Here is a 57671-nt window from a genome sequence, read left to right as displayed (position 1 = left end):
GTCGCGGTCCTGCCCACCGGGCGCATCGCTGCCAGGCGACGGCCGTCGGCGCTCTCCTGTTCGCCGCCAGGAGGGGTCTCCGGCTGTTTGTGCGGCGTGAACCAGCCGCTCCCGCCGCCGGAAGTGCCGTTGTCGGCCGACGTGGTGGTCGGAGCGTCCATGGTGTGCCTCGCCTCGAACATCTCTCGGTCGGTCTGCGCACTTCCCTGGTCGGAAGATGCCTGCTTTCCCCCGCAGACGGCTTGCTCTCTTGTCCGGCGCCGCGGCCGATGCGGCCAATTCAACCCGTGTTCCGGCAACGTACGGACAAGTAGGGCGAGAGTGTGACATTGGCCGCAGTACTTCATCGCAGCGTCTCACCCGGTGTGGATGTCCAGGCCGTGTACCCGTAATTGCAGTTTTTTGATCTCTCCGTCCCGTTAGGCTGGATTGCCCTGCTCTCGGCCCACTCGGGCCCGCAGGAGGGGCTCCTCACCCGGACAGGAACCGGAGTCGACCATACCGGCCGCCGCTCCCCACACAAGTCCCCCCTCCTCCTCGACGATTGCGACGGCCTCGAACCATCAATTCCCGCAATTACCGGGCGTGCCGCACCAATTCATAGGCTTCCCACAGGTCCCGGCCCCTGTAGGAGTGAGTCGAGATATCGGCCAGATGACTGTCCGCGTTGACCGCCACAGAGATCGGCACCACACCGAACAGGTCTCTGTCCGACAGCGAGTCGCCATAGGCGACGCAGTCGGCCCTCGCCACGCCGAACTCCTCGCACAGCCGGTCGGCGATGCGGACCTTGGCAGCAGCGCTGAGCACTCCGGCCGGGTCCATGGGCTTGGTGAAGGGCAACGCCGGAAAGAGAGACCCGTGCGCCGCGTGTGCGCCCCAGCCGATGAGCCGCTCCACGAAGAAAGAGGGCGAGAGCGACACGACAGCGCAGTAATCGCCGCCCTCCCTGATTTCCGCCCAGACCTCGCGGATACGCGCCAGCCACGGGGCACCTTCGAAGGCCGCTGCCACATGCGCCTCAGTGAGCTCCGCCCAGAGCGTGTACACCTCCGCCGCGTATTCGGGCGGGCCTATCAGCCCTGCCCCGATCGCCTGGTCGAGCGCCACCGCCTCGGCTTCCAGCCCGAGCTGCCGGGAGATCTCCACGGGGGCGGTACTTCCGTGCAACAACGTGCCGTCGAGGTCGAAGAGATGAAGTCTGGCCATGCCGCCGAGGCTAGCGGGATGCCTGTCCGACTTGCGAAGGGGTCGTCGGACAGCAGTCGTTCGCCGATGTTTCACGTGAAACACCCAGCGGCTGCTCGCAGGCTGTGCAGTTGGCCATGACATGGCCAAAAGCTCGTGCCAGCACCCGGAAACGGGTGGACGTCGAGGGTGCCCGTCCGACAGCCTGACCTGCGTGCCGACTCCTTCCCCCACCGCTCTGCCCATCCGCCGTCTGACGCGTCGCGATCTCACCGCCTGCGCCGACTTGTCCGAGGATCGGGGGTGGCCACGCGAGGAGCACAAGTGGGGCTTCCTCCTCACAGCCGGGAAGGGTTACGGCATCGACGACCCCGACCGCGGACTCGTCAGCGCCTGCGTGGTCACCGAGTACGGACCGCAGGAGCAACCCGATCTCGGAGCCGTCGGCATGGTGCTGGTCGCCGAACGGCATGCCCGCCAGGGCATCGGACGCCGGCTGATGCGCCACGTGGTCGCCGCGATGGGCACCACACCGCTGACTCTGCACGCGACGCCGAACGGTCGCCCGCTCTACGAGGAACTTGGCTTCAAGACCACCGGCCGGGCCGAGATGCTGCGCGGTCACTTCACACCGGACAGCTCACTTCCCGAGGTCGCCACCCGCGCGGCCACCGCCGAGGACCTCACCACCATCCTCCGGCTCGACGAGGAGGTGTTCGGCGCCGATCGCACGCACATCATCACCCGACTGCCTGCCTTCGCCGACCAGTTGCGCGTCGCCGAGGAGGACGGCCGGATCATCGGCTACGCGGCAGCCTGGCCCAACATGGACACACACGTCGTGGGTCCGCTGATCGCCCGCGACACACGGACGGCGAAGGCGCTGATCGCCTCCCTGGCCGCCCACACCGCTCGCCCCCTTCGCACCGACATCGACCTACGGCACGAGGAACTGCTGGCGTGGGCGAAGGATCATGGTCTGACATCCGTCGCCTTCAACGCCGTCATGACGTACGGCATCGCGGAACTGCCCGGGGACTGGAGCCGTCGGTTCGCGCCACTGACGGTGGCGGCGGGCTGAGGCCGGGCGGGCGAGTTCCGACACGGAGACGCCGGCTCCCGGTGGATACGGGAACCGGCGTCTCCGTACAGCTCGTGGTCAGGGGCAGCCCTCCGGCTCAGTGGGTCACGGCAGCCCGCTGTTCCGTCGGCACGCCCTCCGCGACCACCGTGCTGGGCGCCCTGTCCCGACGTTCCAGGGCAGCCGAGAGCAAGGCCAGGAGCAGGGCGGCCGCGGCGAGGGCGGCGCCGACCCAGCTGGGGGCGGTGTGTCCGAGACCGGCCGAGATGGCGAGACCGCCGAGCCAGGCGGAGAGCGCGTTGCCGAGGTTGAAGGCACCGATGTTCACGGCCGACGCGAGTGTCGGGGCTCCACGCGCCTGGTCGAGGACGCGCTTCTGCAGCGGCGGCACGGTGGCGAAGCCCAGAGCACCGATCAGCGCGATCGTGACGGCCGCCAGGGCTTTGTGGTGGGCGGTGAGCGTGAAGAGGGCGAGCACGACGGCAAGGGCGCCCAGAGAGACGTAGAGCATGGGCATCAGGGCGCGGTCAGCGTACTTGCCGCCGACGAGATTGCCGCCGACCATGCCGAGGCCGAAGAGGACCAGGAGCCACGTGACCGAACCGTCGGCGAAACCGGCGACCTTGGTCATCATCGGCGCGATGTAGGTGATGGCCGCGAAGACGCCACCGAAGCCGAGGACGGTCATCGCCATGGCGAGCAGGACCTGCGCGTTCTTGAAGGCGGCCAGTTCGTGTCGCAGGCTCACGCCTTCCGCCCTGGGCATCTCGGGGACGAGCTTGGCGATGCCGAGCAGACCGATCACGCCCAGGGCCGCGACGATCCAGAAGGTGACACGCCAGCCGACGGACTGCCCGACGAGCGTGCCGAGCGGGACGCCGACCACGTTGGCGACCGTCAGTCCGGTGAACATCATCGCGATGGCTCCGGCCTTCTTGTCGGGCGCGACCAGGTCGGCCGCGACGACCGAGCCGATGCCGAAGAAGGCCCCGTGGGCCAGTGAGGCGATCACGCGACCGGTCAGCATGACGGCGAAGGCAGGTGCGACGGCGGACAGCAGGTTGCCGACGATGAACAGCCCCATCAGCAGCATCAGCATCCGCTTGCGGGAAATCCTGGTACCGAGCACGGTCATCAGCGGAGCGCCGAACATGACACCGAGCGCGTAGCCGGTCACCAGGAAACCGGCGGTGGGGATGGAGACCCCGAAGTCGCCCGCGACCTCGGGCAGCAAGCCCATGATCACGAACTCCGTCGTACCGATTCCGAAGGCCCCGATCGCAAGGGCGAGAAGCGCGAGCGGCATGGGATGACACCTTCCCAGATTGTTGCAGGAGCGCGTTACACAGAAACACGTTAATTGCAGACGCTCTATATATGCAAACGCTGGGTATTTTGTTGCCCGCCTGGCCGCTGCATAGGGTTCGGCCATGGGAGATATCGAGATACGGCCCGCCATGGCGAAGGACATTCCCGCGATCGTCGCCATGCTCGCCGACGACCCCCTGGGTGCCCAGCGTGAATCACCGGACGACCTGATCCCCTACCTGACGGCACTGGACCGACTCTCGACCGACCCCCACCAGCATGTGATGGTCGCCGTCCGCGAAGGTCGGGTAGTGGGAACGCTCCAGCTCACGATCATTCCCGGGCTGTCCCGGCGCGGCTCCACTAGGTCGATCGTCGAAGGCGTGCGCGTTCACGCCGACGAGCGTGGCAGCGGCCTGGGGACGCAGCTCATCGAGTGGGCAATCGGGGAATCCCGTCGTCAGGGCTGCCAGTTGGTCCAGCTGACTTCGGACAACACCCGCACGGACGCCCACCGCTTCTACGAGCGGCTCGGCTTCACCGCCTCGCACGTCGGCTTCAAGCTTCAGCTGTGAGGTGAAGCCCGGGCGGCATGACGCTCCGGTCGTGACATGTGAGGCGGCCTGTTTCACGTGAAACAGGCCGCATCGCATGTCGGCGTCAGCCGATGCCGCGCCACCCCTCGGGATCCACTCCACCAGGCAGGGAAGCCCCCTCGCCGTACGGCTGGCGCGTGAAGACGAACGACCCTAGGTCGAGATGGCTCACGGCTCCATCCGGGCGTCGTACGGCCCTCAAGAGCTCCCCGGCGTAATAACCCTCCAGGCCCGTCCAGGTTCCGTCACCGTTCACCCGGAACCGGGAACGACGGCCGTTGCCGGAGAGCGGGCCCAGCGAGACGAGCCCGTCGGCCGTCAGCCGCAGGGCGAAGGCATGTGTTCCCCAGTACCACTGTCCCGCCAACTCGAGCGCGGCCGCGTCGACTTCGCGCAGCGGCTGCCAAGGATCAGGGAAGCGGGGCTCGGACTCGGCGACGATTCGCACGAGGTCTGCCCCCACGGCCGACAACAGCGGGCCGGAGGTGCAGTTGGCCAAAACCACCACCGCGACGTCGTCCGCCACGCTGATGGTGAGGTTCGCGAGGAAGCCCGGCAGCGAACCTGAATGCCCCACGAGCAACCGTCCGTCCCGGTGCTGGATCTGCAGGCCGAGCCCATAGGTGGCACCGTCCACGACATCCGTGGCCTCGGCCGGCGCCGCGGGTGTCCGCATCTCCAGCACGGTCGCCGCGCTCAAGACCCGATCGTCCCCCTTCGCCAGGAAGGCGGCAAACTTCGCCAAGTCGCCGGTGGTGGACCAGAGTTGCCCGGCCGGAGCCATCAGCCCAAGGTCCTCCGTGGGTTCGGGCAGCATCACGTCGGCCCACGGGTGCACCGCCCAGCCACCGGCATGAGGGGCCTGGGGCCGCGCACTCGTACGGTCGAGGCCCAGAGGCTCAAGTACCTCGTTGCGCAGCACCTCCTCCCACGGAGCCCCGCGCAGCTTCTCGACGAGCGCACCCAGCAGGCTGTAGCCGGGGTTCGAGTAATGAAAGCGGCGTCCTGCCGGATGCCGGAAGGGCTGCTCCCCCAGTACGTCGGCGAGTTCGGGACGCAGGGATCCCGGGGTGCGCTCCCACCACGGCGCGGGGGACTCGGCCGCCAGTCCGCTCGTGTGGGCGAGCAGTTCGGCGATCGTGGCCTCTCCCGCACCGGTTGACGACAGATGTTTCTCCAGCGGGTCACCGAGGTCGAGCGCGCCCTCGTCGCGCAACCGCAGCACAAGAACGGCGGTGAAGGTCTTGGTGATCGACCCGATCCGGTACTGCACGTTCTCGTCGGGGCCGTGCCCCTCCACCGAGGTCCGCGAGCCGTGCCACACGGCCCGCCCGTCCCGTACGACCGCCGCGACCAGCGAAGGCACACGCCCTTCCGCCTGCGCCACGGCAATCCGGTGCGACAGCGCCCGGCGCGTGCCGGGAAGCAGATCTTCCTGAGATGTCGTCATGGCCCCAGTCCACCCCGCGGGGCACTCGGTCGTCGAGTCTGCAGGGTGCTGGGCCGATGGGCCTTCATCAGGCCGCCGTGGAGACGGGACCGGCATCGGTGATGTCGTCGGCCACGTGCTCGGCCGATCAGGCCGGCATGCCCCGGGATCAGGTCTGCGCCATGTCCACAAAACGCGAGTAGTGGCCCTGGAAGGCCACCGTGATCGTCGCCGTCGGGCCGTTACGGTGCTTGGCCACGATCAGGTCGGCCTCGCCCGCGCGTGGGGACTCCTTCTCGTAGGCGTCCTCACGGTGCAGCAGGATGACCATGTCGGCGTCCTGCTCGATGGAACCGGACTCACGCAGGTCGGAGACCATGGGCTTCTTGTCCGTGCGCTGCTCGGGACCACGGTTCAGCTGGGAGAGCGCGATGACCGGCACCTCCAGCTCCTTGGCCAGCAGCTTGAGGTTTCGGGACATGTCCGATACCTCCTGCTGACGGTTCTCCGCACGCTTCGAGCCACCGGACTGCATCAGCTGGAGATAGTCGATGACCACCAGCCTGATGTCGTTGCGCTGCTTGAGGCGCCTGCACTTGGCACGGATCTCCATCATCGACAGGTTCGGGGAGTCGTCGATGAACAGCGGGGCGGCCGAGACGTCCGGCATCCGCCGGGCCAGGCGTGTCCAGTCCTCGTCGGTCATCGTGCCGGATCTCATGTGGTGCAGGGCCACGCGCGCCTCGGCGGACAGCAGGCGCATCGCGATCTCGTTGCGGCCCATTTCGAGGGAGAAGATGACGCTCGGCAGGTTGTTCTTGATCGACGCGGCCCGCGCGAAGTCCAGCGCGAGGGTGGACTTGCCCATGGCGGGACGGGCGGCGATGACGATCATCTGGCCCGGGTGCAGGCCGTTGGTCAGCGAGTCGAAGTCCGTGAAACCGGTGGGCACTCCGGTCATCTCACCGCTGCGCGAACCGATCGCCTCGATCTCGTCGAGCGCACCCTCCATGATGTCGCCGAGCGGCAGGTAGTCCTCGCTGGTGCGCTGCTCGGTGACCGCGTAGATCTCCGCCTGGGCCCGGTTGACGATCTCGTCGACGTCGTCGTCGGCCGCGTATCCCATCTGCGTGATGCGGGTACCGGCCTCGACCAGGCGACGAAGCACGGCACGCTCGTGGACGATTTCCGCGTAGTACTCGGCGTTCGCCGCCGTCGGCACGGTCTGGACGAGGGTGTGCAGATACGACGCCCCGCCGACCTTGTTGATCTCGCCGCGCTTGGTGAGCTCGGCGGCGATCGTGATGGGGTCGGCCGGCTCGCCCTTGGCGTAGACGTCGAGGATCGCCTGGTAGATCGTTTCGTGCGCGGGCTTGTAGAAGTCGTGGCCCTTCAGGACCTCGACGACATCAGCGATGGCGTCCTTGGACAGGAGCATGCCGCCCAGCACGGACTGCTCGGCGTCGAGATCCTGCGGCGGAACTCGCTCGAAGGACGAACCGCCGCCGTCCCAAGCCCCGTTCTCCCTGCCTCGGTCGTGCTGCTCGTCGCGGCCGCGAGCTCCGTCGCCGCGACGTCGGGAGGCGGGCAGACGATCACTGGGACCGCTGTCGGCCCAGGGGTCGTCCAAGGGCTCGGAAATACTCACCGAGCCACCTCCTCCCGTCCGCAGAGCGGACCTTCGCCGTGCCCCTCTTTTCTACGGCACGCCACTGACAAATGAGACGCCCAACTCCGGTTCTGGCGCGTCGGCTTTGTGATGGTTTCCAGGCCGACGGACGGAGTGGGCGTCGGTCCACGGTAGGCCCGCGGGCACCGTCAGCCAATCTGGTTATCCACAGGCCATGTGGACGACGGCCCGGATGCTGTGGAGAAGTCGGCTAAACCTGTGCACGACCCGGTGGACAGCCCTGTGAACAAGCTTCGCCACCTCGTGCTACAACCGCCCCGACCTGCCCTTTCCCCGTCCACCGGCTGTGCAGAAGAAAAACTTTCCCAGTCAGAGCAAGATCACATCGGACTGTGCACAGAAGAGCGCATGGCGCGACGATAGGTAAGGGTCACTAAGTCATTGCATCTCTTACCTGTGGACGATTAGATTAGTGCTCATGCCACAGGCTCCCGCGACTCCCAAGGCCACCCGCCGCCGCCACGATCGAGAGATCGTCGCGCTGGCCGTACCGGCCTTCGGCGCGCTTGTCGCCGAGCCCCTTTTCGTCATGGTCGACAGTGCGATCGTGGGCCATCTCGGCACGGCCCAACTCGCCGGACTCGGCATCGCCTCGGCTCTCCTCGTGACCGCCGTCAGTATCTTCGTCTTCCTCGCCTACGCCACCACGGCCGCCGTGGCCCGCCGCGTCGGCGCGGGCGACCTCCAGGCCGCCATCCGCCAGGGCATGGACGGCATCTGGCTGGCCCTGCTGCTCGGCGCCGCCGTCATCGCCACCGTCCTGCCCACGGCTCCGGCCGTCGTCGAACTCTTCGGCGCATCCGAGACTGCCGCCCCGTACGCGATCACCTATCTACGGATCTCAGCCCTGGGCATCCCGGCCATGCTCGTCGTGCTTGCTGCAACCGGTGTCCTGCGCGGACTGCAGGACACCAAGACACCGCTGTACGTAGCCATCGCCGGCTTCATCGCCAACGCCGTCCTCAACGTGGGTCTCGTCTACGGCGTCGGCCTCGGCATCGCGGGATCTGCCTGGGGCACCGTCATCGCGCAGTGTGGCATGGCCGCCGCATATCTCGTGGTCGTGGTCCGCGGTGCCCGTAGACACGGAGCGTCGCTCAGGCCCGACGCCGCCGGGATCCGGTCCTCAGCACAGGCCGGCATTCCTCTGCTCGTCCGCACGCTCTCGCTGCGCGCCATCCTGATGATCGCCACCGCCGTGGCAGCCCGCCTCGGCGACGCCGACATCGCGGCACACCAGATCATCCTGTCGCTGTGGAGCCTGCTCGCGTTCGCGCTCGATGCCATCGCCATCGCCGGACAGGCCATCATCGGTCGCTATCTCGGTGCCAATGACCCGGAAGGCGCCCGCAACGTCTGTCGTCGCATGGTGCAGTGGGGCATCGCGGTGGGCGTCCTGCTCGGCCTATTGGTCGTGATCAGCCGCCCGGTATTCCTGCCCCTGTTCACCAGCGACTCCATGGTGACGGACGCAGCCCTGCCCGCGCTGCTGATCGTCGCCCTTTCACAGCCGATCTGCGGCGTCGTCTTCGTCCTGGACGGAGTCCTCATGGGCGCGGGCGACGGTCCATATCTGGCGTGGGCGATGCTGGTCACCCTTGCGGTGTTCATCCCGGCCGCCTTCCTGGTTCCTGCCCTGGGCGGTGGGCTCACTGCGCTCTGGGCGGCCATGACACTGATGATGGCCGTGCGCATGCTGACGCTGTGGTTGCGCACCCGCTCCGGCCGCTGGCTGGTGACGGGCGCGACGCGCTGACTGTTTCACGTGAAACCGGCGTTTCACGTGAAACATGGGCGCCGATTCTCGCCTTCGGCACGCGGAAGGGGCCGCACCTGGCTGGGTGCGGCCCCTTCTCTCAGCACTTCAAGCCGAGTGCGGCGATCAGGCCGCGACGACCTCGATGTTGACCTTGGCGGCAACCTCGGGGTGCAGACGCACGGACGTCTCGTGGGCGCCCAGCGTCTTGATCGGCGCGCCGAGCTCGATGCGGCGCTTGTCGACCTCGGGGCCACCGGAAGCCTTGATCGCGGAAGCGACGTCGGCCGGGGTGACGGAACCGAAGAGACGACCGGCGTCGCCGGAGCGGACGGCCAGGCGGACCTTGACGCCCTCGAGCTGGGCCTTCACAGCGTTGGCCTGCTCGATGGTCTGAATCTCGTGGATCTTGCGAGCCCGACGAATCTGCTCGACGTCCTTCTCGCCACCCTTGGTCCAGCGGATCGCGAAGTTCCGCGGGATCAGGTAGTTGCGAGCGTAACCGTCCTTGACGTCAACAACGTCGCCCGCGGCACCGAGGCCGGAGACCTCGTGGGTGAGGATGATCTTCATGTTTCGGTCACCCTTCCCTTATCGCGCAGTGGAGGTGTAGGGCAGCAGCGCCATCTCACGGCTGTTCTTCACGGCCGTGGCGACGTCACGCTGATGCTGCGTGCAGTTGCCGGTCACGCGGCGGGCACGGATCTTGCCGCGGTCGGAAATGAACTTCCGCAGCATGTTCGTGTCCTTGTAGTCCACGTACGTGACCTTGTCCTTGCAGAATGCGCAGACCTTCTTCTTCGGCTTGCGCACAGGCGGCTTCGCCATGGTGTATCTCCTGTGTGATCAAGAAGTGTGGGAACGACCCACCCTTGGCCCGAGGGCCTAGAAGGGGGGCTCGTCCGAGTAGCCGCCGCCAGTACCGCCGCCGGAGTTTCCACCCCAGCCGCCGCCACCGCCGCCGCCCTGGTTGCCGCCGGCGGGAGCGCCGGTCGCCCACGGGTCGTCGGCAGGAGCACTGCCGCCGCCCTGCTGGCCGCCGCCTGAGCCACCGCCCCAGCTGCCACCACCCTGGGCGCCGCCACCGCCACCGCCACTGAAACCACCCTGGCCACCGCGGCCGGCGGTCTTGGTGACCTTGGCCGTGGCACTGCGCAGGCTGGCGCCGACTTCCTCGACGTCCAGCTCGTAGACCGTGCGCTTGACGCCCTCACGGTCCTCGTAGGACCGCTGCTTCAGCCGGCCCTGCACGATGACGCGCATGCCTCGCTGGAGCGACTCGGCGACGTTCTCAGCCGCCTGACGCCAGACCGAGCAGGTCAGGAACAGGCTCTCGCCGTCCTTCCACTCGTTCGTCTGACGGTCGAAGGTGCGAGGGGTGGACGCGACACGGAACTTCGCGACCGCCGCACCGGAAGGGGTGAAGCGCAGCTCGGGGTCGTCGACAAGATTGCCGACGACCGTGATGACGGTCTCGCCTGCCATGGGGGAACCTCTCGGCGGGTTTGCTGCTGGCTGCTAGTGCTGCTGCTACTCGGAATCCGAGATCAGCTGAGCGGGAGAGCTCAGTGGGTCTCGGGACGGAGGACCTTGGTCCGGAGGACCGACTCGTTCAGGTTCATCTGGCGGTCGAGCTCCTTGACGACCGCAGGCTCGGCCTGCAGGTCGATGACCGAGTAGATGCCCTCAGGCTTCTTCTTGATCTCGTACGAGAGACGACGACGGCCCCAGGTGTCGACCTTCTCGACCTTTCCGTTGCCCTCACGGACGACGGAGAGGAAGTTCTCGATCAGGGGGGCGACAGCGCGCTCCTCCAGATCGGGGTCGAGGATGACCATCACCTCGTAGTGACGCATGTAGAACCCACCTCCTTTGGACTCAACGGCCACGGCAGTTCCGTGGCAGGAGGGTTGTGATGCGTACGCAACGGTATCGGCCGCCACTGACAATCGGGGGTCCCGAAGGGGAGTCGTTTGTCATGACGTGGGCAGACACCGGTGCAGACGCTACAGACTACCCGTACAGCGGCTTGCGGTTGAAATCAGGCCGCCCGGACCGTCAATCTGTACACATCGGGTGTGTATGGCGCTACGATGCGCCGTCTTCCGCAGGAGGTGCCCTATGGCACAGGCAATGCGACCCAACACCGTCGGAGGCCTTTTCGCCACGGACGGCAAGCCCCACCCCCTCCAGGACACACTGCTCGCGGTGACCCTGGTACTGGGCTTCACCTCGTTCGTCACGGCGATGTTCCACAGCCTGCATTTGCTCAGCTCCTGGACCGGCCTCGTGGGGATCCTCACCGGCGCGTACGGGCAGTGGATCTCCGAGACGACCCGGGAACGCTTCGGGCTGATCCTCGGTCTGGGCGCGGCGGGGGTCGGCTTCTTCCTCGGCATGGCGCACGGCGGTCTCTTCGGTGGTTTCTGACTGACGCCACGGACACCGTCCGCTGAACCCCCACAAAACGCGGCGGAACGCCTCGGCGGCCAACAGGCCAAGGCCAAGGTTCCGTACGCCCAGTGAGGGCGCTCGCAAGGCGCAGTAGGCTTCGGCGCGAGAGCCGGAGCCCCCTTACCCATGGGGCCACACCAGCCCGAGGAGCGCCCCGAATGAGCCTGACCCTGAGGACGATCAGTCGCGAGCAGCATCTGGCATACATCCAGAGCCTGCCGTCGGCGAGCCACATGCAGGTTCCGGCCTGGGCCGATGTCAAGGCGGAGTGGCGCTCCGAGAGCCTCGGCTGGTTCGACGACCGTAGTGGTGAACTGGTCGGCGCGGGTCTCGTCCTCTACCGGCAGCTGCCCAAGATCAAGCGCTACCTCGCTTATCTGCCCGAGGGCCCGGTCATCAACTGGTTCGCGCCGAATCTCACCGAGTGGCTTGAACCGATGCTCGCGCACCTCAAGCACCAGGGCGCCTTCTCCGTGAAGATGGGCCCGCCGGTGATCATCCGGCGCTGGGAGGCCACCTCCATCAAGGCGGGCATTCAGAACCCGGACGTGAAGCGGCTGCGGGACATCGAGGCCGACTTCATCGAACCGCGCGCCTTCGAGGTGGCCGACAAGCTGCGCCGCATGGGCTGGCAGCAGGGGGAGGACGGCGGGGCCGGCTTCGGCGACGTCCAGCCCCGTTACGTCTACCAGGTGCCGCTGGCGAACCGCTCCCTGGAAGAGGTCCACAAGAACTTCAACCAGCTGTGGCGCCGCAACATCAAGAAGGCCGAGAAGGCCGGCGTCGAGGTCGTCCAGGGCGGCTATCACGACCTCGAGGAATGGCAGCGCCTGTACGAGATCACAGCCGTGCGCGACCACTTCCGGCCGCGCCCGCTGTCGTACTTCCAGCGCATGTGGACGGCCCTCAACACCGAGGACCCCAATCGCATGCGGCTGTACTTCGCCCGGCACAACGGCGTGAACTTGTCGGCGGCGACGATGCTGATCGTCGGCGGGCACGTCTGGTACTCCTACGGTGCCTCCGACAACATCGGCCGCGAGGTCCGGCCCTCGAACGCGATGCAGTGGCGGATGCTGCGCGACGCCTACGCGCTCGGCGGCACGGTCTACGACCTGCGGGGCATCTCCGACTCGCTGGACGAGACCGACCATCTCTTCGGCCTGATCCAGTTCAAGGTGGGCACGGGCGGCCAGGCCGCCGAGTACCTCGGCGAGTGGGACTTCCCACTGAACAAGCTGCTCCACAAGGCGCTCGACATCTACATGTCGCGCCGCTGACGTCGCGTTCTTCGCTTCAATAGGTCCCATACCTCTGATACACCGCAGCCACGAGAAAGGTTCCAGGTCCGGCCATGGCGCTCACGCTCTACGTCGACACTGCGCGCTGGCGGGCGCACCACAAGCACGTGCAGGAGCAGTTTCCGGGGCTCGTCCCGGTCTGCAAGGGCAACGGCTACGGCTTCGGACACGAGCGGTTGGCGGAGGAGGCCACGCGGCTCGGCTCGGACGTCCTCGCCGTCGGCACGACGTACGAAGCCGCCCGGATAAAGGACTGGTTCGGCGGTGACCTGCTCGTGCTGACGCCGTACCGGCGCGGCGAGGAACCCGTCCCGCTGCCCGACCGGGTCGTCCGCTCGGTGTCGTCGATCGACGGGGTGTACGGCCTCGTGGGCGCCCGTGTGGTGATCGAGGTGATGTCCTCGATGAAGCGGCACGGCATCAGCGAGCAGGACCTGCCGCAGCTGCACGCCGCCATAGAGAACGTCCGTCTCGAAGGCTTCGCGATCCACCTGCCGCTGGACCGCACCGACGGCTCGGACGCCGTCGAGGAGGTCATCGGCTGGATGGACCGGCTGCGCGCGGCCCGCCTGCCGCTGCACACGATGTTCGTCAGTCACCTCAAGGCCGAGGACCTGGCCCGGCTGCAGCAGCAGTTCCCCCAGACCCGCTTCCGGGCCCGTATCGGCACGCGGCTGTGGCTGGGGGACCACGAGGCCACCGAGTACCGCGGTGCGGTCCTGGACGTCTCACGCGTCGCCAAGGGCGACCGCTTCGGCTACCGGCAGCAGAAGGCGGCCTCGGACGGCTTCCTGGTGGTCGTGGCGGGTGGTACGTCCCACGGGGTGGGCCTGGAGGCTCCCAAGGCGCTGCACGGCGTCATGCCGCGCGCCAAGGGCGTTGCCCGCGCCGGCCTCGCCACGGTCAACCGGAACCTTTCTCCGTTCGTCTGGGGTGGCAAGCAGCGCTGGTTCGCCGAGCCCCCGCACATGCAGGTCTCCATCCTCTTCGTGCCTGCCGAGGCCCCGGAGCCGAAGGTCGGTGAGGAGCTGGTGGCCCATCTGCGCCACACCACCACCCAGTTCGACCGGCTCGTCGACGGCTGAGCCCTCGGCTTCTCCGCCGGCTGCGGTTGAGGAACAGCCGAAAGGCCGTACACGAAGTCCGTGTACGGCCTTTCGCGTGGGTCGCCCACGTCGTGTTCGCTCAGAGCGAACCGCCCGTGGACGGATCGGAGGAAGACGCCGATCGCCGGCCGCCCCACTCCACCTGAGGCATGTCGAAGTGGGCCGCGTGCCGCGGCGGATGGGCTGCGGGGCCCAGGACGAAGACGTCCTCCGCGCCGTCGAGCACGCCGCCCGAGGGGTCGTCGTCACCTGCCCGGCGCACCACGTCGCGCTCCGGCATGAGGATGTCGCGCACGACCACCACACACAGATACAAGGTACCCAGCAGGTGCAGGGCGATGGCCCAGTGATAGCCGTCGGTCGGCAGGCCCTTGTGGGCGTCTCCACTGGTCGTGTACGCGAGGTACATCCAGATGCCAAGGAAGTACGCCACCTCACACGCCTGCCAGATCAGGAAGTCCCGCCACTTGGGCCGGGCCAGCGCGGCCAGCGGCACCAACCAGAGGACGTACTGCGGCGAGTAGACCTTGTTGGTGAGGATGAAAGCCGCGACGATCAGGAAAGCGAGCTGAGCGAAGCGGGGGCGGCGCGGGGCGGTGAGCACCAGTGCCGCGATGCCACCGCAGCACAGCAGCATCAGCAGAGTGGCCATCGTGTTCACGGTCTCGGTGCTGGGCGGGTTGCTCGTGTTCTGCGACCAGATCAGCCAGAAGGAGCCGAAGTCGACGCCTCGCTCCTGGCTGAACGTGTAGAACTTCGACCAGCCGTCGAAGGCGAAGAACATCACCGGCAGATTCACGACCAGCCAGGCGACGATCGCCCCGACCAGGGCCGTCCCGTACTCCCGCCACTTGCCGGCGCGCCAGCACAGCAGGAGCAATGGGCCGAGCAGGAGGAAGGGATAGAGCTTGGCGGCCGTGGCGAGCCCCAGCAGGACGCCGAAGGCGAGGGACCGGCCCCGGGCCCACATCAGCATCGCGGCGGCCGTCAGGGCGACCGCGAGCAGGTCCCAGTTGATGGTGGCGGTGAGCGCGGCGGCGGGCGCGAGGGCGATCAGCAGCCCGTCCCAGGGGCGCCGGGCGTGCGTACGGGTCACGCAGACGGCGATGACGGCGGCGCACGCCATCAGCATTCCGGCGTTGACCATCCAGTACCACTGTTCCTGGTCCTGGATGCTGCCGCTGCCGGGCGTGAGCCAGCTGGCGACCTCCATGAACACACCGGTCAGCACCGGGTATTCGAGGTACTGCATGTCACCGGGGAGCTTGTCGAAGTACGGGACGAGCCCGTCGGCGAAGCCGCGCCCCTGATAGAGGTGCGGGATGTCCGAGTAGCACGCATGCGTGTACTGCGAGCTGGCGCCGAAGAACCAGGCGCCGTTGTAGCAGGGCGCCTTCTGGACCAGGCCGAGGGCGAACATGCCGATCGCCACGAGAGCGATGATCCGGACGGGAGTCCACCAGGACGTCCCGAGCAGGGCACGTCGTCCGACGGGGCCACCGATCAGCTCACTGCCGCTCCTGGCGACCTCGTCGTCCTTGGTCGGCCGCACCACGTCCGGCTCGTGCACGCTCGCTGGCGTCGATTCTGCACTGGGCATGCCGCACATCCTGCCGTATTCGCCCAGGAGTACGCCGAGGGCCGCCGCACCTGGTGGGTGCGGCGGCCCATGTTTCACGTGAAACACCCTCTGTGGGCGATATGACGGCTAACCGGCGGGGCCTCCGAAGAAGCCCCCGTTGTTGTTGCCGTTGTTCCCGTTCTCGCCTGTCGGCGACTCTGTGGGCGAGGAGGTCACACCGCCGTCGGTGGTGCCTCCGTTGTCCGTCCCGCCGGTGTTGTCACCGGTGCACTGCCAGTCGAACTGGCAGCTCTCGGTCGGCGTGGGCGACGGAGAGCTCGACGTCAGGCTGGGCGACGGACTCGGCGTCGGACTGGCGGACGGCTCGGTCTCGCTGACCGTGGGAGTGGGTGTCGGGCTCGGGACGTCGTTGACGATCTCACCGATGGGATCGGGAGTCGGGAACGGCTCCGCCTTCACGCCCTTCAGCGCCTGTTCCATGTAGTCGTGCCAGATCTCGGACGGGAACGAGGCACCGTGGATCTTTTCCTGGCCACCCGTTCCAAACATCTCCAGGAACTGGCGGTTCTTCTTGGTCTCGTCGTCGTCCATCCGGAACATGGTGATCGACGTGGACAACTGCGGGGTGTAGCCCACGAACCAGGCGGACTTGTTGCCGTCGGTGGTACCGGTCTTGCCCGCCACCTCACGGTCGCTCAACTGGGCGTTGGTGCCCGTGCCGTCCTCGACCACGGTCTTGAGGACGTCCGTGACGTTGTCGGCGACCTTCGGGTCGAACGCGTCCTTGGACTCGTCCTTGTGCGCGTAGATCTGACCGTCCTTGCTCGTGACCTTCTGAACCGAGAACGGCTCGCGCTGCTTGCCGCTGGCCGCGAACGTGGCGTACGCACCCGCCATACGGATAGCGCTGGGGTCGGAGATACCGATGGAGAAGGACGGGAAGCTGGTGCCCGCGAGGCTGTTCTCCTTGAGGCCGGCGTCCATGGCCGCCTCCTTCACCTTGTCCAGCCCGACGTCCATGCCGAGCTGTACGAAGGCGGAGTTCACCGATTCCCGCATGGCCTCACGCAGGTCGATCTGGTAGTTCGGCGGGCTGCCGTACGACTGCTGGCCGTCGTTCTCCTGGAGCCACTCCTTGTCCTTCTCGTTCTTCCAGATCGACCCGTCGTAGTTCTTGATCTTGAGGTCGTTCTTGCCGCTGTACAGACTCTTCGGGGAGACGACCGTGCGCTCGTCCTGTGCCTGGCTCTCGCCCAGGTCCGGATCGCGCACACCCCACTTCATCGCCGCCGCGAGCACGAACGGCTTGAAGGTCGAACCCACTTGCGCACCGGTCGCGTCGGCGTTGTTGGTGAAGTGCTTCGTCGCATCCTCACCGCCGTAAATGGCCTTGATGGCGCCGGTCGTCGGATCCACAGAAGCGCCACCGAACTGGACGAATTTGTCCGTCTTCGGGCGTTCCTTGGGCTTGATGTTCGCCTTCTGGACCTTCTGGACCGACTTCTCGAGTTCGTCGACCTTCTTCTTGTCGAAGGTCGTGTAGATCGAGTAGCCGCCCTGCTGCAGCTGATCGGCGCTGATGATGTCGTTGTTGATCACGTACGCCTTGGCGAGGTCGACGAGGTAGCCCACCTGGCCGCTCAGCTCATTGTTCGAACGCGGGTTCTTCACGGCGGGGAGCTCGGTGTACTTGGCCCGCACCGCGGGGCTCAGATGGCCGTACTCGACCATCTTGTCGAGCGTGTCCTGCATCTGTGCCAGGGCCCGCTTCTGGTTGGCCTCGGGGGTGGCATTGGCCGGGTCGATGGACTGCGCACCCGCCGGGTCGTAGTACGTGGCGCCCTTGAGTGTCGCGGCGAGGAAGGCACACTCGCCCTCGTTCAGGTCGACGGCGTCCTTGTTGAAGTAGGCGCGGGCGGCCGCCTGGATGCCGTAGGCCGAGCGTCCGTAATACGCGGAGTTCAGGTAGCCCTCCATGATCTTGGACTTCGGGACCGTGGCGCCCACCTTGATGGAGACGAAGATCTCCTTGAACTTTCGCGAGATCGTCTGGGACTGGTCGTTGAGCCTCGCGTTCTTCACGTACTGCTGGGTGATGGTCGAGCCACCCTGCGTCTCACCGCCACGAGCCATGTTGAACACGGCGCGGGCGATGCCCTTGGGGTCGATGCCGCTGTCGGTCTCGAAGGTCTTGTTCTCCTGCGAGATGACGGCGTACTGCATCGCCTTGGGGATCTGCGAGAGGTTGACGTTCTGGCGGTTCGTCTCACCGCCCGTGGCGACCATCTCGGTGCCGTTGGCCCAGTAGTAGACGTTGTTCTGCGCCGTCGCGGTCTGGTCGACGTTCGGGACGCTCACCAGCGCGTACCCGACGCCCGCGACCGCGACCAGACCGCCGAAGAAGCCGATGAACAGGCCCGTCACCAGCTTCCACGACGGAACCCAGCGCCCCACGCCGTACTTGCCGGCACGCGGGTAGTCGATGAGCCGCTTCTTGCCCGAAGCCGCTGCCCGCCCCCGTCCGGGGCCGTTCGGGCCACCGGGACCACCACGGCGGCCACGGCCGGCGGGTTCGGGCGCTCTGCGTCGGCTTCCACCACTTCTCTGTGCCGCGCGGCGGGCTTCGGCGCGGCTGCCGAACTGACGTTCCTCGCCTCCCGTGCCATAGGAATCCGACTCATGGGAACTCTCCCCATAGGAGTCGGAAAGTGACCCGGTGGCGCCTCGCGGAGCCGCGCGGCGGCCGGAGGACGAACCGGGCTGGCCGCGTCGGGCCGCGGCACGTCCGCCTCCCTGCGGCTGCGGCGGTTTGCGACGGTGCTCGCTCATCGAACGACTACTCCTCGGGCAGGCGCACCTTTGCGCGCCTGGAAACGGCGGCTTGTTTCCGGTCCCCCCGAAGTACGGATGTGGTCGGTTACACATTCACCCGTACTGCACCGAGGGCGAAGACGCCCCCCAGACGTCACTCGGTTCCCGGTGGTGTGCATGGCGCACAGACTACGCACCGCCAAAACCTGCCTAGGCCAGAAGTTCACCCCAAACCTGGCAACTTGCTTCCCATGAATCAGTGATGTGATCCCGTTCACCATCCCCACCCTTGCCGCGACCGGAAGGCCGTTCTATCGTCTGGATGTATCGAGTCGATACATCAGCTCGGCATAACGACCGTCACGGCACCCGTTCCGACGGGACGCGGCAGAGAGGAGGCGACCATGAGCCGGCGTTCCGGGATCCTTGAGTTCGCCGTACTCGGCCTGCTCCGCGAGTCCCCGATGCACGGATACGAGCTGCGCAAACGACTCAACACGTCACTGGGTGTGTTCCGTGCGTTCAGCTACGGAACCCTGTACCCCTGCCTCAAGACGCTGCTCGCGAACGGCTGGTTGATCGAAGAGCCGGGGAACACCGCCGAAGACGCCCTCGCCGCACCACTCGCAGGGCGTCGTGCCAAGATCGTCTATCGGTTGACGGCGGAAGGTAAGGAGCACTTCGAGGAGCTCCTTTCACAGACCGGGCCCGACGCGTACGAGGACGAGACGTTCGCCGCTCGCTTCGCCTTCTTCGGGCAGACCTCTCGTGATGTGCGTATGCGCGTCCTGGAGGGCCGTCGCAGCCGGCTCGAGGAGCGCCTGGAGAAGATGCGCGCCTCGCTGGTCCGCACCCGGGAGCGCCTCGACGACTACACGCTTGAGCTCCAGCGCCACGGGATGGAGTCCGTGGAGCGCGAAGTGCGCTGGCTGAACGAGCTCATCGAAAGCGAGCGGGCCGGACGGGACCTGAAGGGTTCCGCCCACGAAGAACCCGCTCGCGACAACACAGAGGGAGCGCCGGGCGTTCTGCCCCGGACCAGGGACGTCCCCGGTCCGGATACGCCCGGCGACACCACCACGTGAGACCCCTGCCAGGGCCTCACTCGTACACACAGGGAGCAACCGGAATGGGTTCGGTTCGCGTAGCCATCGTCGGCGTGGGCAACTGCGCCGCGTCGCTGGTGCAGGGAGTCGAGTACTACAAGGACGCCGACCCGGCGACCAAGGTGCCCGGCCTGATGCACGTCCAGTTCGGCGACTACCACGTCGGCGACGTCGAGTTCGTCGCCGCCTTCGACGTCGACGCGAAGAAGGTCGGCCTCGACCTCTCGGACGCCATCGGTGCCAGCGAGAACAACACCATCAAGATCTGCGACGTCCCGAACAAGGGCGTCACGGTCCAGCGTGGTCACACGCTCGACGGTCTCGGCAAGTACTACCGCGAGACCATCGAGGAGTCCGACGAGACCCCGGTCGACGTCGTCCAGGTCCTCAAGGACCAGCAGGTCGACGTCCTCGTCTGCTACCTGCCCGTCGGTTCCGAGGACGCGGCGAAGTTCTACGCCCAGGCCGCCATCGACGCCAAGGTCGCGTTCGTCAACGCCCTGCCGGTCTTCATCGCCGGCACCAAGGAGTGGGCGGACAAGTTCACCGAGGCGGGCGTCCCGATCGTCGGTGACGACATCAAGTCGCAGGTCGGTGCCACCATCACGCACCGTGTGATGGCGAAGCTGTTCGAGGACCGCGGTGTCCGTCTTGAGCGCACCATGCAGCTCAACGTCGGCGGCAACATGGACTTCAAGAACATGCTCGAGCGTGACCGCCTCGAGTCCAAGAAGATCTCGAAGACGCAGTCCGTCACCTCGCAGATCCGTGACCGCGACATGGGTGCCGACAACGTCCACATCGGCCCGTCCGACTACGTGGCCTGGCTGGACGACCGCAAGTGGGCGTACGTCCGTCTCGAGGGCCGTGCCTTCGGTGACGTCCCGCTGAACCTGGAGTACAAGCTCGAGGTCTGGGACTCCCCGAACTCCGCGGGTGTCATCATCGACGCCCTGCGCGCCGCGAAGATCGCCAAGGACCGCGGCATCGGCGGCCCGATCCTGTCGGCGTCCTCGTACTTCATGAAGTCCCCGCCGGTCCAGTACTTCGACGACGAGGCCTACGACAACGTCGAGAGGTTCATCAAGGGCGAAGTCGAGCGCTGACAAGCCGGAACACAGCGCGCCAAGGCCCCGGTCTGCTCGCGTGTTCGAGGGTCCCCGAGGCATTGCGCCCGGGGGCCCTCCCCTTGTGTGAGGCTGTGCACCATGGCCGTCGTCCGTGACCTGCGTGTCCTCCTCCGCCTCCGGGACTTCCGACGCCTCCTCGCCGTACGTCTGCTGTCGCAGGGCGCCGACGGCGTCTACCAGGTCGGTCTCGCCGCCTACGTCGTCTTCTCGCCGGAAAAGCAGACCTCGGCCACCGCGATCGCCTCCGCGATGGCCATCCTGCTGCTGCCGTACTCCCTGGTGGGCCCCTTCGCAGGCGTCCTGCTGGACCGCTGGCGGCGCCGCCAGGTCTTCCTGTACGGCAACCTGCTGCGCGCCCTGATGGCATCGGTGACCGCCGTCCTGATCGTCAGCCAGGTCCCCGACTGGCTCTTCTACGTCTCCGCGCTGTGTGTCACCGCCGTCAACCGCTTCGTCCTGTCCGGCCTGTCCGCCGCGCTGCCCCGTGTCGTGGACGCGGAACGCCTGGTGATCGCCAACTCCCTTTCTCCGACCGCCGGAACGCTCGCCGCGACAGCGGGCGGCGGTCTCGCCTTCGTCGTACGACTGGTGATCGCGGACTCCGACGCGGCCGTGATGCTGTTGGGGGCTGCGCTGTACCTGTGCGGCGCGCTCGCATCGCTGCGCATGGCGCCGGAACTGCTGGGCCCCGACCGCGTGGTACCCCATCGACTCGCGACGGCGCTCGCCGGCACCGCCCGCGACCTGAGGGCGGGCGTACGGCATCTTGCCGCACCCTCACGCCGGGAGGCCGCCCGGGCGCTGGGCGCGATGGCGCTGATGCGGTTCTGCTACGGCGCCCTGCTGGTCATGCTGCTGATGCTCTGCCGGTACGAGTTCTCCTCGGACACGGACGACGGGCTCGCCCTGCTGGGCCTGGCGTTGGGGATCTCCGGCGCAGGTTTCTTCGCGGCAGCCGTCGTGACGCCCTGGGCGGCCGGACGGCTCGGTCCCGGCAAGTGGATCCTCGTGTGCGCGGCGGCCGCCGCGGCCCTGGAGCCCTCCCTGGGCCTGCCGTTCGCCGCGGCCCCCATGCTCACCGCGGCCTTCGTGCTGGGCCTGACGACCCAGGGGGCGAAGATCGCCACCGATACGATCGTCCAGTCCTCGGTCGAGGACGGCTTCCGGGGAAGGGTCTTCTCCGTCTACGACGTGCTGTTCAACGTCGCCTTCGTCAGTGCCGCCGCGGTCGCCGCCCTGATGCTGCCCCCGGACGGTCGGTCGGTGCCGCTGGTGCTCACGATGGCCGTCATCTACGGAGCGGTCGCCGTTGCCCTGGCTCGCTTTGAACGCTGGTGAGCGTCACCGAGCCATGTTTCACGTGAAACACACCCCTGAGTGGACCCGAGAGGGTCCCCGTGTGCGCGTCCGGGGTCATGTTTCACGTGAAACATGACCCCGTTTCACGGCTTCAGCTCTGTTCGGCCCACCACTCCTTGAGCGCGGCCACCGCCTCGTCGTGCTCCATCGGCCCGTTCTCCAGACGAAGCTCCAGCATGTGCTTGTAGGCGCGGCCGACCGCAGGGCCGGGCCCGACACCAAGGCTCTCCATGATCTGGTTGCCGTCGAGATCGGGACGGATCGCGTCCAGCTCCTCCTGCTCCTTGAGCTGGGCGATCCGCTCTTCCAGGCCGTCGTATGCCCGGGACAGCGCGGCCGCCTTTCGCTTGTTCCGGGTCGTGCAGTCCGACCGGGTCAGCTTGTGGAGACGGTCGAGGAGCGGCCCCGCGTCCCTGACATAACGACGGACCGCGGAGTCGGTCCACTCCCCGGCCCCGTACCCATGGAAGCGCAGGTGGAGTTCGACCAGGTGCGAGACGTCCTTCACCAGATCGTTGGAGTACTTCAGCTCGGTCATGCGCTTCTTGGTCATCTTCGCTCCGACCACCTCGTGGTGGTGGAACGAGACCCGGCCGTCGCTCTCGAAGCGGCGTGTGCGCGGCTTGCCGATGTCGTGCAGCAGAGCGGCCAGGCGGAGGACGAGGTCGGGACCGTTCTCCTCCAGCGCGATGGCCTGCTCCAGGACGATCAGCGTGTGCTCGTAGACATCCTTGTGCCGGTGGTGCTCGTCGCTCTCCAACCGCAGGGCGGGCAGCTCCGGCAGAACGTGGTCGGCGATCCCGGTGTCGACGAGCAGCGCCAGGCCCTTGCGTGGGAGCCCGGACAGAATCAGCTTGTTCAGCTCGTCCCGTACCCGCTCCGACGAGACGATCCCGATGCGCCTGGACATCTCCTTCATGGCCGTGACGACTTCGGGAGCCACCTCGAAGTCGAGCTGCGCGGCGAAGCGCGCGGCCCGCATCATCCGCAGCGGATCGTCGGAGAAGCTCTCCTCGGGGGTGCCCGGGGTGCGCAGGACACGCGCCGCGAGGTCGTCGAGGCCGCCGTGCGGATCGATGAACTCCTTCTCCGGCAGCGCGACAGCCATCGCGTTCACGGTGAAGTCCCGACGGACGAGATCCTCCTCGATGGAGTCGCCGTACGACACCTCGGGCTTGCGCGAGGTCCGGTCGTACGCCTCCGACCGGTAGGTGGTGACCTCGATCTGGTAGCCGTCCTTCTGTGCTCCGACCGTGCCGAAGGCGATCCCGACCTCCCAGACGGCGTCCGCCCACGGCCGCACGATCTTCAGTACGTCCTCGGGACGGGCGTCGGTCGTGAAGTCCAGGTCGTTGCCGAGCCGGCCGAGCAGCGCGTCCCGGACGGAGCCGCCGACCAGGGCGAGCGAGAACCCGGCCTCCTGGAATCGGCGGGCGAGGTCGTCGGCGACAGGAGCGACCCGCAGCAGTTCACTGACCGCGCGGTGCTGCACCTGACTCAGGGCGCTGGGCTTGTCTTCGTTGGCGTTCGGCACAACAGAAGAGGGTACGTGGCTCGGGCGCACCCGGGCTCCTCCATTAAACGGGCACAGACCCTCCACCTCGACCTGCACAAGGCCTGCCTGTGAGCCCCGCGAAGGGGTCCCCTTTATACATGCACAATCGGGACAGCACGGCCACGTCTCCCGATCTTGTGGAGCAGACCGCGGCACTTCCCCTCAGCGCGCATCGTTACCATGCGTGGACGCACATTCCGACGACCACTGACGACGACGAGGGACGGGCGAGCGCGTGGCCGAGGCGGCAGACTTCCAGGGGACGAGTCCCTCACCTGCCCGCCGCTGGCTGCGGCGCACCGGAGCGCTGCTTGCCGGGGCGCCTCTGCTGGCCGGGCTGTGCCAGCTGCCCTCAGCCACGTCCGCGCACGCCACCGAGCAGACCTCGGCGCAGGCCGCCGCTGACTCGGGCACGGTGTCCGTGGCCGTCGACACGCTCAGCCCCAGCGCCCCCACGGACGGCGACACGCTGACCGTGTCCGGCACGGTGACCAACAACGGCAAGCAGGCCGTCACCGACGCACATGTGGGCCTGCGGGTGGGCAACGAGGTGACGACCCGCTCGGGCATCGACAGCGCCGCCAGGGAGAGCAACGACACGCAGGCCGCCGCCGGGCCGGAAATCGGCGGCAAGTACGTCGAGAAGTTCTCCAAGCTGACCCCGGGCGTCGCCCAGCCCTTCTCCATCTCGGTGCCGGTGGACGAGCTCGACCTCGGCAACAGCGGGGTCTATCCGTTCGCTGTCTCGCTCTCCGGCGAGACAGCCGCACAGCCTTGGGAGCAGGTGCTCGGCGCGCGGAGCACGTTCCTGCCGTGGCAGTCCGGCGATCCGAACACGAAGACGAAGACGACGTACCTGTGGCCGCTCGTCTCCACCGTCCACATGACAGCGGAGACGGGGTCGAACGAACAGCAGACGCCGGTCTTCCGCAACGACGACCTCGCCAAGGAGATCGCCCCAGGTGGCCGCCTGGACCAGCTGGTGTCACTGGGCAAGAACCTCGACGTCACCTGGGTCGTGGACCCGGACCTGCTGGCCTCGGTCGACGCGATGACGAAGACCTACCGCGTGAAGTCGGGCAACACCACCAGGCCGGGCTCGCAGGAGAATCAGACCCTCGCCAACAACTGGCTGGCCGAGCTGCAGCAGGCGGTGGCGGGCAACGAAATCGTCGCGCTGCCCTTCTCCGACCCGGACCTCGCCTCCCTCGCGCACAACGGCACGAGCGTCGCCGGCTCTCTGAGCCAGCTCAAGAACGCCACGGACGTCGTCGTCAACACGGTGGAGACGATCCTCCACGTGAAACCGGTCACCGACTTCGCCTGGCCTGTGGACGGAGCCGTCGATCCCTCGATCGTCAAGGTCGCCACCTCCGCCGGCGCCGACAAGCTCATCGCACGCAGCGACAGCCTGCAGGAGACCGGCAGCCTGACGTACACGCCCTCTGCGGCCCGGCCCATCGGCGGCGGCACCACGGCCGTGGTCGCGGACGCTCGGCTTTCCACGGCCTTCCAGGGCGACCTGACAAGGGCCTCCGTCTCCACGCTCGCCGTACAGCGGTTCCTGGCCCAGAGCCTCGCCCTCAATCTGCAGACCGACAAGCAGCGCAGCATCGTCATCGCCCCGCAGCGCATGCCGTCGTCGCGCCAGGCCCTGGTCATGGCCGAGGCCGTGACGGCTCTGCAAGGCGGGAGCTGGTCCGAGTCCCAGGACCTCACGGCGGCCGCCACCGCCAAGCCCGACCCGGCGGCCACCACGAAGGTGCCGTCGGCGTCCAAGTACCCCTCTTCGCTGCGCAAGCAGGAGCTGCCGCGGTCGGTCTTCGCGCAGATCGCCGGCACGCAGAAGAAGCTCGACAACTTCAAGGTGATCCTCGCCAACCAGTCCCGGGTGGTGACCCCCTTCGGGCGAGCCTTGAACCGTGAGATGTCCACGTCGTGGCGCGGCCGGACCGCGGAGGCCACCAGCTTCCGCAACGAGGTGGAGTGGTACCTCGATGAGCTGAAGGACCAGGTCAAGCTGATCGACAAGTCCGAGACCAAGCTCTCCGGACGCAGCGCCACCATCCCTGTGACCGCGCAGAACAACCTGGTGCAGGGCGTGGACCACCTGGTGCTGCGGCTCACCTCGCTGAGCCCGAAGCGCCTCGAGATCGGCGGCAAGTCGTTCTACGAGCAGCGGGTCGAGGTCAACGGCGGACACAGCCAGACGGTGAAGTTCCCCACGACGGCCAAGGCCAACGGCAAGGCCACGGTGATCGCCCAGCTGTACACAGAGGACGGCCAGGCGTACGGCGAGCCCGTCACCTTCGACGTGAAGGTCACCGAGTTCACGGCCACCGTGATGCTGGTCATCGGCGGCGGCTTCCTCCTGCTCGTCCTTGCCGGCTTCCGTATGTACACGCAGCGCAAGCGTGCGTCCGCCCGTGAAGCCGAGGATGACGGCCCCGACGGGGCGAACGAGACCGAGGGCGAAACGGAGAACCCCGAGGGCATGGAAGACCGTCTTAAGGAGGAGTCCGGCACCCGGGCCCGGGCAGACGGCCCGGAGCAGCCGAGTGACCCGACGCCGGACACCCCAGCGGAAAGCGCAGACCCGTCCGGCACGGGTGAGAGAGTGGACCGTTGAGGATGTCGTGGCCGGTGGGCCCGGGACGATGAGGTGGGGTAACCATGAACGCGCCGTACGACGGTGACCGCGGCCAGGCCGCGGGCAGCTCGGGCGACCCCGAGGGCCCGCCGCCCGAGCACGGCCAGGTACCGCCGCAGCCTCCCGCGGACATGTACCTCCAGGACGCCTACGACCAGGACCCGTACCGGGCGCAGGAGCTCTACGCCCAGGACCCGGTCGCCGAGGCGCTCTACGACCGCGCGGCCCACCCTCCGCCGCCCCCGGGCGCGTACCAGCCGCAGCAGCCGCTTTACGGCCAGCCGCCGCAGTCGTCGTACGCCCCGGACCCGCGGGTGTGGGCACAGACACCGCCGCCCGAGCCGGAGGGGCCGACCCAGTACCTGCCGTACGGCGATGATCCCCGGACCACTCAGTTCGTGGGCGTCGACGACCTGGTGACCCAGGCCGGTGAGCCGCGCCACGAGCAGGACGCCTTCGCCCACCTCTTCCGGGACCAGCAGCAGGGCGGCGGCCACTCGCCGTACGACCCTCCGTCGGTTCCGAATCCATCCCCCGCACCGCCCGCAGGTCAGTACCCGGCGGCGACACCGCCCGCCCAGGCTCAGTACCAGGCGCCTGTGGCCCCTCCCGTCGCCGAGGCTCCCGCTCCGGCGGCGCCGGCTCCCGCCGCGAAGAAGGGCGGCAGGGCCACGGGTCTGCTGAAGTCCAGTGCCGTGATGGCGGCGGGCACGATGGTCTCCCGCCTCACCGGCTTCGTCCGCTCCGCGCTGATCGTCTCGGCGCTGGGCACCGCGTTCCTGGGTGACTCCTTCCAGGTGGCGTACCAGCTGCCGACCATGATCTACATCCTCACCGTCGGCGGCGGCCTGAACTCCGTCTTCGTGCCGCAGCTCGTGCGCGCCATGAAGGACGACGACGACGGCGGTGAGGCGTTCGCGAACCGGCTGCTGACTCTCGTCATGGTGGCGCTCACCGCGCTCACCGCGCTCGCGATGTTCGCGGCGCCGCTCCTGGTGCGGGCGCTGTCGAACTCCGTCGCGAGCGACCCCGCGGCCAACGACGTCGCCGTCACCTTCACCCGCTACTTCCTGCCCTCGATCTTCTTCATGGGCGTCCACGTGGTGATGGGGCAGATCCTCAACGCCCGTGGCAGGTTCGGCGCGATGATGTGGACCCCGGTCCTGAACAACATCGTCATCATCGTGACGCTCGGGATGTTCCTCTGGGTGTACGGCACCGCCGAGCACTCCGGCATGAGCGTCACGAACATCCCGCCGCAAGGCCAACGACTGCTCGGCATCGGCATCCTGCTCGGACTCGTGGTGCAGGCCCTCGCGATGATCCCGTATCTGCGCGAGACCGGCTTCCGACTGCGGCTGCGCTTCGACTGGAAGGGTCACGGCCTGGGCAAGGCCGCGATGCTCGCCAAGTGGACCATCCTGTTCGTCCTCGCCAACCAGGCGGGCGCGCTCGTGGTCACCCAGCTGGCCACCGCGGCGGTCGCCGACACGGCGATCCCCGGCACCGGCTTCAGCGCCTACGCGAACGCCCAGCTGATCTGGGGCCTTCCGCAGGCCATCATCACGGTCTCCCTCATGGCCGCCCTGCTGCCGCGCATCTCGCGCTCGGCCGCGGAGGACGACGGCGGAGCGGTGCGCGACGACATCTCCCAGGGCCTGCGCACGACAGCGGTCGCGATCGTGCCCCTCGCCTTTGGCTTCGTCGCCCTCGGCGTCCCGATGTGCACCCTGATCTTCGGCACCTCCGGCACGAGCGCCGCCACCAACATGGGGTACATGCTGATGGCCTTCGGTCTCGGCCTGATCCCGTACTCGGTGCAGTACGTCGTCCTGCGTGCCTTCTACGCGTACGAGGACACCCGAACGCCCTTCTACAACACGGTGATCGTGGCGGCCGTCAACGCCGCCGCCGCCGCCGTCTGCTACATCGTGCTGCCGGCCCGGTGGGCCGTGGTCGGCATGGCAGCCGCATACGGCCTGGCGTACTCGATCGGTGTCGGCGTCGCCTGGCGCCGACTGCGCAAGCGGCTCGGCGGAGACCTCGACGGCGGGCGCGTCCTGCGGACGTACGCCCGGCTGTGCATCGCCTCGGTACCGGCCGCCCTGCTCAGTGGCGCCGCCTGCTACGGCATCGGTCACACGCTCGGCCAGGGCGTCCTCGGCTCGTTCGCCGCGCTGATCGTCGGCGGGGCGGTACTGCTCGGAGTCTTCTTCGTGGCAGCACGCAAGATGCGTATTGAGGAGCTGAACTCACTGGTCGGCATGGTCCGCGGGCGCCTGGGGCGCTGAGTCGGGGGTACGAGCACAACCATCGTCAGCCACCGTGTGTCGTGCATAGCGGCGGACTGTGGGCACAATTGGTTTCGGCGTCACATGACGCGCAATGGATGGGGAGGCAGGAACGACGGTGGCGGAACGGAGCACGGCTGCCGTCGACGTGGCAGACAACAGCGGTGACAAGCCGCTGACCGCCGAGGCGGACCAGTCCACGGCCGACGGGGTGGCCAAGAACCGGGAGCGGGACACGGAAGACGTCGAGGCACAGGGGAGTGGCGGGACCGAGAGTCCCGGAAAGGCCTCACCACCGGAGCTGCACAGCGGACACAAGCTCGCCAGACGCTACCGGCTCGAGGAGTGCGTCACCCGTCTGGACGGATTCAGCAGTTGGCGTGCCGTGGACGAGAAGCTGCGTCGCGCCGTAGGCGTCCACCTTTTGCCCGCAGACCACGCGCGGGCCCGTTCGGTGCTGGCCGCGGCCCGCTCCTCCGCGCTGCTGGGTGATCCGCGCTTCGTCCAAGTCCTCGACGCCGTCGAGGAGAACGACCTCGTCTACGTCGTTCACGAATGGCTGCCCGATGCCACCGAGCTGACCACGCTTCTCGCCGCCGGCCCGCTGGAGGTGTACGACGCCTACCAGTTGGTCAGTCAGATCTCCTCGGCCATGGCCGCCGCCCACCGCGAGGGCCTCGCCCATCTGCGTCTGAATCCCAACGCCGTGCTGCGCACGTCGACCGGCCAGTGGCGCATCCGCGGTCTCGCCGTCAACGCCGCCTTGCGCGGCATCAGTTCCGAGACCCCGCTGCGCACCGACACCGAGGCGATCGGCGCACTGCTGTACGCGGCGCTCACCCAGCGCTGGCCGTACGAGAACGACGCCTACGGGCTGTCGGGGCTACCCAAGGACATCGGCCTCATCGCCCCCGACCAGGTGCGTGCCGGCGTCCACCGAGGCCTGTCCGAGCTGGCCATGCGGGCGCTCTCCAACGACGGTGCGACCGCCTCCCGTCACGAGTCTCCGTGCACCACGCCCGAGGAGCTGGTGAAGGCCATCGGCGAGATGCCCCGCATCCGCCCGCCGGAGCCGACGTTCACCGCCCCACCGGACTACCAGCGCACGACGTACCAACAGGGCACGTACGGCCGCCAGGCGCCACATCCGGGCATCACCCAGCCGGTGCCGGCTCCACCGCCTCCTCTGCAGAGCCGTACCGGCAGGGCGCTGAAGTGGGCCGTTTCGGCCCTCCTCATCGCCGCACTCGGACTGGGCAGCTGGCAGTTGGCGGACGCCCTCATCGACCGGGGCGGCAAGTCCGAGGAGACGAACCAGACTCAGACGACGGACGGGGACGGGGACGGCAAGACCCCGACGAAGCCGGCCAGCGCTCCGATCGCCATCAGCAGTGCTCGCGACTTCGACCCGTTCGGCGCCGACGGCTCGGAGAAGCCGGGCGACATAGACAAGGTCTACGACAACTCGTCCAGCACGTACTGGCAGACGGACTACTACCTCAGTTCCGACTTCGGCCGACTGAAGCCCGGTGTCGGCGTCATCCTCGATCTCGGCAAGGTCCAAGAGGTCGGGAAGGTGACCGTTTCCTTCGTGGGGAACACATCCGTCGAGCTCCGCGCCGCCTCCGGTGACGCGAGTTCGGAACCCACGTCCTTCGACGCCTACACCAAGGTCACGGGGGGCTTCGGCACGAGCGTGACCCTCACCCCCGACAAGTCCCTCAAGTCCCGCTACCTTCTGGTCTGGCTGACCAAGCTGCCGCAGATCGACGGTGAGTGGCGGGGCCGGGTGGCGGACATCAAGGTGACCAGCTAAGGACGAAGGGAAGGGGGCCCGATGGCAGATGACACCGCGTACGGCGACACGAGCGATCGGGACCTCCTGACCCGCCACGTGGAGGGCGATCCCGACGCCTTCGGTGAGCTCGTACGCCGGCACCGGGATCGGCTCTGGGCGGTTGCCCTGCGGACGCTGGGAGACCGCGAGGAGGCCGCTGACGCTGTCCAGGACGCCCTCGTGTCCGCCTACCGGGCCGCCCACACCTTCCGGGGCCAGTCGGCCGTCACGACGTGGCTGCACCGGATCACCGTGAACGCCTGCCTGGACCGCGCCCGCAAGGCCGCCTCCCGGAAGACCTCGCCGGTCGACGACACCGAGCGCCTCGAACAACTGCTGGAGCCGCACGAGTCCGCCTCGGCACCCGCGGAGCGCAACGACCTCCACCGTCAGCTCCTGGAAGCACTAGGCACCCTTCCCCCCGACCAGCGGGCCGCGCTCGTCCTGGTGGACATGCAGGGCTATCCGGTCGCCGAGGCCGCTCGCATGCTCGATGTGCCGACCGGGACGGTGAAGAGCCGCTGTGCCCGCGGCCGAGCCAGACTCCTGCCCCTGCTCAAGCATCTGCGGCCGGAAAACACCAGTGCCGACAGAGAAGCGGGCACGGGGCGGAACCGGACGCAGGGGACATCCGTCCCACCCGCAGCGGGACCGCGCCGAGCGGGACCGCCGGACACAGGACCAAGCGATTCAGCTGCAGTGAAGGGCGGAGGTGGGCGGGCGTGACATCCACGACAGATACAGCCGGGCACCCGGACGTCGCGGAGATCTCCGACCTCACCGAAGGCCTGCTCCCGCCGTCCCGAACCCAGGACGTACGACAGCATCTGGACGAATGCGAACTCTGCGCGGACGTCCACGCCTCACTGCAGGAGATCCGGGGACTGCTGGGAAGCCTGCCGGGTCCCCCGCGTATGCCCGCCGATGTCGCCGGCCGTATCGATGCCGCCCTCGCCGCGGAGGCCCTGCTGCAGGCCACCGCACCCGATGCTGTGGACGCGCCCGCACCCGTCAGCGCCGACTCCGTGTCCGATGCGTCGCCCGCATCCGTATCCCCCTCGGACGACAGTGCGCATGTTTCACGTGAAACATCGGCGGACCGGCCCGCGGGCCGTGCTCGATCCTCGACCACCGGACCGGGCCGCAAGGAGCCCAGGCGGAGCGGTCGACGCCGCGCTGTCGTCCTCGGCGCCGTGTTCACCGCAGCGGCCCTCGGCTTCGGGTCGGTGCTGCTGTCCTCGATGAACGACGGCCAGCCCTCAAATCCTGCGGCTAAGTCCACGTCCGCGGACACCTTCTCCGAGGCCCAGCTGGAGAAGCAGGTCTCCGATCTCCTTGCCCGGAGCCAGGGCACCGGCAGTGGATCCCAAGCTCCGCACAGCCTGGGCGCGGAATCCCTCCCCAACAACTCGCCCAGGGTCTTCAAGGACCCCGTGGTTCCTGCCTGCATCCAAAAGGGCATCGGCCGCAGCGACACAGCGCTCGCGACCGAGAAGGGGATCTACAAGGGGACGGACACCCTCCTCGTCGTGCTGCCCGACACTCCCGACGGCACCCGCTTCACCGCCTACCTCATGGATGCGACCTGCGTGGGACAACCGTCGTCGTCCGCCACGGCCAAGGTCCTGCTGAAGCAGTCCTACACCGATTCCTGACCGCGCACGCTTCGTCCCCGTGCCGCGTGGTATCCCGTACGGTGTCGCATCCTCGTGTGCCCGGACACAGCGGGAATGCGCGCCCCTTAGGATCCGTTGGGTGGGGTGAGAGTTCCGAGAGGAACTCCCCCGGACATACGACGCAGTCCAGAGACGAGGAATCAAGCCGTGAGCGACGTCCGAAACGTGATCATCATCGGCTCCGGGCCCGCCGGCTACACGGCGGCGCTCTACACCGCGCGCGCGTCGCTGAAGCCGCTGGTGTTCGAGGGCGCCGTCACCGCGGGTGGTGCACTGATGACCACCACCGAGGTGGAGAACTTCCCGGGCTTCCAGGACGGCATCATGGGCCCCGAACTCATGGACAACATGCGCGGCCAGGCCGAGCGCTTCGGTGCCGAGCTCATCCCTGACGATGTCGTCTCCGTCGACCTGTCCGGTGAGATCAAGACCGTCACCGACACCGCGGGCACCGTCCACCAGGCGAAGGCCGTCATCGTCACCACCGGCTCGCAGCACCGCAAGCTCGGCCTACCGAACGAGGACGCCCTCTCCGGCCGCGGTGTCTCCTGGTGCGCCACTTGCGACGGATTCTTCTTCAAGGACCAGGACATCGCCGTGATCGGCGGCGGCGACACCGCGATGGAGGAGGCCACCTTCCTCTCCCGCTTCGCCAGGTCCGTGACGATCGTCCACCGCCGCGACACCCTGCGCGCCTCCAAGGCGATGCAGGAGCGTGCCTTCGCCGACCCGAAGATCAAGTTCGTGTGGGACAGCGAGGTCACCGAGGTCCAGGGCGAGCAGAAGCTCGCGGGCGTGAAGCTGCGCAACCTCAAGACCGGCGAGCTCTCGGACCTAGCGGTCACCGGCCTGTTCATCGCCATCGGCCACGACCCGCGCACCGAGCTGTTCAAGGGCCAGCTGGAGCTGGACGAGGAGGGCTACCTGAAGGTGGACGCGCCCTCCACGCGAACGAACCTCACCGGTGTCTTCGGCGCCGGTGACGTGGTCGACCACACCTACCGCCAGGCGATCACCGCGGCCGGCACTGGCTGCTCCGCCGCCCTCGACGCCGAGCGTTTCCTCGCCGGCCTCGCGGACGAGGAGAAGGCCGAGCCCGAGAAGACCTCCGTCTGACCCCCATCCGCCCCACCGCACCAACCAGTTAAGGAGCCCGCCGTGGCCGGCACCCTCAAGCATGTGACCGACGATTCCTTTGAGCAGGACGTCCTCAAAAGCGACAAGCCCGTTCTGGTGGACTTCTGGGCCGCTTGGTGCGGCCCGTGCCGCCAGATCGCGCCGTCCCTCGAGGCGATCGCCGCCGAGTACGGCGACAAGATCGAGGTCGTCAAGCTGAACATCGACGAGAACCCGGGTACGGCCGCCAAGTATGGCGTCATGTCCATCCCGACCCTGAACGTGTACCAGGGTGGCGAGGTCGCCAAGACCATCGTCGGTGCGAAGCCGAAGGCCGCGATCGTCCGCGACCTTGAGGACTTCATCTCCGAGTGACGTTTCACGTGAAACACGAATGGGCCGACCTCCAGGGGTCGGCCCATTCGTCTGTCTAGAGCGGCCGGAGCACCGGTTCCTTCTGTACAGCCCCGAGGAGTCGGTCCAGTGCCATCTCCACGTCCTCCTTCCAGGAGAGCGTGGAGCGCAGCTCCAGCCTCAGCCGCGGGTACGTGGGATGAGGCCGGACCGTCTTGAAGCCCACCGCGAGGAGATGGTCGGCGGGCAGCAGGCAGGCCGGTTCCTTCCAGCGGGCGTCTCCGAAGGCCTCGATCGCCTTGAAGCCCCGCCGCAGCAGATCCTTGGCGACCGTCTGCACCATCACCCGGCCCAGCCCCTGCCCCTGATAGCCCGGCATGATGAAGGCGGTCATCAGCTGCACGGAGTCGGGTGAGACGGGGCTCGTCGGGAATGCCGTCGAGCGGGGCACATAGGCCGGGGGAGCGTAGAGCACGAAGCCCACCGGCACGTCGTCGACGTACACGACCCTGCCGCAGGATCCCCAGTCCAGCAGGACGGCGGAGATCCAGGCTTCCTTCTCCAGGGCGGGTGTTCCGGCTTTTACCGCGGCTTCACCGCTGACTGGGTCCAACTCCCAGAAGACACACGTGCGACAGCGCTGGGGAAGGTCCTGAAGGTTGTCCAGCGTGAGCGGTACGAGCCGACGCCCCATGAAGGCTGTTCCTCGCTTCCTTCGCCCGCCGCGTCGCGGGCGGCCGTCAGAGCGCTTCGTTCCCTGAGCAGGCTGCCGACGAAGCCGCCGACTGCGCCCAGCCCCAGGCCCGCGCTCACCAATCCGGTGCGGCTCACCGTTCGCATGGCCCCTGCCTCTCCCCTCAGAGGTGCTGCCGGGTGGATGCGCCATACCCGAACGCATCGTATCCACGATGAGATTCCACCGACACCGCCTGAAAGCAAAGAGCGGGCTCTGTCCAGTACTCACCGGACACAGCCCGCCCCGGCGGCCGAGCGGGATCACTCGCCCAGCCGGACACTCAGTCCTCCGACTCCTCGGAGTCGTCGTCCACAAGGCTCTTCTGCAGAACCGGTCCCTCTCCGGGAGCGAGGCTGCTGAGGATCCGCTCAAGGTCCTCCATCGACGCGAACTCGACGGTGATCTTGCCCTTCTTCTGGCCCAGGTCGACCTTCACCCGCGTCTCGAAGCGGTCCGAGAGGCGCGTCGCAAGGTCGGTCAAGGCCGGTGAGAGCCGGGTACCGGCCCGCGGGCCCTTGGAGCGCTGAGCCGTCTGGGGCCGAGACCCCATCAGCGTCACGATCTCCTCCACGGCTCGCACAGATAGGCCCTCGGCCACGATCCGGTGGGCCAGCCGGTCCTGCTCCTCCGAGTCGTCGACGGAGAGCAGCGCCCTCGCGTGACCGGCCGAGAGGACTCCGGCGGCCACCCGGCGCTGGACCGCCGGCGAGAGCTTGAGCAGGCGCAGGGTGTTGGAGACCTGGGGGCGGGAACGACCGATGCGGTCCGCCAGCTGGTCGTGCGTGCAGTTGAAATCCTTGAGCAGCTGGTCGTAGGCGGCTGCCTCTTCCAGTGGGTTCAGCTGGGCACGGTGCAGGTTCTCCAGGAGGGCGTCCAGGAGGAGCTTCTCGTCGTCCGTGGCCCGGACGATCGCCGGGATCGCCTCAAGTCCCGCCTCGCGGCAGGCCCGCCAACGCCGCTCGCCCATGATGAGCTCGTAGCGCGCCGGGCCGAGCTGCCGTACGACGACGGGCTGGAGGAGACCGACCTCCTTGATGGAGGTGACGAGCTCCTGCAGGGCGTCCTCGTCGAAGACCTCACGCGGCTGCCGCGGGTTCGGCTTGATGGAATCGAGGGGGAGCTCCGCGAAGTGGACTCCGATGGGCGGCTCAGGCGCCTCCAGGGCACCGTTCGTCGAAGGGTCCTCGGTTTCATGTGAAACAGGCGGCAGCATGGCCACTTTCGCCGCGGCCACCCCACGGTCGGTGGTCAGCACCGGTACAGCCGCCGGGGACGTCGAAGAGCCGCCTCCCGTTGCGGCCGGAGCCACCGTCCTCTCCGTCGGGGCAGCAGGGATCAATGCGCCGAGACCACGACCCAAACCCCTCCGTCGCTCGCTCACTGGATCCCCTCCACCATGTTCAGGTCGCTCTGTGCGCCGATGTGCGCGTGTGTCGCGTCGTAGGAGACGCCGACACCCTTCAGCGCGATTTCTCGTGCCGCCTCTAGATAGGACAGGGCACCACTCGATCCTGGATCGTAGGTCAGTACCGTCTGTCCGTAGCTCGGTGCCTCGGAGATGCGGACCGAGCGGGGAATGCTCGTCCGCAGCACCTCGTCACCGAAGTGACTGCGCACCTCGTCCGCGACCTGGGACGCGAGACGTGTCCGGCCGTCGTACATGGTGAGCAGGATCGTCGATACATGCAGGTCGCGGTTGAGGTGTCCCCGCACCAGATCGACGTTGCGCAGCAACTGCCCCAAGCCCTCCAGCGCGTAGTACTCGCACTGGATCGGGATGAGGACCTCCTGGCCGGCGACCAGCGCGTTGACCGTCAGCAGGCCGAGCGAGGGCGGGCAATCGATAAGGATGTAGTCCAGCGGCTGCTCGTAGGCCTGGATCGCCCGCTGCAGTCGGCTCTCCCGCGCCACCAGGGACACCAGCTCGATCTCCGCACCGGCGAGATCGATCGTGGCGGGGGCGCAGAAGAGACCCTCGACGTCGGGGACCGGCTGGACGACCTCGGAGAGAGGCCTGCTGTCGACCAGCACGTCGTAGATGGAAGGCACGTCGGCGTGGTGGTCGATCCCCAGCGCTGTGGACGCGTTGCCCTGCGGGTCGAGGTCGACCACCAGGACACGGTTGCCATGCAGCGCCAGCGAAGCGGCAAGATTGACGGTCGTCGTCGTCTTGCCCACTCCGCCCTTCTGGTTGGCGACCACCATGACCCGGGTTTCCTCGGGACGCGGCAGACCCTCGCCGGCGCGGCCCAGAGCCTCTACCGCCAGTTGGGCAGCACGACCGATCGGGGTGTCGTCCATCGGGGGCGGTGTTTCACGTGAAACATCCTCCCCCATCGACTCGGTACGGGGACCGGGGACCGGATCGGTCATCGGTCCCGCAATGTTGGCGTCGGACCGCAAGGATTCACTCTCCTCGACTTCAGGCTCGCAATGCACAGAGCCTCCCATGTCTTCGGGGTCGTGAACCAGCGAGGGCCGGTCTTCTGTGGATGAATCCACACCTGTGGACAACTCTGTGCCCCCCGCGAAGGGCCTGCGGTCACGCGGAGTCACAGAACGGCCACGACTGATGATCCCATGCAGCAGTGAGCGACGTTTCACGTGAAACACGATGCCGAGCACCCCTCGCGGGATGCGCACGACACTCCGACGTGCGTACTTTTGACAGCCTCAATACGTGTCGCTGGTCATCACAACGGATCAATGACGCGAAACAGGGGGAGCCTGCTCCGCCCGGATCAACGACGTCGACGCGTTCGCCCCGTCCGGGCTGCCTTCGCCCGCTTCGCCGCGAAACGCACACCGCCCGGGCTCTCGCCGACCTCGACCCGTACGACGGTGGACAGGGGATCCACGACGCCTTCACCGACGTGCAGGATGGACGTCTCCACGGCACCGAGCTTGCTCAGTGCCGTGGATGCGCTCTTGAGCTCTTCCTCCGCCGTGTCGCCCTTGAGTGCGAGCATCTCCCCGTAGGGACGCAGCAGGGGAATGCCCCAGGTCGCCAGCCGGTCTAGCGGGGCCACAGCGCGTGCCGTCACCACGTGTACGGGTGTGAGCTTTCCCATGACCTCCTCGGCCCGCCCACGAACGACGGTCACATGGTCCAGGCCCAGCATCTCCACGACCTCGGTCAGGAAGGTCGTGCGGCGGAGCAGGGGCTCCAGCAGCGTGATCTTCAGGTCCTCCCGGACGAGCGCCAGAGGGATACCGGGCAGGCCGGCGCCCGAGCCGACATCGCACACCGTCACCCCTTCGGGGACAACCTCGGAGAGCACCGCGCAGTTCAGCAGGTGCCGCTCCCACAGGCGAGGCACCTCGCGCGGACCGATCAGGCCGCGCTGCACGCCCGCCTCCGCGAGCAGCTCCGCGTATCGCACGGCGTCGGCGAAGCGATCACCGAACACCTCGCGGGCACGCTCGGGCGCGGGGGGAAGCTCCGCTGCCTCCGTCACGGGGGACCGTCCTTCCGTACCGCGTGGGCGCACCGGGCGCCGACGCCAGAACCACCAGAACTATCAGGCTGACAAAGTCCGGCCCCGTCTGCGCAACAGACGGGGCCGGAGGAACGTACGGACCGATCAGGCGGGAAGCACGACGACGAAGCGCTGCGGCTCCTCGCCCTCTGACTCGCTGCGCAGGCCGGCGGTCTTGATCGCGTCGTGCACGACCTTCCGCTCGAACGGCGTCATCGGCTTCAGCTTCACCGGCTCACCCGAGCTCCTGACCTCGGCCGCGGCCTTGGCACCCAGCTCGGAGAGCTCCTCGCGCTTCTTGGCGCGGTAGCCCGCGATGTCCAGCATCAGTCGGCTGCGGTCCCCGGTCTCCCGGTGCACGGCAAGGCGCGTGAGCTCCTGCAGGGCTTCCAGCACCTCGCCGTCGCGGCCGACCAGCTTCTGCAGGTCGCGGCCGCTCGCGTCACTGATGATCGATACAGCGGCGCGGTCGGCCTCGACGTCCATGTCGATGTCGCCGTCGAGATCGGCGATGTCGAGCAGACCCTCGAGGTAGTCCGCCGCGATCTCACCCTCCTGCTCCAGGCGGGTAAGGGTGTCTGCACCCTCGGCAGCGGCGGAGGTGGTGCCTTCCGTCACGGGATGGACTCCTTCTTACTTCTTGGACGGGGACTTGGGCCGCTGCGGGCCCTTGCGCTGTCCTGACTGGGCCTTGCTGCGGGAACCACCGGGCTTCTTGGCCGCGGCGGGCTTGGCGTCCTCCGGCTCGTCGGACTTGATCAGCGACGGGCCCTCGCCGGCCACCTTGGCACTACCGGACTGGCGCTGGGACTTGCTCTGCCGCTTGGGCTGCTGACGCTTAGGAGCGGCGGCGCTCGTGGGCGTACCGTCCTCGGTCTGGGACACGACCTGAGTCTCGCCCTTCACCACGGTGCCGTCGGCCTGGGCCGCGAGGCCCGCCTTGTTCAGACCGTTGATGAACTTGCGCTCGAACTCGTTGCGGTCGCGGCCCTTGGCCACGATGGCCTTGACGATGGCCTTCTCGCCACGGCCGCGCGTCTTGCCGTGGTGCGTGACGTGCTTGTACAGGCGCTCCAGGTACGCGGCCTGCGCCGTGGAACCCGGGGTCGGGTTGTTGCGGATGACGTACATCTGCTGGCCCATGGTCCACACGTTGGTGGTCAGCCAGTAGACGAGAACACCGACCGGGAAGTTGATGCCGAAAACGGCGAACATGACGGGGAAGACGTACATCAGCATCTTCTGCTGCTGCATGAACGGCGTCTTCACGGTGGTGTCGACGTTCTTCGTCATCAGCTGGCGCTGCGTGTAGAACTGCGAGGCCGACATCATGACGATCATGACCGCGGTCACGATGCGCACGGTGGTCAGCGAGGCGTCGAGGGCGGCGACGTCCGAGCCGCTGTCGGTGAACTTCGCGGCCAGCGGAGCACCGAAGATGTGCGCCTTCTGCGCGCTGTCCAGCAGGCCCTGGTTGATGGAGCCGATGGTGTCGTTGTTCGCGATGCTGTTGAGCACGTGGTACAGGGCGAAGAAGAACGGCGACTGCGCCAGGATGGGAAGGCACGAGGAGAGCGGGTTGGTGCCCGTCTCCTTGTACAGCTTCATCATCTCTTCGGACTGACGCTGCTTGTCGTTCTTGTAGCGCTCCTGGATCTTCTTCATCTCGGGCTGCAGTGTCTGCATGGCCCGGGTCGCCTTGATCTGCTTCACGAAGAGCGGGATCAGGCAGATACGGATCAGGATCACCAGAGACACGATGGACAGGCCCCAGGCCCACCCGGTGTCATCGCCGAAGAGGGCGCCGTACACCGTGTGGAACTGGACGATGACCCAGGAGACAGGTGTCGTGATGAAGCTGAAGAAGCTGGCAATCGTGTCCACTAATCATGCTCCTTGGGCATGGGACGGGGTCTCTGCGGCCGGGCTCATAGGAGCCTGCCCCGAGGTGGCCGGTTCGGCGGAGGAGGGCCCGCCCCTGCGTGTACGCCAGGCGCCACGCAGCATTTCGTGCCACCGCGGACGCTTGCGCGGCGGGACATGGTCCACACCGCCCAGCGACCACGGATTGCACCGCAGGATGCGCCAGGCCGTGAGTCCCGTGCCCTTGATCGCACCATGCCGGTCGATGGCCTGGTACCCGTAGTGGGAGCACGACGGGTAGTACTTGCACACCGGCCCGAGCAGGGGGCTGATCGTCCACTGGTACAGCTTGATCAGCGCCAGCAGCGGGTACTTCATCGCGCGCCCCCTCCCAGCAGCCGCTCCAGGGCGGCATCCAGGTCTTGGGCCAGTTGTGCATGATCGGCGTCACCCGAACCGGGCAACGCTCGTACGACTACCAGGCTACCGGGGGGCAAGGAGGCGACTCGATCGCGCATCAGATGGCGAAGCCTGCGCTTCACCTTGTTGCGCACCACCGCACCGCCCACGGCCTTGCTCACGACGAAACCCGCACGCGTCGGGGGAGCGCTCTCCCCAGGCGCGTGCGGGTTCGTGGCACCGCTACGAAGGTGGACGACGAGAGTCGGGCGTCCTGCCCGACGCCCTCGTCGTACCGCGGTCGCGAAGTCCTCGCGCCGCCTCAGCCGGTTCTCGGTGGGCAGCACGATGTCATGACCTGACCGGAATCAGGCGGACAGGCTGGCGCGACCCTTGCCACGGCGGTTCGCGAGAATCGCGCGGCCGGCACGGGTACGCATCCGCAGGCGGAAGCCGTGGGTCTTGGCGCGGCGACGGTTGTTCGGCTGGAAGGTGCGCTTGCTCACTCGGGGGCTCCAGAAATCAATCGGGGTTTTCGGGGTGCCGTCCTGGCTGTCACCGTGCGCCCACGAGTAGCTCGCGTCACGCCCGAGTGCACCGCTGACCGATCACCCAAATGATCTGTGCCCATCGGAGGCAGGCGGCAGCAGCCATCGACAACTCGACCTCGTTACGGTACGCGCGGCTGCGCCATCCGGTCAAACCAGCGGTCACCAGGAGACACTATCCACAGCCTGGGGACAACAACTTGAACCGCAGCCGTCGCCCTGACTACCGTGACTGGACTCCGATTCGTTCCCTTGTAACTGCCCCACCCCATTTGAATCCCGATCCGTCCCGAACCACACGTTCGTGGGACCCGTGAGAGAGCGTGCCCTGTGGCTGACGTACCTGCCGATCTTGCCGCAGTGTGGCCACGAGTACTGGAGCAGCTCCTCGGTGAAGGGCGCGGGCAGGGGGTCGAAGGCAAGGACGAACACTGGATCCGACGCTGCCAGCCGCTCGCGCTCGTGGCGGACACCGCCCTGCTCGCCGTACCGAACGAATTTGCGAAGGGCGTGCTCGAAGGCCGCCTCGCCCCTGTCGTCAGTGAAACGCTGAGCCGCGAGTGCGGGCGTCCGATCCGCATCGCGATCACCGTCGACGACTCCGCCGGCGAACCCCCGCCGAGCCCTCCGCCCCGGTCCCAGCGCTACGAGGAGACCGAGCTCCCCTCCGGCCAGTACGAGAGCTACGGCCGCCACCGTGCCGACGACCCAAGGCCGGGCCGCTCCGACCAGCATGGCCCCCAGGGCGACCACAGTTCCCGGCCGGACCAGCTCCCGACCGCTCGCCCCGCGTACCCGTCGGAGTACCAGCGCCCCGAGCCCGGCGCCTGGCCGCGCCCGCCGCAGGACGAGTACAGCTGGCAGCAGCAGCGACTCGGCTTTCCTGAGCGCGACCCGTACGCCTCGCCGTCCCAGGACAACTACGGCCCGCCGTCACAGGACTCGTACGGGGCTCCTTCCCAGGACTCGTACTCCCAGGACTACCGCCCGCAGTCCATGGAGCGCCCGCCCTACGACAGCCAGCGCTCCAACTACGACCAGCGACCGGACTACGGTCGCCACCGCGCCGACGAGGACCAGCGCGACGCCCGCCGCGAACGGCCCGAGCCGGGTTCCGGCTCCGGGCACGTGCACCGTGGCGGCCCCGTCGGTTCGCGTCTGCCCACCACCGGTGCCCCCGGCCCGCTGGCCGCACAGCCCGCGCCGGCGACCGGTCCGGGTGAGCCGACCGCACGACTGAACCCGAAGTACCTCTTCGACACGTTCGTCATCGGCGCCTCCAACCGCTTCGCGCACGCGGCCGCGGTGGCCGTCGCCGAGGCGCCCGCGAAGGCGTACAACCCCCTCTTCATCTACGGGGAGTCCGGGCTCGGCAAAACGCATCTTCTGCACGCGATCGGGCACTACGCGCGCAGCCTCTACCCGGGCACGCGCGTCCGTTACGTGAGCTCGGAGGAGTTCACCAACGAGTTCATCAACTCCATCCGCGATGGCAAGGGCGACAGCTTCCGCAAGCGCTACCGCGAGATGGACATCCTGCTCGTCGACGACATCCAGTTCCTGGCGGACAAGGAGTCGACACAGGAGGAGTTCTTCCACACCTTCAACACGCTCCACAACGCGAACAAGCAGATCGTGCTCTCCAGCGACCGGCCGCCCAAGCAGCTGGTGACCCTGGAGGACCGGCTGAGGAACCGTTTCGAGTGGGGCCTGATCACCGACGTCCAGCCGCCCGAGCTGGAGACGCGCATCGCGATCCTGCGCAAGAAGGCGGTCCAGGAGCAGCTCAACGCCCCGCCGGAGGTACTGGAGTTCATCGCCTCCCGGATCTCGCGCAACATCCGCGAGCTGGAGGGCGCGCTGATCCGGGTGACGGCGTTCGCGTCGCTCAACCGGCAGCCCGTGGACCTGGGCCTCACGGAGATCGTCCTCAAGGACCTCATCCCCGGCGGCGAGGACTCGGCCCCCGAGATCACCTCCACGGCCATCATGGGCGCGACCGCCGACTACTTCGGCCTCACGGTCGAGGACCTGTGCGGCACCTCGCGCGGGCGCGCGCTGGTGACCGCCCGGCAGATCGCCATGTACCTGTGCCGCGAGCTGACGGACCTCTCCCTGCCGAAGATCGGCGCACTGTTCGGCGGCCGCGACCACACGACGGTCATGCACGCGGACCGCAAGATCCGCAATCTGATGGCCGAACGCCGCTCCATCTACAACCAGGTCACCGAGCTGACGAACCGCATCAAGAACGGCTGACACAGCCGCTCGTACGCCGCTGAGGGCGCCCCGGGACGTGGTCCCGAGGGCGCCCTCAGCCGTTTTCAGGGGTCCTGAGCCGGTCCGATAGGGCCCTGAGCCGGTCCTATCGGCGCCTGGGCCGGTCCGATCGAGGTCTGAGCCGGGTCGGATCGGAGTCTGAGCCGCGTCCGAAGCGAGATCTGCTGTTCGATTACCTCCCGCGTTACGGCCTCTCTCCACAGATTCGGCGACTTTCTTCCTTCCACATCCTGGGGACTGGGAAGTTGTCCAGATCGTGTCCACAGGGGACTCTGGTGAAAGACCATCAGAGCTGGTCAGGTGGCTGTGGATTGGTGGACGAAAGATCTCCACAGGCTGTGGACAGAGAAATGATCCACAGCCTGTGCATCGAGTTGTCCACCGGCTGCCCACAGGCCGAGGCCGGTTGTCCCCAGCGATCCCCGGCTTCTCCACACCGCTGTCCACTGTTCGGCAACGTGACGCGCCTCGTCACCGTGTCGAGTGAAAGGCGTCACACGAAGGTGCCGGGTTGGGCTGTGGGAAACGTGGGTAAAGCTGGGGACGGTGCTGGGGAGAAGTAGCCCGAGGCTGTGCATGGAGTGTGCAGAACTTTCCGTTCTCCACAGAAGAGCCCGGTTGTCCACCGCCGTCACCCACAGGGCCAGTGGACAAAATTCGTGCCCTGAGCTGGGAAAACGGGGTTATCCACGGTATCCACAGGCCCTACTACTACTCCCAACTAGAGAGAGCTGGGAATCCGTTTCGAAGTGGGTCCTGTGCACAACTCGCTGTCCGGCCCTCGACTGCCCCTCGTCACGACTTGACCCCGAGAGGCACCTACTGTCAGTGCCGTGCGTCAGACTGTTCCCCGGTGTCCTTCCCGTCACAGGGACCGACGACACCGAGACAGACGACGAAGCCAGGCAGGCCGAGAAGCGCCGGCAACAGCAGGAGGCGGCAACAGTGAAGATCCGGGTGGAACGCGACGTACTCGCGGAGGCAGTGGCCTGGGCGGCACGCAGCCTCCCGGCCCGTCCGCCGGCGCCTGTCCTCGCCGGCCTTCTGCTGAAGGCCGAGAACGGCCAGCTGAGCCTGTCCAGCTTCGACTACGAGGTCTCGGCGCGGGTGTCCGTGGACACGGAGGTCGAGGAGGAGGGCACGGTGCTGGTCTCCGGCCGCCTCCTCGCCGACATCTGCCGCGCTCTCCCCAACCGGCCGGTGGAGATTTCCACAGACGGTGTACGGGCCACGGTGGTCTGCGGCTCCTCCCGGTTCACACTCCACACACTGCCTGTGGAGGAGTACCCGGCGCTGCCGCAGATGCCGAACGCCACGGGCACCGTCCCCGGCGAGGTCTTCGCCGCGGCCGCCGCCCAGGTCGCCATCGCCGCCGGCCGTGACGACACGCTGCCCGTCCTCACCGGTGTCCGCATCGAGATCGAGGGCGACACGGTCACGCTGGCGTCCACCGACCGCTACCGCTTCGCGGTCCGCGAGTTCCTGTGGAAGCCGGAGAACCCGGAGGCGTCGGCGGTCGCCCTGGTGCCCGCCAAGACGCTCCTGGACACCGCCAAGGCCCTCACAGGCGGCGACAGCGTGATCCTGGCGCTGTCCGGCGGAGGCTCCGGCGAGGGCCTGATCGGTTTCGAGGGCGCGGGCCGTCGCACGACCACGCGTCTGCTGGAGGGCGACCTCCCGAAGTACCGCTCGCTGTTCCCGACCGAGTTCAACAGCGTCGCCGTGATCGAGACCGCCCCCTTCGTGGAGGCCGTCAAGCGTGTGGCCCTGGTTGCCGAGCGCAACACCCCGGTGCGGCTCAGCTTCGAGCAGGGCGTGCTCATCCTGGAGGCCGGTTCGAGCGACGACGCACAGGCTGTGGAGCGGGTCGACGCACAGCTGGAGGGCGACGACGTGTCGATCGCCTTCAACCCGACCTTCCTGCTGGACGGCCTGAGCGCCATCGACTCCCCCGTGGCCCAGCTGTCCTTCACGACGTCCACGAAGCCGGCGCTGCTCAGCGGCAAGCCGGCCCTGGACGCCGAGGCGGACGAGGCCTACAAGTACCTGATCATGCCGGTGCGCCTCAGCGGCTGACCGGGCCCGTCAGAGAACCCGCAGGTCGGGGTATGCGTATGAGCGCGTATGCCCACAGATGTGCGCGAGCGTCCGGGTTTAGGCTCGGACGCAGGTACGAAAGTGCCGCGGTACGGAAGTGCCGTCACGTCACGTCGCAAACCTAAGGAACAACTGATGGAGCTCGGTCTCGTCGGCCTCGGCAAGATGGGCGGCAACATGCGCGAGCGGATTCGCCGCGCAGGCCACACCGTCATCGGATACGACCGCAACCCGGACGTCGCCGATGTCCACAGCCTCGCCGAGCTCGTGGGCAAGCTCAAGGGCCCGCGGGTGGTCTGGGTGATGGTCCCGGCCGGTGCCGCGACCCAGTCGACCGTCGACGAGCTCGCGGAGCTGCTGGAGCCAGGCGACGTCGTCGTGGACGGCGGGAACTCCCGCTGGACGGACGACGAGAAGCACGCGGAGGAGCTGGCCGCCAAGGGCATCGGTTTTGTCGACTGCGGTGTCTCCGGCGGTGTCTGGGGCCTGGAGAACGGCTACGCGCTGATGTACGGCGGCGACGCGGAGCACGTCGCCAAGGTGCGGCCCGTCTTCGACGCCCTCAAGCCGGAGGGCGACCTGGGCTCGGTGCACGCCGGCAAGGTCGGTGCGGGCCACTTCGCGAAGATGGTCCACAACGGCATCGAGTACGCGATGATGCAGGCCTATGCCGAGGGCTGGGAACTCCTGGAGAAGGTCGACTCCGTGACCGACGTCCGGGAGGTCTTCCGCTCCTGGCAGCAGGGCACGGTGATCCGCTCCTGGCTCCTCGACCTCGCGGTGAACGCTCTCGACGAGGACGAGCACCTGGACAGGCTGAGGGGTTTTGCCCAGGACTCGGGCGAGGGACGCTGGACTGTGGAAGCCGCCATCGACAACGCCGTGCCGCTGCCCGCGATCACGGCCTCCCTCTTCGCGCGGTTCGCGTCGCGCCAGGAGGACTCGCCGCAGATGAAGATGATCGCCGCGCTGCGGAACCAGTTCGGCGGCCACGCGGTCGAGAAGAAGTAATCCACAGGGCTGCACAGCAGTCCACAGCTGCAGTCCACGGGCTGTAGTCCACGAGCTGCGGTCCAGAAGTTGCAGTCCACGAGCCGGGGGAGGTCACGCACGACCATGCACGTCACGCATCTGTCGCTGGCCGACTTCCGCTCGTACGCCCGGGTCGAGGTCCCGCTCGACCCGGGCGTCACCGCCTTCGTCGGTCCGAACGGGCAGGGCAAGACGAACCTGGTCGAGGCCATCGGCTACCTCGCCACCCTCGGCAGCCACCGCGTCTCCTCGGACGCCCCCCTGGTCCGCATGGGCGCCGACCGCGCGGTGATCCGGGCCCAGGTCAAGCAGGGCGAGCGGCAGCAGCTGGTCGAGCTGGAACTGAACCCCGGCCGGGCCAACCGGGCCCGCATCAACAGGTCCTCGCAGGTCAGACCGCGTGACGTACTGGGGATCGTACGGACTGTGCTGTTCGCGCCCGAGGACCTGGCGCTGGTCAAGGGCGATCCCGGTGAGCGGCGCCGGTTCCTCGACGAGCTGATCACGGCACGCTCGCCGCGCATGGCCGGCGTTCGTTCCGACTACGAACGCGTCCTCAAGCAGCGCAACACGCTGCTGAAGTCGGCCGCGCTCGCCCGCCGGCACGGCGGCCGTTCCATGGACCTGTCCACGCTCGACGTCTGGGACCAGCATCTCGCGCGCGTGGGTGCCGAGCTGCTCGCCCAGCGCCTCGACCTGGTCGCGGCGATCCAGCCGCTCGCCGACAAGGCGTACGAGCAGCTGGCCCCCGGCGGCGGCCCCGTCGCGCTGGAGTACAAGCCGTCCGCGCCGGGTGAGGCGCACACGCGCGAGGACCTCTACGAGCAGCTCATGGCCGCGCTGGCCGAGGCGCGCAAGCAGGAGATCGAGCGAGGGGTGACCCTCGTGGGGCCGCACCGGGACGAACTGCTGCTCAAGCTCGGCCAGTTGCCCGCGAAGGGGTACGCCTCGCACGGCGAGTCGTGGTCGTACGCGTTGGCGTTGCGGCTGGCGTCGTACGACCTCCTCAGGGCGGAGGGCAACGAGCCCGTGCTCGTCCTCGACGACGTGTTCGCCGAGTTGGACACTCGTCGCCGCGAGCGCCTGGCCGAACTGGTCGCTCCGGGCGAGCAGGTCCTGGTGACGGCGGCGGTCGACGACGACGTACCGCATGTACTGACGGGGACGCGGTACACCGTGTCGGACGGGACGGTGGAGCGCGCATGAGCACCGAAGACGGGCCGGTCCCCGGCAAGCAGCCCGAACCCTCCGGCGTCGACCTCGCGCGCGTGGCGTTGCGCGCGGCGAAGGAACAGGCACGAGCGCGTGGGGACGCGGTGCAGCAGAAGAAGCAGGCGCGTCGCGGCGGTCTGCGCTCCGGCGCGCACGCCGATGGACGTGACCCCATGGCGCTGGGCGCAGCGATCAACCGGCTGATCACCGAGCGCGGCTGGGAGGCGCCGGCCGCGGTGGGCGGGGTGATGGGCCGCTGGCCGCAGATCGTCGGCGAGGACCTGGCCAAACACTGCGAGCCGGAGAAGTACGACGAGGACGAGCGGGTCCTGGTCGTCCGCTGCGACTCCACGGCGTGGGCGACGAACCTGCGTCTGCTCGCCCCGCAGCTGGTCGCGCGGCTGAACGAGGACCTGGGCCAGGGCGCGGTGAAGCTGATCAAGGTGCAGGGTCCTGGCGGCCCGCCGCGCCGCTACGGCCCGCTGCGCGCCCCCGGCAGCACGGGACCGGGCGACACCTACGGGTGACGGGCGCACCCGTGGGTGACCGACCGCGGCCCTCGGCGAGCGGCCGTGTCCGAGAGTGATGGACTTCACAACCGCAGGTCCCGCGTGATCGCTTCGCGTCACTGCACGCCGTGGCGAATCCCGACGTGACTCCCAAGTAGCCACGGGTTGACAGTCCGAAGCGCTGAGTGCCTGCGTGAGCCTCTTTGAGCCCCGTTCCGTATATGGGGACCCGGCAGACGCCGGTTGAGGGCGGCACATGCGGACTCAGGTACCGGCAAACCCCCATCACTGTCGGCGCTACCGGTAGACTGGAAGCTAATCCCGCCCCAAACGTGGGGACCGTCCGGGAAAAGCTGAGCAACGCTGATCAAGGCTTACCAACGCAACATGCCGCAGCCGCTCCGGCAACCCGCCGACGAGCCCGGCTCGTGCTGTGCCAGAAAGGGCGCTTCGTGGCCGATTCCGGCAACCCCAACGAGAACATCCTGTCCACCGAGGCCCCGGCCGTAGCCGAGGCCTCAGCAGTGGCCACGGCGTACGACGCCAGCGCCATCACCGTCCTCGAGGGCCTGGACGCGGTCCGCAAGCGACCCGGTATGTACATCGGCTCGACAGGTGAGCGTGGACTTCACCACCTCGTGTACGAGGTCGTAGACAACTCGGTCGACGAGGCGCTGGCCGGCCACGCGGACACCATCGACGTGACGATCCTCGCCGACGGCGGCGTCCGGGTCGTCGACAACGGCCGTGGCATCCCGGTGGGCATCGTCGCCTCCGAGGGCAAGCCTGCCCTCGAGGTCGTGCTGACCGTGCTGCACGCGGGCGGCAAGTTCGGCGGCGGCGGCTACGCGGTCTCCGGTGGTCTGCACGGCGTGGGCGTCTCCGTCGTGAACGCGCTGTCGTCGAAGGTCGCCGTCGAGGTCAAGACCGACGGGTACCGCCACACGCAGGACTACAAGATGGGCGTCCCCACGGCGCCGCTCGTCAAGCACGAGGCCACCACGGAGACCGGCACGGCGGTCACCTTCTGGGCCGACAGCGACATCTTCGAGACCACGGAGTACTCCTTCGAGACGCTCTCGCGGCGCTTCCAGGAGATGGCGTTCCTCAACAAGGGCCTGACGATCAAGCTCACCGATGAGCGCGAGTCGGCGAAGGCCACCTCCGGGGCGGACGAGGCCGGCGCGGACGAGACCGCCGACGTCAAGACCGTCACGTACCACTACGAGGGCGGCATCGTCGACTTCGTGAAGTACCTCAACTCCCGCAAGGGAGAGGCGGTACACCCGACGGTGATCGACCTCGAGGCCGAGGACAAGGACAAGAGCCTGTCCCTCGAAGTCGCCATGCAGTGGAACAGCGGTTACACCGAGGGCGTCTACTCCTTCGCGAACATCATCCACACGCACGAGGGCGGTACGCACGAAGAGGGCTTCCGTGCGGCGCTCACCAACCTGATCAACAAGTACGCGCGCGACAAGAAGCTGCTGCGCGAGAAGGACGACAACCTCACGGGTGACGACATCCGCGAGGGTCTGACGGCGATCATCTCGGTGAAGCTCAGCGAGCCGCAGTTCGAGGGCCAGACCAAGACCAAGCTGGGCAACACGGAGGCCAAGACCTTCGTTCAGAAGGCGGTCTACGAGCACCTGAACGACTGGCTGGACCGCAACCCGAACGAGGCGGCGGACATCGTCCGCAAGGGCATCCAGGCGGCCACCGCGCGCGTGGCGGCCCGCAAGGCCCGGGACCTCACGCGGCGCAAGGGCCTCCTCGAGACGGCCTCCCTGCCTGGCAAGCTCTCCGACTGCCAGTCGAACGACCCCGTCAAGTGCGAGATCTTCATCGTCGAGGGTGACTCCGCCGGCGGCTCGGCCAAGTCCGGCCGAAACCCGGAGTACCAGGCGATCCTCCCGATCCGCGGCAAGATCCTGAACGTGGAGAAGGCCAGGATCGACAAGATCCTGCAGAACCAGGAGATCCAGGCGCTGATCTCGGCCTTCGGTACCGGAGTCCACGAGGACTTCGACATCGAGAAGCTGCGCTATCACAAGATCATCCTGATGGCGGACGCCGACGTCGACGGCCAGCACATCAACACCCTGCTGCTGACCTTCCTGTTCCGCTTCATGCGGCCGCTGGTCGAGGCCGGGCACGTGTTCCTGTCGCGTCCCCCGCTCTACAAGATCAAGTGGGGCAAGGACGACTTCGAGTACGCGTACTCCGACCGCGAGCGCGACGCCCTGATCGAACTCGGCCGCCAGAACGGCAAGCGCATCAGGGACGACTCGGTGCAGCGCTTCAAGGGTCTCGGAGAGATGAACGCCGAGGAGCTGCGCATCACGACGATGGACCAGGAGCACCGCGTCCTCGGCCAGGTCACCCTCGACGACGCCGCCCAGGCCGACGACCTGTTCTCGGTCCTCATGGGCGAGGACGTGGAGGCGCGCCGCCAGTTCATCCAGCGCAACGCCAAGGACGTCCGCTTCCTCGACATCTGAGTCGGTCTCAGCTGACCGCACCAGGAAGGATCTTCACCAGCAATGGCCGACGAGAACACCCCCCTCATCCCCGAAGCGGGCGGCGAGATCGCCCAGCGTGTCGAGCCCGTCGGGCTCGAGACGGAGATGCAGCGCTCGTACCTCGACTACGCGATGTCCGTCATCGTCTCGCGTGCGCTGCCCGACGTCCGGGACGGTCTCAAGCCCGTCCACCGCCGCGTCCTGTACGCCATGTACGACGGCGGCTACCGGCCCGAGAAGGGCTTCTACAAGTGCGCCCGTGTCGTCGGCGACGTCATGGGCAACTACCACCCGCACGGCGACTCCTCGATCTACGACGCGCTGGTCCGCCTGGCGCAGCCGTGGTCGATGCGGATGCCGCTGGTGGACTCCAACGGCAACTTCGGGTCTCCGGGCAACGACCCCGCGGCCGCCATGCGGTACACCGAGTGCAAGCTGGCGCCGCTGTCGATGGAGATGGTCCGTGACATCGACGAGGAGACCGTCGACTTCACGGACAACTACGACGGCCGCTCCCAGGAGCCGACCGTCCTGCCGGCTCGCTTCCCGAACCTGCTGATCAACGGCTCGGCCGGTATCGCGGTCGGCATGGCGACCAACATCCCGCCGCACAACCTGCGGGAGGTCGCGGCCGGCGCCCAGTGGTGCCTGGAGAACCCGGAGGCCACGCACGAGGAACTGCTCGACGCCCTGATCGAGCGCATCAAGGGTCCCGACTTCCCGACCGGCGCCCTGGTGGTGGGCCGCAAGGGCATCGAGGAGGCCTACCGCACGGGCCGCGGCTCGATCACCATGCGCGCGGTCGTCGAGGTCGAGGAGATCCAGAACCGCCAGTGCCTGGTGATCACGGAGCTGCCGTTCCAGGTCAACCCCGACAACCTCGCGCAGAAGATCGCCGACCTGGTGAAGGACGGCAAGGTCGGCGGCATCGCGGACGTCCGCGACGAGACGTCGTCCCGTACGGGCCAGCGTCTGGTCATCGTCCTGAAGAGGGACGCGGTCGCCAAGGTCGTACTGAACAACCTCTACAAGCACACCGAGCTGCAGTCGAACTTCAGCGCCAACATGCTGGCCCTGGTCGACGGTGTGCCGCGCACGCTCTCGCTGGACGCGTTCATCCGTCACTGGGTGACGCACCAGATCGAGGTCATCGTCCGGCGGACGAAGTTCCGGCTGCGCAAGGCCGAGGAGCGGGCGCACATCCTGCGTGGTCTGCTGAAGGCGCTGGACGCCATCGACGAGGTCATCGCGCTGATCCGGCGCAGTGACACCGTCGAGATCGCGCGCACGGGCCTGATGGAGCTCCTGGAGATCGACGAGATCCAGGCGAACGCCATCCTGGAGATGCAGCTGCGGCGACTGGCGGCCCTGGAGCGCCAGAAGATCATCCAGGAGCACGACGAACTCCTGGCGAAGATCACCGAGTACAACGCGATCCTCGCCTCCCCGGTCCGCCAGCGCGGCATCGTCAGCGCGGAACTCGCCGCGATCGTCGAGAAGTTCGGCGACGACCGCAAGACCATGCTGGTGCCCTACGACGGCGACATGTCCATGGAGGACCTGATCGCCGAGGAGGACATCGTCGTCACGGTCACCCGCGGCGGCTACGTCAAGCGCACCAAGACCGTGGACTACCGCGCCCAGAAGCGCGGCGGCAAGGGCGTCCGCGGCGCGAAGCTCAAGGAAGACGACATCGTCGACCACTTCTTCGTGTCCACCACGCATCACTGGCTGCTGTTCTTCACCAACAAGGGCCGGGTCTACCGGGCGAAGGCGTACGAGCTTCCCGACGCCGGGCGTGACGCGCGTGGACAGCACGTGGCCAACCTGCTGGCCTTCCAGCCGGACGAGGCGATCGCCGAGATCCTCGCGATCCGCACCTACGAGGTGGCGCCCTACCTGGTGCTGGCCACGAAGGGCGGCCTGGTCAAGAAGACGCCTCTGAAGGATTACGATTCGCCGCGCTCCGGTGGTGTCATCGCGATCAACCTCCGTGAGACGGAGGCCGGTTCGGACGACGAACTGATCGGAGCCGAACTTGTTTCGGCCGAAGATGATCTGCTTCTGATCAGCAAGAAGGCCCAGTCGATCAGGTTCACGGCCACGGACGACGCACTGCGTCCCATGGGGCGTGCCACCTCGGGCGTCAAGGGCATGAGCTTCCGCGAGGGCGACGAGCTGCTCTCGATGAATGTTGTTCGACCCGGTACGTTCGTGTTCACTGCTACAGACGGTGGGTACGCGAAGCGGACCGCCGTCGACGAGTACCGCGTCCAGGGTCGCGGCGGCCTCGGCATCAAGGCCGCCAAGATCGTCGAGGATCGTGGATCGCTCGTCGGTGCGCTGGTGGTCGAGGAGACCGACGAGATCCTCGCCATCACGCTGTCGGGCGGCGTGATTCGTACGCGAGTCAGCGGAGTCAGGGAGACGGGCCGTGACACCATGGGCGTCCAACTGATCAACCTGGGCAAGCGCGATGCCGTGGTCGGTATCGCACGTAACGCCGAGGCGGGGCGCGAGGCGGAGGAAGTCGACGGCGACGTGGCCGTCGACGAGACCGCCGAGGTTGCCGCGATCATCGGCACGGACGAGGGCGAGGCGCCCTCCTCCGAGTAGGCGAGGAGTGAGTCATCGTGAGCGGAGCCACGGGCGCCGGTTCGGTCGGTACCTCAGCCGGTAATTCTGCCGGCAAGGAAACGGACGGCGGCGGCCGTGGCTCCGCCGCGAATGCAACAGACTCGCACATGACGGGCGCGGGCACGACAGACCCGCACGCGACAGATCCGCACACGACCAACCTGCAGGCGATCAAGTCCCCCGGGACCGGGTCGCCCTCGCCCGACACGCATGGATCCCAGGGGGGAACTGTGACGGACACCCGAGGTCCGCAGGCCCAGCGGCCCGCCACCGGCGCGGGCCAGGCCACGGCCGCTCCGGGCGCCCAGCCTCAGCCGCAGCCGTCGGCCCAGCCGGCGCCGCCCGAGGCGACCTCCCCGCTGCCCGGGGAGCGGCAGCCGCAGCAGCCCGCCGGGCCGTACCACCCGCCGCAGGCCTACGCCTCGCAGGCGGGCCCGGCGAGTGCCGTACGCCGCCCCCGCACCGGCGCGCGCACCACGCCCCGTACCCGCAAGGCACGCCTGCGGGTGTCGAAGGCCGACCCATGGTCCGTGATGAAGGTCAGCTTCCTGCTCTCCATCGCGCTGGGCATCTGCACGATCGTCGCGGCAGCCGTGCTGTGGATGGTCATGGACGCGATGGGCGTCTTCTCGACGGTCGGCGGCACGATTTCGGAGGCCACCGGCTCGAACGAGTCGAACGGCTTCGACCTCCAGTCGTTCCTGTCGCTCCCGAACGTCCTGACGTTCACGGCGATCATCGCGGTGATCGACGTCGTCCTGGCGACCGCCCTCGCGACCCTCGGCGCGTTCATCTACAACCTCTCCGCGGGCTTCGTCGGTGGCGTCGAGCTGACGCTGGCGGAGGACGAGTGAGTAAGCCGTCCGACGCCTGCTGACGGTCACCGGATACCGATTTTGGGACTGCCCGCGTCGTGCGCTAATCTTCAGGGGTCAGCGCGCGGGACACACTCCGCAGAGCGCGGCGGGGCTATAGCTCAGTTGGTTAGAGCGCATCCCTGATAAGGATGAGGCCACAGGTTCAAATCCTGTTAGCCCCACCAGCGAAAAGAACCCCCAGTCTCAACGGCTGGGGGTTCTTGACATCTACGGCTGACATCAGCCGATGAGCGGATCTTCCAGAAGCTTGGCGAGCATGCCCACCGCTTCGCGCTCACTGTCGCCGACCACGTGCGGGTAGACGTCCATGGTCATGCTGATCTGACTGTGCCGGTAGATCGCCTGAGCGACCTTGGGGTGCACCTTCAGGAAGGCTGGCGGTCCCACAGGTGTGCCGGGCGAGCCGGACCGTGATGCGGCGGACGCCGGCCCACTTCACCAGCCCGGCTCGTGCCGCGCGCTCGCCGCGGCGGCTGTGAAAATCGCTGTCCGATGGCGGAACGCGGTGATAGGGAGTCCATGTGACAACGACACTTGCGTTCCCGGCTCTGTTGCGACTGATCGACGAACGGTCGACCGCCTTCCGCGCCGCGGTAGCCTCCGCGCCCAGCCTCGACGTGCAGGTGCCGACCTGCCCGGAGTGGACGCTGTTCGATCTGGTGCAGCACCTGGGCGAGGGGCGCCGCTCCTGGGCCGCCACCGTAGCCGCAGGGCCTGCCGCTCCGGCCAAGTCCGTCCCAGAGGGCGCCCCGGCTGCGCCTCGGGAGCGCGAGGCCGTGCCGGCCTGGTTGGCCGCGTCGACGCAGGAGCTGCTGGACGCACTGCGGGAGGCCGGCCCGGATCGCGGTTGCTGGACGTGGTGGGGTGCGTCGCAGTCGCCGCAGACCTGTGGCGCCGTCGCCCGGCACCAACTCCAGCAGATCACGGTGCACACCTACGACGCCCAGGTCACTGTGGGTGCCCCGCAGCCGCTGCCGGATGAGGTGGCACTCGACGGTGTCGAGGAGTTCCTCTTCACCTGCGTCGCAACGACGAGTGCCTGGCCGCACAGGCCCACTGCCTTCGACTTCCACGCCACCGAGGGCCATTCCTGGCGCCTGACGGTCGACGGCGACGGCGCACGCTCCACCCGTATCCCCGCGCCCGGCACGACGCCTGTCGCCGCTGCCGACGAAGGCCCGAACCAGGCTGGCGTCTCCGTCCGCGGCACGGCCAGTGAGCTGGTCCTCTTCGTGTACGACCGTATCCCGGCGGACTCACTGCAGATCGACGGAGACGCAGGGTTGCTTGACCTGCTCCGCGCGTGGGAACCGGAGGAGTAGGACGGGTGGTGTAGAGCGGCGAAGTAACCCTTGTCGGGACGCATGCGACGGCTGACACCACCGGCTGACACTGGTTGGCCCCACCAGTGCGGGCCTCAGGGCCGGCGTGAAAGGAGAAAGCTGTTGCGGCGGCCAGGGTGGGTCCGGCCGGCGCCAGCAGTCGAGCCCCGACCGCGGGGCGGTCGGGGCTCGGTGTGTTCTTGGGGCGTACGCAAGTTCGCCGTTACGTCAGTGTGCCGGGTTGTGGTGTGCGGTCAGCGTCGGAGAGGGGCTGCCGGGGCCGCGTCCGGGCCGCTCTCGGTGCTCGACTCCGCACTCTCGTCCGCTTCCGTGTCCGTCGACGGACGGTGGCGGCAGCTGGGGGTCTTGCCGTGGGCCTCGGCGTGGATGCGCTGTTTCATCGTGGGGGGCAGGGCACTGGTGCAGGACCAGGACCAGGACCAGAGGGGCGTCGCCGGTGTCGTCGTTGTCGTGGGCGCGGTGCTGTTGCGGGTCTTCTCGGTCTGCGGTACGGCCGCGGCGGCGGTCGTCGTGATCAGGCCGAGCGTCGTGCACAGCGCCAGGAAGGCGGTGACGATGGCGGTCCACAGCTTCATGACCTTGTTGTTCCGGGCCATGGCCCCTCACTTTCGGGTTGGGCGATTTGCGTACTTTCCTCATGATGTGTATGGGGGCCGTGAAGTGGTGGACCGACGCTCGTGGCGCGGCGATGTTCCGATGAACACCACTCGAATGGGTGCAAGGGGGTCGAAAATGATGGAATACGGGAGAAGGCGGGGCGAAATCACCCTTCGTGAGGGTGTGATCACCCTCTGATCGGAGCGCCCGGCTCCGCTTCTATTGCGGTGTCCGGGACGGGAGTTGAGGGCCCGACGTAGGTCACCGATCGGTCTCGGTCGGTGTGTATAGTCGGGCGCCAGAAGTCCCCTACGTCAACGAAAGACGAGGTCGCGCGGTGAAGAAGCTTCTCCTGGTCGCACTGGCCGCCATCGGCGGGCTCCTCGTGTACCGCCAGATCCAGGCGGATCGCGCCGAGCAGGATCTGTGGACGGAGGCGACTGACTCCGTGCCCACGGGTTCCTGAGTACCGACAAGCGAATCTGAACAGACCCCGGCCGCCTCGCGGTCGGGGTTTTGTGTTGCGAGTCGGGTGTTTCGGACGCTCGTACGGATTGCGCGGATGGCGCGCCGCGCGGCGGGGCAGGATGGGCCCCGGTCCTGGTCCGGTGTTCGACGAGGGGTGGCGCGTCATGGGGCGGCGAACGGCGTGGTGGCGGGCGGCGACACGGCGCGGTCGTGGAGCCGTCGTGCGGGCGGCCGCCGCGGGCGCGCTGCTGGGAGTCGCGGTGGCGCTGAGCGGTCCGGCCGCGTGGGCGGCCGGGGCACCGGGCTCGTACGCCTTCGACGAGGACGCCCGGTCGGTCTCGGGCGAAACGAGCACCGCGGACGCCGAACGCCTGGAACCCGGTACGACGTACCGCAGCTCCCTCCCGGCCACCGGTGAGCAGTTCTACCGTCTCGAACTCGACGCCACGTCGAACGCGTACGTCTCCGTAACGGCCGTCCCTCCCCCGGGTACGGAGGTCTCCGCCGGCGACGGCGTCAAGGTGACGGTCCAGGACGCCGACAGCCACACCTGCTCCGTCGACACCGCCGGCATCGGTGCCGGCCGCAGTGCCCACCCCCTCACGGCGCTGGGCGAGCGCGAGGCCTCGCGCCGCGGATCCGTGTGCAAGGAGGCCGGCACCTACTACGTGCTCGTCGAACGCGTCCAGAGGGCGACGGGTTCCTCCGTGTTCTCCCTGGAGAAGTGGGGCCTGGAGCTCGCTCCCGTGCTGGAACCGCGACTCGAGCAGGCCGGTGCGACGAGCGCGCCCGAAGTCTGGGACTCCGCCTCGCCCGCGCCCCCCGTCGGCGAACCAGAGCGCCGAAAGGGCGGTGCGGGCTTCGGCGCGGCGACGTCCGTGGCGCAGGGCGTCTGGCTGGACGACGTCCGACCCGGCCAGACGCTCTTCTACGCGGTGCCCGTGGACTGGGGCCAGCAGCTCTACGCCACCGCCGAACTGGGCAGCGTGAGCGGCGACGCCGACTTCGTGCCCAGCGCGCTGACGCTGTCCCTCTACAACCCCGTGCGCGGCCACGTCGACGACGACGGGGTCGGCTACGACGGCAGTCAGAAGTCGGCGGCGCTCAGACCACTGCCACCGGTCGCGTACGCCAACCGCTTCGCGGCCTCCGACCACGTCGGCGGCATGCGGTTCGCCGGTGCGTACTACCTGGTCGTCCATCTCGCGGCACAAATGGCCGACGGCGTCGGCGACGGCCCCTTCGACGTGACCCTGCGACTGCGGGTCACACACACGGCGGAGGCCGGCCCGGCGTACTCGGGGTCCTCCCAGCCGCGGGACGTCTTCCAGGCCACGGCCCAGGAGCGGGAGACAGCGGCCTCAGAGGCAGGGGAGACCGCTGCGACCGGTGGGGACACCGTGATGAAGGTGGTTGCGGTGGCGGGGATCGCCGCCGGGACCGCGGTGTTGATGGTGCTTGGGGTGTGGACGGGGCTGGGGCGTAGGCGGGGGCGAGCCGGGGCCTGGTGAGGTGCCCGGTTGGAGCGGGGTCGGCGGGGCGTGGCGGCGGCAGGGCGCAGCCCGGGTGAGACGGCGCGGCCCGGCTGGTGAAGGGCCCGGTGCCCAGCAGCGCGGGTGGTGAGGGCTCGGTACGACCGAGGGCGACTCAGATTCGGGCCAGTGCCCAGAAACCCACCGCGTAGCAGGCCAGCGC

General features: G+C 67.9%; 50 protein-coding genes and 1 tRNA gene (1 of these 51 running past the window's edge). 28 read left to right on the top strand and 23 right to left on the bottom strand.

All coding sequences use genetic code 11. The features are described 5' to 3' along the window. Both KUM49_RS02090 and KUM49_RS02085 read right to left on the bottom strand, forming a co-directional pair. Positions 1 to 182: the 5' end (the start) of a globin domain-containing protein gene (locus KUM49_RS02090; RefSeq protein WP_217234905.1), read on the bottom strand. Its footprint begins 1519 nt before the window's first position; only the first 182 of its 1701 coding nucleotides appear in the window; the start codon lies at positions 180 to 182; the stop codon falls past the left edge of the window. Positions 183 to 576: 394 nt separating this feature from the next. Then, the gene (locus tag KUM49_RS02085; RefSeq protein WP_217234904.1) at positions 577 to 1209 is read right to left on the bottom strand and encodes an HAD family phosphatase; all 633 of its coding nucleotides are present in this window, start codon (positions 1207 to 1209) and stop codon (positions 577 to 579) included. A 193-nt stretch (positions 1210 to 1402) separates the two neighbouring features. On the opposite strand from KUM49_RS02085, the gene KUM49_RS02080 reads away from it, so the two are divergent. Further along, entirely contained in the window at positions 1403 to 2269 is an 867-nt protein-coding gene (locus KUM49_RS02080) for a GNAT family N-acetyltransferase (protein ID WP_217234903.1), read from the top strand. 97 nt (positions 2270 to 2366) lie between these two features. Here KUM49_RS02080 and KUM49_RS02075 read toward each other — a convergent pair whose 3' ends face one another. Continuing rightward, positions 2367 to 3575 carry an MFS transporter gene (locus tag KUM49_RS02075; protein WP_217234902.1) on the bottom strand — a complete coding sequence of 403 codons (1209 nt, stop codon included), beginning with the start codon at positions 3573 to 3575 and terminating at the stop codon, positions 2367 to 2369. Positions 3576 to 3699: 124 nt separating this feature from the next. Here KUM49_RS02075 and KUM49_RS02070 point away from each other — a divergent pair, with 124 nt between their 5' ends. Beyond that, on the top strand, positions 3700 to 4152 hold the full coding sequence (locus KUM49_RS02070; protein ID WP_217234901.1) for a GNAT family N-acetyltransferase: 453 nt from the start codon (positions 3700 to 3702) through the stop codon (positions 4150 to 4152). An 85-nt stretch (positions 4153 to 4237) separates the two neighbouring features. On the opposite strand, the gene KUM49_RS02065 is transcribed toward KUM49_RS02070, so the two are convergent. Together KUM49_RS02065 and dnaB are read right to left on the bottom strand one after the other, a co-directional pair. Next, a complete protein-coding gene (locus tag KUM49_RS02065) occupies positions 4238 to 5623 on the bottom strand; it encodes a serine hydrolase (RefSeq protein WP_217234900.1) in 1386 nt (461 codons plus the stop codon). 148 nt (positions 5624 to 5771) lie between these two features. Further along, a complete protein-coding gene (dnaB, locus tag KUM49_RS02060; protein WP_217234899.1) occupies positions 5772 to 7250 on the bottom strand; it encodes a replicative DNA helicase in 1479 nt (492 codons plus the stop codon). Positions 7251 to 7710: 460 nt separating this feature from the next. Here dnaB and KUM49_RS02055 point away from each other — a divergent pair, with 460 nt between their 5' ends. After that, positions 7711 to 9048, top strand: a complete 1338-nt coding sequence (locus KUM49_RS02055) for an MATE family efflux transporter (RefSeq protein WP_217234898.1) — start codon at positions 7711 to 7713, stop codon at positions 9046 to 9048. A 126-nt stretch (positions 9049 to 9174) separates the two neighbouring features. Here the strand turns inward: KUM49_RS02055 and rplI are convergent, their stop codons facing one another. From rplI to rpsF, 4 genes are all read right to left on the bottom strand, one after another. Further along, positions 9175 to 9621, bottom strand: a complete 447-nt coding sequence (rplI, locus tag KUM49_RS02050; RefSeq protein WP_108707768.1) for a 50S ribosomal protein L9 — start codon at positions 9619 to 9621, stop codon at positions 9175 to 9177. A gap of 18 nt (positions 9622 to 9639) precedes the next feature. Then, on the bottom strand, positions 9640 to 9876 hold the full coding sequence (gene rpsR / locus KUM49_RS02045; RefSeq protein ID WP_003949403.1) for a 30S ribosomal protein S18: 237 nt from the start codon (positions 9874 to 9876) through the stop codon (positions 9640 to 9642). Between the two features lie 57 nt (positions 9877 to 9933). Beyond that, the gene (locus KUM49_RS02040; RefSeq protein ID WP_217234897.1) at positions 9934 to 10533 is read right to left on the bottom strand and encodes a single-stranded DNA-binding protein; all 600 of its coding nucleotides are present in this window, start codon (positions 10531 to 10533) and stop codon (positions 9934 to 9936) included. Between the two features lie 80 nt (positions 10534 to 10613). Beyond that, a complete protein-coding gene (gene rpsF, locus KUM49_RS02035; protein WP_005482942.1) occupies positions 10614 to 10904 on the bottom strand; it encodes a 30S ribosomal protein S6 in 291 nt (96 codons plus the stop codon). 265 nt (positions 10905 to 11169) lie between these two features. Here rpsF and KUM49_RS02030 point away from each other — a divergent pair, with 265 nt between their 5' ends. From KUM49_RS02030 to KUM49_RS02020, 3 genes are all read left to right on the top strand, one after another. Further along, positions 11170 to 11478 (top strand): hypothetical protein, encoded by a 309-nt coding sequence (locus KUM49_RS02030; RefSeq protein WP_217234896.1) that lies wholly within the window; start codon positions 11170 to 11172, stop codon positions 11476 to 11478. Between the two features lie 182 nt (positions 11479 to 11660). Continuing rightward, entirely contained in the window at positions 11661 to 12782 is a 1122-nt protein-coding gene (gene femX / locus KUM49_RS02025; protein WP_217234895.1) for a peptidoglycan bridge formation glycyltransferase FemX, read from the top strand. Positions 12783 to 12856: 74 nt separating this feature from the next. After that, positions 12857 to 13888 (top strand): alanine racemase, encoded by a 1032-nt coding sequence (locus KUM49_RS02020; protein WP_217234894.1) that lies wholly within the window; start codon positions 12857 to 12859, stop codon positions 13886 to 13888. A gap of 100 nt (positions 13889 to 13988) precedes the next feature. Here the strand turns inward: KUM49_RS02020 and KUM49_RS02015 are convergent, their stop codons facing one another. Both KUM49_RS02015 and KUM49_RS02010 read right to left on the bottom strand, forming a co-directional pair. Continuing rightward, on the bottom strand, positions 13989 to 15518 hold the full coding sequence (locus tag KUM49_RS02015) for a glycosyltransferase family 87 protein (protein ID WP_217234976.1): 1530 nt from the start codon (positions 15516 to 15518) through the stop codon (positions 13989 to 13991). 99 nt (positions 15519 to 15617) lie between these two features. Further along, complete coding sequence (locus tag KUM49_RS02010; protein ID WP_217234893.1) at positions 15618 to 18320, bottom strand: transglycosylase domain-containing protein; 2703 nt, start codon at positions 18318 to 18320, stop codon at positions 15618 to 15620. A 386-nt stretch (positions 18321 to 18706) separates the two neighbouring features. Between KUM49_RS02010 and KUM49_RS02005 the strand changes: the two genes are divergently transcribed. The 3 genes from KUM49_RS02005 to KUM49_RS01995 all read left to right on the top strand — a co-directional run bounded on the left by KUM49_RS02005 (position 18707) and on the right by KUM49_RS01995 (position 21876). After that, entirely contained in the window at positions 18707 to 19387 is a 681-nt protein-coding gene (locus tag KUM49_RS02005) for a PadR family transcriptional regulator (protein WP_217234892.1), read from the top strand. Positions 19388 to 19431: 44 nt separating this feature from the next. After that, the gene (locus KUM49_RS02000) at positions 19432 to 20514 is read left to right on the top strand and encodes an inositol-3-phosphate synthase (RefSeq protein WP_217234891.1); all 1083 of its coding nucleotides are present in this window, start codon (positions 19432 to 19434) and stop codon (positions 20512 to 20514) included. A gap of 102 nt (positions 20515 to 20616) precedes the next feature. After that, entirely contained in the window at positions 20617 to 21876 is a 1260-nt protein-coding gene (locus tag KUM49_RS01995) for an MFS transporter (RefSeq protein WP_217234890.1), read from the top strand. A 112-nt stretch (positions 21877 to 21988) separates the two neighbouring features. Here the strand turns inward: KUM49_RS01995 and KUM49_RS01990 are convergent, their stop codons facing one another. After that, complete coding sequence (locus tag KUM49_RS01990) at positions 21989 to 23431, bottom strand: CCA tRNA nucleotidyltransferase (RefSeq protein WP_217234889.1); 1443 nt, start codon at positions 23429 to 23431, stop codon at positions 21989 to 21991. A 256-nt stretch (positions 23432 to 23687) separates the two neighbouring features. On the opposite strand from KUM49_RS01990, the gene KUM49_RS01985 reads away from it, so the two are divergent. The 7 genes from KUM49_RS01985 to trxA all read left to right on the top strand — a co-directional run bounded on the left by KUM49_RS01985 (position 23688) and on the right by trxA (position 33397). Next, positions 23688 to 26081 carry a DUF6049 family protein gene (locus KUM49_RS01985; protein WP_217234888.1) on the top strand — a complete coding sequence of 798 codons (2394 nt, stop codon included), beginning with the start codon at positions 23688 to 23690 and terminating at the stop codon, positions 26079 to 26081. Positions 26082 to 26125: 44 nt separating this feature from the next. Next, a complete protein-coding gene (gene murJ, locus KUM49_RS01980) occupies positions 26126 to 28393 on the top strand; it encodes a murein biosynthesis integral membrane protein MurJ (RefSeq protein ID WP_217234887.1) in 2268 nt (755 codons plus the stop codon). 118 nt (positions 28394 to 28511) lie between these two features. Further along, positions 28512 to 30209 carry a protein kinase family protein gene (locus tag KUM49_RS01975; protein ID WP_217234886.1) on the top strand — a complete coding sequence of 566 codons (1698 nt, stop codon included), beginning with the start codon at positions 28512 to 28514 and terminating at the stop codon, positions 30207 to 30209. Between the two features lie 21 nt (positions 30210 to 30230). Beyond that, positions 30231 to 30956 carry an RNA polymerase sigma factor SigM gene (gene sigM / locus KUM49_RS01970; protein WP_217234885.1) on the top strand — a complete coding sequence of 242 codons (726 nt, stop codon included), beginning with the start codon at positions 30231 to 30233 and terminating at the stop codon, positions 30954 to 30956. Further along, the gene (locus KUM49_RS01965) at positions 30953 to 31885 is read left to right on the top strand and encodes an anti-sigma factor (protein WP_217234884.1); all 933 of its coding nucleotides are present in this window, start codon (positions 30953 to 30955) and stop codon (positions 31883 to 31885) included. Before sigM ends, KUM49_RS01965 begins: the two co-directional genes overlap by 4 nt. A gap of 168 nt (positions 31886 to 32053) precedes the next feature. Further along, on the top strand, positions 32054 to 33022 hold the full coding sequence (trxB, locus tag KUM49_RS01960; protein ID WP_217234883.1) for a thioredoxin-disulfide reductase: 969 nt from the start codon (positions 32054 to 32056) through the stop codon (positions 33020 to 33022). Between the two features lie 42 nt (positions 33023 to 33064). Further along, a complete protein-coding gene (gene trxA, locus KUM49_RS01955; RefSeq protein WP_217234882.1) occupies positions 33065 to 33397 on the top strand; it encodes a thioredoxin in 333 nt (110 codons plus the stop codon). Between the two features lie 55 nt (positions 33398 to 33452). Here trxA and KUM49_RS01950 read toward each other — a convergent pair whose 3' ends face one another. From KUM49_RS01950 to rpmH, 9 genes are all read right to left on the bottom strand, one after another. Beyond that, positions 33453 to 34070 (bottom strand): GNAT family N-acetyltransferase, encoded by a 618-nt coding sequence (locus KUM49_RS01950; RefSeq protein WP_217234881.1) that lies wholly within the window; start codon positions 34068 to 34070, stop codon positions 33453 to 33455. A 322-nt stretch (positions 34071 to 34392) separates the two neighbouring features. Then, the gene (locus tag KUM49_RS01945; RefSeq protein ID WP_217234880.1) at positions 34393 to 35493 is read right to left on the bottom strand and encodes a ParB/RepB/Spo0J family partition protein; all 1101 of its coding nucleotides are present in this window, start codon (positions 35491 to 35493) and stop codon (positions 34393 to 34395) included. Beyond that, positions 35490 to 36563, bottom strand: a complete 1074-nt coding sequence (locus tag KUM49_RS01940; RefSeq protein WP_217234975.1) for a ParA family protein — start codon at positions 36561 to 36563, stop codon at positions 35490 to 35492. Before KUM49_RS01940 ends, KUM49_RS01945 begins: the two co-directional genes overlap by 4 nt. 290 nt (positions 36564 to 36853) lie before the next feature. Then, complete coding sequence (gene rsmG / locus KUM49_RS01935) at positions 36854 to 37570, bottom strand: 16S rRNA (guanine(527)-N(7))-methyltransferase RsmG (RefSeq protein ID WP_217234879.1); 717 nt, start codon at positions 37568 to 37570, stop codon at positions 36854 to 36856. Positions 37571 to 37696: 126 nt separating this feature from the next. Continuing rightward, positions 37697 to 38209 carry a R3H domain-containing nucleic acid-binding protein gene (locus tag KUM49_RS01930; RefSeq protein ID WP_217234878.1) on the bottom strand — a complete coding sequence of 171 codons (513 nt, stop codon included), beginning with the start codon at positions 38207 to 38209 and terminating at the stop codon, positions 37697 to 37699. Positions 38210 to 38224: 15 nt separating this feature from the next. Continuing rightward, positions 38225 to 39475, bottom strand: a complete 1251-nt coding sequence (gene yidC, locus KUM49_RS01925; protein ID WP_217234877.1) for a membrane protein insertase YidC — start codon at positions 39473 to 39475, stop codon at positions 38225 to 38227. A gap of 3 nt (positions 39476 to 39478) precedes the next feature. After that, a complete protein-coding gene (gene yidD, locus KUM49_RS01920; RefSeq protein WP_217234876.1) occupies positions 39479 to 39832 on the bottom strand; it encodes a membrane protein insertion efficiency factor YidD in 354 nt (117 codons plus the stop codon). Further along, the gene (gene rnpA / locus KUM49_RS01915) at positions 39829 to 40200 is read right to left on the bottom strand and encodes a ribonuclease P protein component (protein WP_217234875.1); all 372 of its coding nucleotides are present in this window, start codon (positions 40198 to 40200) and stop codon (positions 39829 to 39831) included. The genes yidD and rnpA overlap by 4 nt, the downstream gene beginning before the upstream one ends. Positions 40201 to 40221: 21 nt before the next feature. After that, entirely contained in the window at positions 40222 to 40359 is a 138-nt protein-coding gene (gene rpmH, locus KUM49_RS01910; RefSeq protein ID WP_006381191.1) for a 50S ribosomal protein L34, read from the bottom strand. A gap of 372 nt (positions 40360 to 40731) precedes the next feature. Here rpmH and dnaA point away from each other — a divergent pair, with 372 nt between their 5' ends. From dnaA to KUM49_RS01865, 9 genes are all read left to right on the top strand, one after another. Then, entirely contained in the window at positions 40732 to 42660 is a 1929-nt protein-coding gene (gene dnaA, locus KUM49_RS01905) for a chromosomal replication initiator protein DnaA (RefSeq protein WP_217234874.1), read from the top strand. Positions 42661 to 43626: 966 nt separating this feature from the next. Continuing rightward, positions 43627 to 44757: a DNA polymerase III subunit beta gene (dnaN, locus tag KUM49_RS01900; RefSeq protein WP_217234873.1), complete on the top strand. Its 1131-nt coding sequence runs from the start codon at positions 43627 to 43629 to the stop codon at positions 44755 to 44757. A gap of 156 nt (positions 44758 to 44913) precedes the next feature. After that, positions 44914 to 45789, top strand: coding sequence for a phosphogluconate dehydrogenase (NAD(+)-dependent, decarboxylating) (gene gnd / locus KUM49_RS01895; protein WP_217234872.1), 876 nt, complete (start codon positions 44914 to 44916; stop codon positions 45787 to 45789). A gap of 105 nt (positions 45790 to 45894) precedes the next feature. Next, complete coding sequence (gene recF / locus KUM49_RS01890) at positions 45895 to 47016, top strand: DNA replication/repair protein RecF (RefSeq protein WP_217234871.1); 1122 nt, start codon at positions 45895 to 45897, stop codon at positions 47014 to 47016. After that, positions 47013 to 47549: a DUF721 domain-containing protein gene (locus KUM49_RS01885; protein WP_217234870.1), complete on the top strand. Its 537-nt coding sequence runs from the start codon at positions 47013 to 47015 to the stop codon at positions 47547 to 47549. The genes recF and KUM49_RS01885 overlap by 4 nt, the downstream gene beginning before the upstream one ends. Before the next feature lie 410 nt (positions 47550 to 47959). Next, complete coding sequence (gene gyrB / locus KUM49_RS01880) at positions 47960 to 50032, top strand: DNA topoisomerase (ATP-hydrolyzing) subunit B (RefSeq protein WP_217234869.1); 2073 nt, start codon at positions 47960 to 47962, stop codon at positions 50030 to 50032. Positions 50033 to 50074: 42 nt separating this feature from the next. Further along, positions 50075 to 52669 carry a DNA gyrase subunit A gene (gyrA, locus tag KUM49_RS01875; protein ID WP_217234868.1) on the top strand — a complete coding sequence of 865 codons (2595 nt, stop codon included), beginning with the start codon at positions 50075 to 50077 and terminating at the stop codon, positions 52667 to 52669. A gap of 17 nt (positions 52670 to 52686) precedes the next feature. Beyond that, complete coding sequence (locus tag KUM49_RS01870; protein WP_217234867.1) at positions 52687 to 53544, top strand: DUF3566 domain-containing protein; 858 nt, start codon at positions 52687 to 52689, stop codon at positions 53542 to 53544. A gap of 111 nt (positions 53545 to 53655) precedes the next feature. Continuing rightward, a tRNA-Ile gene (locus KUM49_RS01865) sits at positions 53656 to 53732 on the top strand. 55 nt (positions 53733 to 53787) lie between these two features. Here the strand turns inward: KUM49_RS01865 and KUM49_RS50600 are convergent. Beyond that, positions 53788 to 53931, bottom strand: a complete 144-nt coding sequence (locus KUM49_RS50600) for a hypothetical protein (RefSeq protein ID WP_254400606.1) — start codon at positions 53929 to 53931, stop codon at positions 53788 to 53790. A 158-nt stretch (positions 53932 to 54089) separates the two neighbouring features. Here KUM49_RS50600 and KUM49_RS01855 point away from each other — a divergent pair, with 158 nt between their 5' ends. Beyond that, on the top strand, positions 54090 to 54890 hold the full coding sequence (locus KUM49_RS01855; protein WP_217234866.1) for a maleylpyruvate isomerase N-terminal domain-containing protein: 801 nt from the start codon (positions 54090 to 54092) through the stop codon (positions 54888 to 54890). 254 nt (positions 54891 to 55144) lie between these two features. Here KUM49_RS01855 and KUM49_RS01850 read toward each other — a convergent pair whose 3' ends face one another. Then, positions 55145 to 55507 (bottom strand): DUF6344 domain-containing protein, encoded by a 363-nt coding sequence (locus tag KUM49_RS01850; protein ID WP_217234865.1) that lies wholly within the window; start codon positions 55505 to 55507, stop codon positions 55145 to 55147. Positions 55508 to 55845: 338 nt separating this feature from the next. Here KUM49_RS01850 and KUM49_RS01845 point away from each other — a divergent pair, with 338 nt between their 5' ends. Continuing rightward, positions 55846 to 55974, top strand: a complete 129-nt coding sequence (locus KUM49_RS01845; protein ID WP_003999697.1) for a DLW-39 family protein — start codon at positions 55846 to 55848, stop codon at positions 55972 to 55974. A gap of 223 nt (positions 55975 to 56197) precedes the next feature. Further along, positions 56198 to 57487, top strand: a complete 1290-nt coding sequence (locus KUM49_RS01840) for a hypothetical protein (RefSeq protein ID WP_308406528.1) — start codon at positions 56198 to 56200, stop codon at positions 57485 to 57487. Positions 57488 to 57671 lie beyond the last annotated feature (184 nt).

This window comes from Streptomyces sp. AC555_RSS877, from assembly GCF_019049245.1.
Lineage (GTDB): Bacteria > Actinomycetota > Actinomycetes > Streptomycetales > Streptomycetaceae > Streptomyces.
The sequence above is the reverse complement of the archived record's forward strand: the minus strand, read 5'-3'. Positions and strand labels throughout refer to the sequence as shown.

Coding starts and splice junctions, on each gene's coding strand:
- KUM49_RS02085 (WP_217234904.1), bottom strand. CDS start 1,209: ATGGCCAGACTTCATCTCTTCGACCTCGACGGCACGTTGTTGCACGGA.
- KUM49_RS02075 (WP_217234902.1), bottom strand. CDS start 3,575: ATGCCGCTCGCGCTTCTCGCCCTTGCGATCGGGGCCTTCGGAATCGGT.
- KUM49_RS02070 (WP_217234901.1), top strand. CDS start 3,700: ATGGGAGATATCGAGATACGGCCCGCCATGGCGAAGGACATTCCCGCG.
- KUM49_RS02065 (WP_217234900.1), bottom strand. CDS start 5,623: ATGACGACATCTCAGGAAGATCTGCTTCCCGGCACGCGCCGGGCGCTG.
- KUM49_RS02055 (WP_217234898.1), top strand. CDS start 7,711: ATGCCACAGGCTCCCGCGACTCCCAAGGCCACCCGCCGCCGCCACGAT.
- rplI (WP_108707768.1), bottom strand. CDS start 9,621: ATGAAGATCATCCTCACCCACGAGGTCTCCGGCCTCGGTGCCGCGGGC.
- rpsR (WP_003949403.1), bottom strand. CDS start 9,876: ATGGCGAAGCCGCCTGTGCGCAAGCCGAAGAAGAAGGTCTGCGCATTC.
- KUM49_RS02040 (WP_217234897.1), bottom strand. CDS start 10,533: ATGGCAGGCGAGACCGTCATCACGGTCGTCGGCAATCTTGTCGACGAC.
- rpsF (WP_005482942.1), bottom strand. CDS start 10,904: ATGCGTCACTACGAGGTGATGGTCATCCTCGACCCCGATCTGGAGGAG.
- KUM49_RS02030 (WP_217234896.1), top strand. CDS start 11,170: ATGGCACAGGCAATGCGACCCAACACCGTCGGAGGCCTTTTCGCCACG.
- femX (WP_217234895.1), top strand. CDS start 11,661: ATGAGCCTGACCCTGAGGACGATCAGTCGCGAGCAGCATCTGGCATAC.
- KUM49_RS02020 (WP_217234894.1), top strand. CDS start 12,857: ATGGCGCTCACGCTCTACGTCGACACTGCGCGCTGGCGGGCGCACCAC.
- KUM49_RS02015 (WP_217234976.1), bottom strand. CDS start 15,518: ATGTGCGGCATGCCCAGTGCAGAATCGACGCCAGCGAGCGTGCACGAG.
- KUM49_RS02010 (WP_217234893.1), bottom strand. CDS start 18,320: ATGAGCGAGCACCGTCGCAAACCGCCGCAGCCGCAGGGAGGCGGACGT.
- KUM49_RS02005 (WP_217234892.1), top strand. CDS start 18,707: ATGAGCCGGCGTTCCGGGATCCTTGAGTTCGCCGTACTCGGCCTGCTC.
- KUM49_RS02000 (WP_217234891.1), top strand. CDS start 19,432: ATGGGTTCGGTTCGCGTAGCCATCGTCGGCGTGGGCAACTGCGCCGCG.
- KUM49_RS01995 (WP_217234890.1), top strand. CDS start 20,617: ATGGCCGTCGTCCGTGACCTGCGTGTCCTCCTCCGCCTCCGGGACTTC.
- murJ (WP_217234887.1), top strand. CDS start 26,126: ATGAACGCGCCGTACGACGGTGACCGCGGCCAGGCCGCGGGCAGCTCG.
- sigM (WP_217234885.1), top strand. CDS start 30,231: ATGGCAGATGACACCGCGTACGGCGACACGAGCGATCGGGACCTCCTG.
- KUM49_RS01950 (WP_217234881.1), bottom strand. CDS start 34,070: ATGGGGCGTCGGCTCGTACCGCTCACGCTGGACAACCTTCAGGACCTT.
- KUM49_RS01940 (WP_217234975.1), bottom strand. CDS start 36,563: ATGGGAGGCTCTGTGCATTGCGAGCCTGAAGTCGAGGAGAGTGAATCC.
- yidD (WP_217234876.1), bottom strand. CDS start 39,832: ATGAAGTACCCGCTGCTGGCGCTGATCAAGCTGTACCAGTGGACGATC.
- gnd (WP_217234872.1), top strand. CDS start 44,914: ATGGAGCTCGGTCTCGTCGGCCTCGGCAAGATGGGCGGCAACATGCGC.
- recF (WP_217234871.1), top strand. CDS start 45,895: ATGCACGTCACGCATCTGTCGCTGGCCGACTTCCGCTCGTACGCCCGG.
- KUM49_RS01885 (WP_217234870.1), top strand. CDS start 47,013: ATGAGCACCGAAGACGGGCCGGTCCCCGGCAAGCAGCCCGAACCCTCC.
- gyrA (WP_217234868.1), top strand. CDS start 50,075: ATGGCCGACGAGAACACCCCCCTCATCCCCGAAGCGGGCGGCGAGATC.
- KUM49_RS01850 (WP_217234865.1), bottom strand. CDS start 55,507: ATGGCCCGGAACAACAAGGTCATGAAGCTGTGGACCGCCATCGTCACC.